The sequence below is a fragment of the Bacteroidota bacterium genome (assembly GCA_013360915.1).
In the GTDB taxonomy this organism is placed as follows: domain Bacteria; phylum Bacteroidota; class JABWAT01; order JABWAT01; family JABWAT01; genus JABWAT01.
Genome location: JABWAT010000014.1, coordinates 1 through 57,671, shown reverse-complemented (window position 1 = coordinate 57,671; position 57,671 = coordinate 1). Strand labels below are relative to the sequence as shown.

Genomic DNA, 57,671 nt, shown 5'->3' with positions numbered 1-57,671 from the left:
TCAGATACATGGCAAACTGAAGCACCAGTCCGATCCCGTTCTGTATGTCTCTGACCAGCATGGAAATCGGAATCAGAAACAGACCGATGGAGGCTCCAAGGAAGAATAACAGGGCCAGACCCGGCAGGGTTTGAATGACGGGCAAACCGAAATACAATCCGAATGAAAGATACACGACCACCAGCAGGGTCAGTTTAATCAGCATGTTCACACCAATATCGATGGCAGCTGATACCAGCAGGGCCTCGCGCGGAAAATTCAGTTTGGAAAGCATGTTGGTGTTCGAACTCAGACTGTTCAGGATGCCGGTCAGGGATTCCGAAAAAAACTGCCAGAGCAATGAACCGGTGATCACAAATACCGGATAGGGAACATCGGTGTGCCCGAAGGATACAATTTTTTGCTGATTCAGAATGATCCAGATCAGAGAACTGGCAAGAGGGGGGACCAATGCCCAGAAAATGCCAAGGAACGATTGTCGGTACCGTGCGCTCAGATTCCTCACACTCAGCCGGAAACCGAGTGACCGTGAAGCAGCCAGATCTCTGAACATGCCCGAGAGTAGGGTTCCCGGGCGACGGATTCCAGCCTCAGGAGAATAAATACGTTTTTGCATATAGATGTTAAAATATTAAGATACGACCGAAAATGACGTCTTCCATGGGAAATGAAAAGAACGACCGGGCTTGTGTCCATCGTCAAATTCATACCCAAAAAGGGTGATATCGAGCCAGAAATGACGTTCAAACAGGTCGCGGGTTTTCTTTGTCTTGAAATACCTGCTGTAGTGATCATGTTCGGTCTGATTGATGGTTGGCAGTGTCCTCAGCGGAATACCGGAGGTGGTGCAAAACTGATCAAAGTCGGCCTGAAGATTCTCGAACCTGAGGATGTTGGCGACCAGGGATCCATTTCTGTCCAGCAGGATCTGAGATTGCGGGCGGGTGATATGCCTGAAATCATGACCCTCACGGGGGAGGTTCTGAAGCACCGTTTCCAATGGCAGGTTCCGGAGGGCGGGCAGGTATTTCCAGGCTGAAATAAACCGGTCCCAGGGATTCCGGACCACGGTAAAGATGTGGTAGTCGGCGTGGTGTTGTCTGACTTCACTCCACCAGGGATTTTCTGATACAACGCCGTCATTAAATGCATGCCACTCGGGATCGGCGGTGGTTAATCCGAAGGAGGAGATAATTGAACTGCCAGCGCATTTCCGCTGATGGATGAAAATGACTTTGTGTTTATGTGAGATCATGATGTTTTACCTGATACCAAGCCGGGATTGAATACGGAACTTAAAAAAACGGATAAAGGTCTTCAGAACCAGACCAACGGTATGGAAATAGGGTTGCCTGAGCACGTGTGGCAATACTGAAAGTAGCAGGGGAAAAAAGTAGTTCGGAAAAACCCGTTCCTTTTCCATATCCCCGGCCAGGGAGTCTATCCGGATGATCAATTCGTTCCGGTCCGATCTGGTTAATCCGAGACGGCGTTCCAGTTCCAGGGACAGCCGGATGATATCGATCAATCGCCGGGACCGTGAGGTGCCAGCCCTGACTGTTTCCTGATGGTGGCGGTGCAGATTCAGTGAATCGGGTAAGAAACGAAGTTGTTTCCCGGCAATGATCAGACACCAGATGAGGGTATCTCCGGTTTGTCTGAACCGGGAAAAGGCCAGATCGGAGGGAAAAAGGTCACGCCGGAATACCACCGCGCTGGCATTGGGTATGGTTGATTTTCTGAGCAGGTACTGACTTATTTCTGCTGAGCCGTCTGCCACGAATCCGGTGTTCCACCGGTCCGAACCGAAATCGGCTGTCCAGCCGAGCTGAGAACCTGCAACGGACCCGTTGGAATCGATAATGGCAGACTGACAATAGACCAATGCCAGGTCAGGATGACCGTCAAAGTAAGGAACCAGTTTTTCGAGAAAGGTGGCGTCGCACAGGTCGTCACTTTCGGCAATCCAGATCAGCGGAGCGCGTGCCAGTTGCACCCCGCGGTTCCATTGTGCAAACGGACTTCCGCTGTTTTCAGTATTAAAAATCCGGTGTGTGATTCGCGGGTCGCTGACTTCCGATAAAATCTGCCGGCTGTGATCGGTTGAGCAATCATCGAGCAGAATCAGTTCAAACTGGCTGAAAGTCTGATTCAGAATCGAGTTTAACCGGTCCGGGAGGAATCTGGCATGATTATAATTCGGAAGAATGACCGATACCGCTGGCTGGTTGGTTACAGACATCCGGCATCCCGTTTGGCATCGCGGACTGCTTCAAGCCAGGCATGACCATACCGCTGGTCTGGTTCCAGGTGACATCCTTCTGCCCATTCATTCCATGCATTGATGGCAATAAACTGATCCTCCTCTGGTTGCTGGCTGAGGGAATCTCTGAGCAGGGTGGTTACCCATTCTCTGAACAGGGCGGGATCCGGATCTAGGAACAGACTGGCACCTTGCTGGCGCCGTGCCGAATTATCCCAGGATGGACAGGCGCACCGGTACCAGCGGTAACCAGGTTTTCGTTTATTCAACATGGCTCTGACGAGTGAATCGTACCGGTACAGCCGGTTTTCAACTTTTCCTTTTTCGAGCAGTCCCATGGCAGAGAGCCATTCATACCGTCGGCCATGATACAAGCGGGGTCCTCTGATAACCTGATCGGGGGCAAATTCCAACGCAGCATCAAACCCCTCGCTTGCAGGATCTGGTCTGGGGCCCAGATTTTCGATTCTGATCAGGAACAGGTCGGGGAAGCCGGCCTTTTTAACTTCTTCACGCCAGATCCGTACCGTTTCTGCCGGATCGGGCAGCAGTTCGGTGCGGTAAACGGCCAGTACCGGGCACCCAAGCCGTTTATGATAGGCCTCTGTTTTAAAAAACGGAATGAGAAACCGGATATGCTCAAGATCATCGGCAAAGGAATAGTCCTGTTTGATCAGAATGTTGGCTTCCATTCCGTCCCAGCGCCGGGTCCAGTTTTCATTGGCCCAGCAGAAAAAGTAGGGGAATCCGGGAGCCTGTTTGGTCAACAGAAAATCGAGAGGTTCATGCAGAAGCCGCGTTCCATTAAACCAATAATGGTAGTAGATGAATCCATCAATCCCATATTGACGGGCCAGATCGGCCTGCTGGTGCCGGGTGTCCGCTAACCTGAGATCGTAAAATCCCAGATCAGCCGGTAAATGAGGCTGATAGTGTCCCCTGAATTTGGGTACACTGCGGGCAACATTGGTCCATTCGGTGAATCCGGCTCCCCACCATTCATCATTCTGTGGAATCGGATGAAATTGCGGGAGGAAAAAGGAAAAAACCTTCATGAAGCAGAATATTTCTTTTTGATTTCGAATGTTTTCTGAAGGTAGGCATGACCCCACTTCTGATCGGGTTCCAGATAGTTGCCTTCCGCCCATTCGTTCCAGGCATTGATCACCACAATATGATGGGTATCCGGTGAACTGATCTCGCGGTTGGTGATGATGTCAAGTGCTTCACCGTAATGTTCGGGTGAACAGTTATGAATAATGATACCATCCTTCCCCCGGCGTGGACTGTTATCCCAGCTGACATAGACCGAGGGTATGTATTTGTATCTGAACCGGACGCCCGTCATCAGGGGCCGGGTCCGTTTCTCATCATAGACCTTGTAGGGGTGAAAACCGAAGCCGCGGTAAATGTTCCTGAAAAACCGGCGCCAATGCCAGCCATCTTCAGATTTGAAACGAAGACGGCCCAACCGCGGATGAAAATCAAGATTGCAGTCAAATCCATGTTCCAGGTAATCAACACCAACCGAATGACTGTTGGAACCAATCAGGTAAGGTTCGGGCAGACCGGCTTCCAGACAGGCATCGGTCAGATTCTGTCTGAACCGTTTGATATCCTCGTGATGCAGGGGGCGGTAGATTATAAAAACGGGCCGGTTTTCAATTCTGATATACCGGGGGTCTTTGAAAACCGAAACCAGATACCGGCAATGCTCAATATCATCCTCGGCTGAATAGGTTTGTTCGATCAGGATGTTTTTTTCCTCTCCCAGCCACCGTCGTGACCAGGTTTCATTGGCCCAGAAAAGAGCAAACGGGAAATCAGGAGTTCCTTCCTTCACCCATTGATTGACCGGCCGTTCGAGCAGTTGCTTTCCATTAAACCAGTAATGATAAAACAGAAAGCCATCGATGCCGTAACGCTTGGCCAGACGGGCTTGTTCTATCATGGTCGGATGGTGCCTGAGATCATAAAATCCCAGATCAGCCGGGATTCTGGGCTGGTAATGCCCTTTGAACAGGGGCTTCGATCGGGTCACATTGGTCCATTCTGTAAAGCCGGGGCCCCACCATTCATCATTTTCCGGAATCGGGTGAAACTGTGGCAGATAGATGGCCCAGTATTTCAGTCGGTCGCTGGTTGGGTGTGTTTTCATTGGTGTTGTTTTTGATAACCTTCAAAATCAAAGTCATGAGTAATTATATGTCGTGTGAAGTGGGTGTCCAGTTTCAGCCAGGGGGCCAGAAGAATCAGATACATGAGCGGAAGTGATAATACATGCAGGACTTTATTCATCACCGGAATTGTTTCCTTTCCTCCATGATTCAGATCCCTGTTCACCAATTGTTCTGTCTGTGCAGCCTTTTGCTCATCCAGAGGGAGCCCGGCTTTCTGGAAAATGGATTTAATTGAATCAACCGGGTTGTCAAGAAAGTCATTGTATTCTATCACCACACGGGTAGCCGTGGTGTTTGCCAGAAAGCGGTTCATCTGCCGGTAATAAAAACGGGTGAGGGCATAAGCATAGAGAAGCGGCATTTTATCTCTTTTCCAAAGAGACACAGCAATATGATGTGGATTCCGGTTTACAATTACAAAAACCGGTCTGATTTCACGTTGTTTCAATACCTGCAGATACAGTGGAATCAGCAGGACGATCCGGGGATCTTTTATCACCATCACATCGCCGGTGAACTGATCAATGATGGTCCCCAGTCGCCTGAGGGGGGAACTGTCGGTCTTTTCAGAAGGATGATATCTGAAAAACCGGTACCAGCCGGTTTTTTGGTTGTAGAGGAAACGGGAATTAATCAGGTTGATCTTTGCATCTTCAAACAATCCGCGCGGGTTGTAATAAATTTCACCCAGCAGATTGGGACCAAGATCGGCTCCGGCCATTCCGACCGATCCGGTTACCACCGACGTTCCGGAACGGTGCATTCCCAGTATAATGATACATGTTTTGGTCATACGACTGGTTCCTGATGACGGATCATGGATCTGATTCCGTTGGGTTCAATCAATTCATACAGAACCACACCGGGTTTATACCGGGCAGGTTTAATTTTCCATGTCAGTTTGGCCATGGGTGTTCTCTGACTGTCCAGAAAGGCATGGATGTCGTCAGAATATGGTTTGTATAAACCATACAATTGAAAAAAATGAGGAATGGAAGCTTCAAAATCCACCCTGTTTTTCCAGATGGTGGCTGCCACGTGGCTCGATGAAACCACCCGTTCGAACTGGTAGTGAAACCAGTAATAGGGATACAGTTTTAACCATTTGCTGACCACGGGAGTAAACCATAACCAGGTCAGTGAAGTGGTCCGTGAGAACAGACGACCCGAAAATTTCTGGATGGAAGCCGGAGCACGGGTTGGAAAGGCATGTTCTTTCCAATACCGGTTGGAACGATTTTTCCAGTCGAGAACCAGCGGATTGCCTGGAACTGCAGCCAGAAACCACGATGACAAAAGGCGGTCGGCACCCGGATTTGAAAAGGCAAAAAATCCATCGCCCATGGCCTTGTCAATCCATTCATCCAACGGTTGCAGGCAAAGGCAGGTTGCATCGGCCCAGACGCCTCCGTACCGGCTGAGAAGGTTTACCCGAAGCAGCTCAGAGTTAGCAACAATGGACAATACCGGATCATACAAGACCGGGAAGGTCCACTCCATATAGGACTTCATGCTATTCTGGTCCAGCAATCTGAGGTCCCAACCGGGGTTCATCGATTTCCATGAATCGATGCAGGTTTTCACCAGATGGGGGGCCTGATCGGCGCCCTGATGCCAATACATCCAGAGGATGCGGGGAAGGTCGGTGTTTTGCATTAGGCGACCTCTGTAGAACGTCTGAGGCGAGGAGGCTGGTTAATTAATTCATGCAAAACAACCCCCGGTTTATATTTTTCTGCATCTATCTTCCAGGTCAGTTTTGCCATAGGCAGCAAATGTCTGTTGAAGAAAGCGATAATTTCTTCAGTCATGGGTCTGTATAGTCCGTGTTTCTGGACGAAATGAGGAAGATCGGCCGGATAGTCGTGTCTCTGGTTCCAGATGAAGGCAGCCTGTTCGTCGGTGGCCACCATCCGTTCAAACAGATAATGAAACCAGTGATACGGGTAATACCGGAGTCCCTTCCTGATGATGGGATTGAACCAGAAACGGGTTCGGGAGCGGTGGGATGATAGCACTTTTTCCACCCGGTTGAAAAGAAAGGCATTCGGTTTTTTAGCGAATGAATTCTGGTTCCAGAATGTCACCGAGGCAGAAAACCACATTTCAACCAAAGGGTTGCCTGGTTGGGCAGCCAGAAACCAGGAAGAGAGGAGGCGATCGGGGGCCGGATTCGAAAAAGCAAAAAATCCCGCACCGATGGCCCCGTGTATCCATTCATCCAGCGGACGGAGGCAGAGGCAGGTTGCATCGGCCCAGACTCCGCCGAACCGATGCAGCAATCCGATCCGCAGAATATTCGAATTTGCAACGATCGCCCGGATGGGATCATAAATGACCGGATGGGTCCAGTCCGAATAGTGTGGCAGGCTGGTCTTATCAATCAACCGAACTTCCCAGGACGGATTGAGTTTTCTCCAGGAATCAATACAGGTTTGTACCACCTGGGGTGCAGATCCTTCTCCATCGTGCCAATACATCCAGATGACAGGCGGCAGGTTTTGGTTATTTCCGGAATCCGGAGTCATTCGTTTATAGCCTTACCCGTTCGTGTATTTCTTTTTGATTTCGAGCGTTTTCTGCAGGTAGGCATGTCCCCATTTCTGGTCTGGTTCCAGATAATTTCCCTCTGCCCACTCATTCCATGCATTGATCACCACAATGTGATGGGACCCCGGCGTGGTGATTTCCCGGCGGGTGATGCGGTCCAGCGAATTCCCATAATTCTCGGGTGAGGAATTGTGAATGACAATCCCTTCCTTCCCACGTCTCGGACTGTTATCCCAACTGACGATGAGGGACGGAATGTGGTGTGGTTTAAACAGTTTCCCTTCGAGAAGTGGTCGGATTCTCACCTCATCATAGACTTTATAAGGGTGCAAACCGAACCGGCGGTAGATGTTCCTGAAGAAACGTCTCCAATGCCATCCATCCTTTTCCTGATCGGGCAGCCTTCCGATCTTTGGTTGAAAATCCAGATTGCAATCCAAACCCAGAGGCATCAGATCTTTCCATCGTGAATGACTGTTCGATCCGATCACATAAGCCGGCGGAAGCCCGGCGTCTGTGCAGGCCTGCCGAAGAATCCTGATAAAGCGGCCGATGTCTTCGTGGTGCTGGGGACGGTAAATAATGAAAACGGGACGATTGTCGATCCGTATATACCGTTCATCCTTAAACATATGAACGAGATAGGCACAATGCCGATGATCATCGGCCTCAGAATAGGTTTGCTCGATCAGAATTTTTGAATCATCCCCGATCCAACGCCGGGACCAGGTTTCATTGGCCCAGAAAAGCGCAAAAGGGAAGTCAGGTTTTCCTGAGTCGCGCCATTGGTTGACTGGTTTCTCAATCAGTTGCTTGCCATTAAACCAATAATGGTAGAACAGGAATCCATCAATTCCGTAGGATCTGGCCAGTTCGGCCTGCTTAATCATCGTCGGGTGGTAACGCAAATCATAAAAACCCAGATCACGTGGGATTCGGGGCTGATAATGACCCCGGAACAAGGGTTTCGATTTGGTTACATTTGTCCATTCAGTAAATCCGGGGCCCCACCAGTCGTTGTTTTCAGGGATGGGGTGAAACTGCGGCAGATACACCGCAAAATACTTCAGATGATCACTTCGTGGATGTGAGGTTGATTCCGTATTCATGGTTGATTAATCAGTCCGTGATCCTTACACAACGGGTCTGCTTATCATTTTCGTGTCGACCCGGAACTGAATCGGTTCCGGTCCCGGGCGATGCAGTGCCTTTCCATAATGCCGGACACCTGATTTCCTCATAAAAATGGTGCTTATGGAAGTCATTCCTGCTTTCGAACTGATCCAGCTGGTTAAACAAAACCATCCGGTCTTCACAATGTCTGGGAAAGGTAGGTTGAAGGTCAGGCCTCCAAGATAAAAGGCATTTGTAAACCGTTTCCACGAATTCAAAAGGAACGGCGCAAGCTGATAGCCATATCTACAAAAAGTAATTGAATACACCCAATTCATTCGAACCAGTATCCAAACGGAGTCTGATGCCGTAATTACGTGGCAGGCCGAGGCGGATAACGGATTCATCATTTAAAAAATTCAAAGCCTGATGAATTGGTGCGTCTATTTATTGACCGTTTCTTAATATTACTCAAGTCTCCGAAAATTCCTGATTTTATAAAGGATGAATAACGAAACTCCTTGTTGATTTCATTAACAAGGTAGTCTATCAGAAGGGATTTGGGATGATAATTGCCAATCAGCTCACAAAATGATTTACCTTTTTCCCTGAAAAGATGGGAATGATAGTGGAAAGAGATTCCATCTTTCAATGTCTCTCTGTATTGTTTTCGGTATACATTAGAATGAATTGGAATGTTGTATGCCGGTGGAAGAAATTCAGTCTTCATTCCATTAAGCAGTGATGCGATGGCAAAGCTGCTTTGTTCGATGAAGTAATAACCATCTTCAGGTATAATTTCTGATTCCATTATTTTGGTAAATACGGTGTTCCAAATATTAAAAATGCCTGTTGTCTTTTTTGTAAGAATCAAGCCAGAATTTCCTTCTTATCGATGGTTGATCGAACATATTCTGTTGGTGTGAGATTGAATAATTTGTAAATCTGTTTCCAGTAAACACTATCGTCAAGTGATTCTGTACCTATTCCCTTCACATCGACAGGTTTAACCACTACCGTGTTATCCGGAAGGTTAAAAAGTAGGGTTGGTTCATTATAAATTATCTGGTCACTATCAATAAAGACCAGTTGGTTTTCTGAAAGTGCATGTTGTGCATAATCACAGACGATGGGTTTATTTGCCAGTGGATAATCTGCGTATTGTACATTTAGTGGTATAGTCTCGTGAGTGACGTTCAGAAAATCAAATAATCTAAGCGTTTTTGCTGAAGGGGCGTGACCGGATCTTGGAGCAAAACTATAAACCGGAAGTCCGGAAAAGGCTCCACCGAACAACCTTAATGACATAACCAGCAACAATGATTGTTTTTCGAGTCGTCCATGCTCCGTGCAAATAATGATCGCAGTATTTGTTGGACCTGCTGACCCGGAAATTCCTAATTGGTTGGTGCTCATTATTTTTTTATTTAGTATTCAATACCGAATGATATATTTAGGAATACCGATCCGGTTTACATCTTTTGCACGGTGTTCAATCTGATCCGGTGAAAATTTTCAGAAATCATGGTCGACTTAGTTTTCATACTATTTCTGTCTTTGGTTTTCTGACCTGAAGGTGTCTGGTTTCTGTATGATCCGCAAAATTTCCTCATCACTGATGTGCGACCAGAGGCTGGCTGCAAACCGGGCGAAGTCCTTGGCGGTGATGGGTTCGGCTGGTCCCCCTTCCGGAATGGTAACAGGATCGGTAAACCAGGAAGTGTCTCCTGCCAGATACTGCAGGGAAAGCCGGTGATTTGCTTCCTGGTACCTGTTCATAAATGCGGACCGCTCATCCGGTGAAAAGTAGTTGAACCCTTTCTGGGTCTCACCGGACCATTTATTGATAAATTGAACCAATGCAAGGTTTCTCTGCCAGGTAGATTTATCCACCGATGCCATGTTCAGATGCCGCATCAGTTCCGATTCCCGGTTGGTGAGAGACTCGTTGACCGTATCCGCAGAAATCCCTTCTGGAATGGCTACTCCGACCTGATCAAAGAAAAGTGCAACAGAATTGGTTTTCCGTTCTGTGTAAGGAATTAACACAATGGCCTCACGTCCGAAAACGGATTCCCATGACCGGGTGATTCCTTCCAGATCGGCATACCCGGAATAGTGGTCCATAAACTCAGAAAAGGGACTCTGTAGCAGTGAGTACAAGTTGTTGTTTTTTATATGCTGGTTGTAGATGGATTCCATCAACCGGTCCTGTCTCCGGATGAAGAAAACAACCTTGTAAGTACGGTCGGACCGCTCACCGCCAAGCAGCCGGTGAAGTTGCCGGGGGGCCTCGGCTCCAAGCAAATGACTGGTTGAGATCTGGTACCAGGATTCAGTGGAAATCACCACAGTCTTCTGGGCACACTGATCAATTTCAGTGTTCAGCTGTTTGTACAGGTCACCGGCTGGCTCCGGAAGACGGGTGTGAATAAAATCAGGAACCGGACTGAGAAGCGAGAAACCAAGATAATTTCTGGCTCGCTTGGAAAGGGTCGGAATGAAGAGCCCGGTCTGTGCCAGTTTATTTTGTTTCTGGTACAGCACATTCTGGATGGCCGATGTTCCGGTCTTCATGGCCCCGATATGCAGAAAAATGGTTTTTTTAGCCATTTTCCAACTCTCCGCTGCTCACCGACCAGGTGCCATTAAAAATGACCGGTGCCCAGGTGGATGCTTTTCCCGTTACTACCACCTGTCCGATGTTTGAATTATACAGGTGAACAAACTGCCGGGTTCCTTTAGATGAAATGCCGTTGACCGTCAGGGAGAGTGCATACTGTCCCTGCGTCAGTTTGGTATCACTTGTTTCAATGGTCACCGAGAAGCGTCCTTTGGCCGAGAAGGGGTCGTGATCGTAAAGAGAAAACAAATTGGCCACCACACGTGATTCTTTATCGATAAATCCGATACTGATGTGGAACCAGCCATTTTCAAGAAAAGATTCCAGGGATAGGGTGATCCGGATGGTGGATCGCTGTAAAACGATCCATGAATCGTGGTCCGGATTTTTTTCGCAATGATCACCGGCGATGGATACAGAATGCAGAATCACCTTGCCGTCCCCGGTTGCGACACTGGTGCTGCCTTTAAAGGCATTAAAATATTGCAGAAGTCCGTATGGAACATCGGTGGTATAGGTGTGAACCCGGCCGTGATCGAGCATGAGAACCTTGTTGCTGATACGGGCAACCTGAGACATCTGATGGGAAACAAAAATAACCGCCGAGTTGGCAAGCATGTCTCCCAGTTTGGTCAGACATTTCATCCGGAATCCCAGATCGCCTACCGCCAGCACTTCGTCAATGATCAGCACATCCGGACTCATTTGGGAAGCAATGGAGAATCCCAATCTTACCTTCATTCCGGAACTGTACGTGCGAACCGGTGCATCGATGAATTCCCTGATTTCTGAAAACTCGATGATGTCCTCGAGCCTTTCATCAATTTCTTCCCGGGAAAATCCAAGCAACTGGGCATTGACATAAATATTTTCCCGTCCGGAAAGAATCGGGTTAAACCCCGTACCCAACTCAATCAGGGCACCAACCCGTCCGTTGATTTCAATTCTTCCCACATCTGGTCTGAGCAGACCATTCAGCATTTTTAGCAGGGTGCTTTTTCCGGCGCCATTGTGACCAATCAGGCCCAGACATTCACCCCTGCGCAGGGTGAATGAAACATTACTGACCGCCCAGAATTCATCTTTCCTCAGGTGATCATGTGACGGATTTCTTCCAATCAGCTCATTGCCAAGATCCTGAATTCCGTAGACCAGGGATCGTTTCAGATTTTTACAGAATTTTTTCGAGACACCTTCAACCTGCACCAGCAAGTCACCATCCATGGCTGAACCGGCGTGTGAACTGCCGGAAACGACGGAGCCATCGTCTGTGCCAGCGTCTTCTGTTTTTTCTATGATGGTCAGATTGGTCATAAACTTATTTTCGAGTTAGTCCCCTGTAAAAAAGAGGGTGTTTCCACGATGTGAAATCATAAATCAGGAAGGCATTTTGTTTTGTCATTTTCCAATGCCATGGTTTTACCAAACCCGGTTAAGTCCCGGCCGTCAATCACATTCCGTCCTGTCGTGGCCAGATGCTTCCAGGGCGGGTCTGCATCCTGATCTGATTATTGGATCCACTTCGCTCTGAACGCCTTGATTTCATCAGGACTGTAAAAATGGTTGGCATAAACCGTTGAGTAGTGCTGATTGACGTAATCCGCGGTAACCAGATTCCGTTGTTTGAATTTTTTGTAGATATCGGCATAGTCCTTGGTCTCACCAATATTTGATTGGTCGATAATGGCGTTTTCGATGCCTAAAAATTCTCTGACGGCTGCATGGAACACCCGGTTCAGATCTTCAACTCTGATGATGAGGAGGTGGAGGTTCCGTGTTTTGATAATCTGATACCCTTGTGCCCACGGAAACGGGTATTTGTAAACATCCACTCCGAAAACAGGCTGCAGCTGATTTTGGAACCAATTTGCCGGTGCATTGTGTGTGGCAACATCCGCATAGAAGCGGTTGGATAACTCATTGAAATCAAGGGTGCCTTTTTCGGCCTGTTCAAAAATGTCGGGAACAATCTCGGTCATGTTCTGAAAGAAGGCACTCACATTTCGTCCTACCGGTTCTCTGACCAATGAGATGACCCGGTGGGGACCAAAGTACCGTTCCTTTTTTGCCCTGAGCTGCCGGCCCATTTCAATCTGGTTAAGCGTTTTTCTTGGGTCCGTCCGGGTGGATCTGACCAATTTTTCGATCTCATCCAGATCGTTCATCAGGTGAATGTGTTCTATATAAAGACCCGGGGCAGATTTTCTTATGGAAAGCTCAACTGTTTTAGATCCGACTTTGCCCATCTGATAGAGCCAGACCGGCTGATGTTTTTTTTCGATTCCGAAAAGATTTCGTAAGACTTTTTTAAGAAGTGTTTTCATTGAAAAAGGGAATAATTATTTATCAGGATGTGTGTGAATTGTCTGTTGCTATGATTCCTGGTGCAGCCGTGGTCCATGTTTATTGCCAGAAGGAAAAAGTGACAATCCGATCCGTATCTAAACTGGTTTCCTTTCAGATGCCATGCTCTTGTTATTTCCGGGTACACTGTTAAAAATCAATGCCAGTGTACAGGAGAGTGTTGCAGGAGGGAACCAGTTTCCCCCTGCAACAGACAGTTGCATGAACAGACTACAAAAATACGACAATGAACATCGGGCTGTTGTGTCGCAGTTCAATCGGTCACGACCGGTCAGATTCTTCAGTCTTCGCTTACCACGGTCTGAAGATGATATTCTTGTTCACCAGCAGATCCTTGATCTGAGCCACTCCTTCGATGGCATCCGGATGGGTGGGAAGCATAAGGTCGGGGGTCACATCGGTGGAACGGTAATCGCCCATCCAGACCACCTCGATCTGCTCGCTCGCCACGCAGGTCTTGATAATTTCCAGATCGGCCTGGGTAAGTTCCACGGCGGTTACAATCAAAATGGCTCCGCTTTCAAGCATGATATGAGCCACCTCTCCCAAACGGCGCAGGTGCTCTTCCCGGGTATCAGATTTCCCCTTGATATCAGCATCAATACCATAAATCACGTTACCGATTCCGAGGAAGTACACGATGCGGCCATCATTGAAAAGATCGGCTTCCAGAGCCCGGGCCAGTGTCTTTTTACCAGCCGATTTCGGACCGGTCATGATAAGAAGGGTCGGACGCTGATTGTATTTAACTGCACGGCGTTCCGGCTGGATGGAACTTTGTTCCCATTTGTAATTTCTGAGGAATACTTTTTCACGGACCCATCCCTGACCATCCGGTAAATCTTCCCGGATGATTCCGCCCCCGGTGATTTCATAATCATCGATGATAACGAACCGGCTGGTGGCTGCAATGGTGTCGGCCAGATCGAAGGCCATGGGTTTGGACAGCTTGATCGTACATTCGGCCACATCATGACGATTGATCCGGTCGGCATCCTGACGGGAATCGAGAGTGGAGGCGTCGATGAGCTTGTGCACTGCTTCGAGCCGGCAGCTGATTTTGGCAGTACCCAGCTTCAGGAAATAGTCCCGCTTCATCACCATTGGCTTTTTGCCAAGCCAGAACAGACTCACCTTGATCCGGGAGCTGACTTTCGGGCGGATATCTGAGCTGAGAACGGCGATTTCACCACGTTTGACGTAAATCTGTTCCGTCAGGGTAAATCCGGCCGCCTGACCAGCTTCCGATTCTGTCCGTTGTGGCGTGTTGAATCCTTCGATGGTCTTAATGGTACTGTGTTTTCCTGATGGATAGAAAATCACATCCTGGCCGACTCTCACGCGACCGGTTTCAATGGTTCCGGCTACAATCCGCCGGTCATCGCCATGGGCAGTGAATTTGTACACATCCTGAACCGGCATCCGGAAAGGCTTGTCGAGGGGGAGTGCCTCCTTCTGAAAACGGTCGAGTGCATCCAGAACGGTGTCACCAGAATACCACGGCATTTCTTTGGTGGCGCGGCTGGCAATGTTCACACCATCGCGGGCAGCGATGGGAATAAAGGACAAGGGCACGATTCCCACTTCGGTCAGGAAGGCACGGTATTCCTTTTCAATTGAATCGAAACGGGCCTTATCAAAATCGGCCAGGTCCATCTTATTGACCAGGACCGTGATTTGCCTGATTCCCAGCATGGAGAGCATGTAACCATGGCGGCGGGAGTTTTCACGAACGCCTTCAGCCGCATCAATTACCAGCAGGGCGGCCTCGGCGCGTGCAGCACCTGAAATCATATTTTTTAGAAACTCGATGTGACCGGGTGCATCGATAATAATGTATTCGCGTTTCTTGCTTTTGAAAAAGATCCGGGCCGAGTCAATGGTGATCCCCTGGGATTGTTCATCCTTCAGTGCATCGAGAAGAAAGGCATACTCGAAAGGCTTGGAGTTCCGTTCACAATTGGCGCGGACCATGTCCAGTTTGCCTGTGGGCAGACTGTTGGTGTCAGCCAGCAATCGTCCGATCACGGTGCTTTTTCCGTGATCCACGTGTCCGGCAATGACGAGTGACAGGCGGGTGGATGGGTTCTGGTTAATGGCTACTGGCTGCTGGCTGTTGGTTGACATAATTTATTGAATTGTTTGGATGAATCGGTTTAGCATTTTACCAATTGAGTCAATGCTTTCTTTTAATCTGTTAAAATCTTCAGTTTTGATATATCCGAGGTCAGTTGATAAAAATAACAAATACTCAGTTTCCTGCAGAGATCCTCGTGATATGTACAGAAACTGCCGTAACTCGTTCGGACTTTGCCTGCCTTTTCCTTCTGCGATGTTATTTGGAACCGAAATGACCGACCGAAGCAATTGGGATTTCAGTGTATATTCTTCTTCCTTTGGAAATTTCTTTGTTACCCGATACACATCCAATACTAATTGGTGAGAGAGTTGCCATACTTCCAGCTGTTGATAGTCACCCATCGTTAGTTAAGTGGATAAGGATTGATGGCTACTGGCGCATGGGTGCTGGCTTCTGGCAACTGGCGGCTGGGTACGGGCTGCTGACTGGTAGCAATTTTGGAAAGTATAGACGGAATAATAAAATGAGAAGTTGTGTTCATGAAAGAAAGACTTTTTTAAATTTAAGCATCTGAACTAATTAACTACATCAATTTTGTCATGGATGGCCATTGTATTCCTTCTTCGAAAAAGGAAGGGAAAATCGGGGGATAACTTCCTTCTAACCAAATCATTAAATACCACTCCCACAGCCAATAGCCAGTAGCCAGCGGCCAGTAGCCAGTAGCCAGTAGCCAGTAGCCAGTTACCCCTTACATGTATCCTTCGCGGCGAAGGGTTTCAAGTCCGCCGCCATCATCTTTATCCTGAGCCCGTCCGGACCGTTCGGCCACATTCGCCAATTTCCCTACGCGTAATTCCTCAATGATTTCCTGAACATTTCTGGAATCCGACTTAATCGGTGTGGTACAGGGTCCGCATCCCAGCGACCGGTAGCGTGATCCATCGCCCTGATTGTAATACAGCGAAACGGTGGGAATGTTTTCGCGTTCGATATATTCCCAGATATTCAGTTCGGTCCAGTCGAGCAGGGGATGAATCCTGACGTGGGTTCCGGGGGCGAAATCGGTTTTGAACTGATTCCAGAATTCGGGTGGCTGATCGCCGATGTCCCAGGAGCTTTCCTTGTCACGAGGCGAGAAATACCGCTCTTTTGACCGTGAACCTTCCTCATCGGCGCGGGCTCCCACAATAACGCCGGTATACGGCTCGGTGTTGGTGTCGCGTTCATATTTTCCCAACTGGTGGTTCATGCGGTACCGGGGCCAGCGACCGGAAAGCGTGTTTTTCAAGGCTTCTGCTTTCAGGGCCCTGCAGCAACCGATCCGGTCCAGATTTCCATCGGGAAAGGTCATTTTTGCATCGAGCGCCTCGCGGTTTTCTCCGTAGACCAGATTCAGGTTCCATTCCAGTGCCAGCCGGTCGCGGTACTGAATCATTTCGGGAATCTTGTAACTGGTATCGATATGCACCAGCGGAAAGGGAACGTGACCATAAAAGGCTTTTCTGGCCAGCCAGAGCAGAACGGTACTGTCCTTGCCGATGGACCACAGCATGCACATGTTTTTGAAATTGGCGTATGCTTCGCGGAAGATATGAACCGATTTCTGTTCAAGTTGATCGAGGTAATCCATGCTCATGTCAGAATTTGATCCCCATAGATTTCAGATGATTTTTTACAAGACTGTCATTTCCCTGGGCCAGCAGACTGTTGGCACTTTCCGGGATGTAGCCGAGGACTTCGAGGGTCCTGAGAATTTTATTCACCGACTCGTCGAGGCTTTCCTTGTCGGTATTGCAGATCACTTCAGGTTTCAGTGGCGGTTCATACGGATCGTCAATTCCGGTGAACGCCTTGATCTCACCAGCCCGCGCCTTTTTATAGAGTCCCTTTACGTCCCGTTGTTCACACACATCGAGCGGTGCATTCACGAATACTTCAACAAAATGTCTGATTTTTTCCCGTACCGCTTCCCTGACTGCACGATAAGGTGAAATGGCCGATACGATCACCACCACTCCATGCCGGGTGAGCAGTTCTGCCACAAACCCGATGCGGAGTATATTGATATCCCGGTCTTCACGGGAAAAGGACAACCCCTTTGAAAGATTGGTCCGGACCACATCACCATCCAGCACCTCCAGTTCAACGCGTCGGTTGGTCAGTTCCTGGGTCAGACGGTCGGCAATGGTCGATTTTCCAGCCCCGCTGTAGCCGGTCAGCCAGATGGTGACCCCTTTTTGTTTGATTTCAGACATGATTAAACCTGATAAATAAATAGGTTAACACAACAATCAATGAAATGATGCTCACAATAATTCCCTTGACAACCATGTCATTAACGGTGAAGGTTCCGCTGGAAAAGGCAATGGCGTTGGGAGGAGAACTCATCGGGAAGACAAAAGCGAGTCCGGAAATCAGTGTGATGCTGTAGAAAATGATCATCACATCGAGATTGTGCTGAATGGCCGCTGTCAGAACAATGGGTAACACGATGGTCAGAGCAGCAGCGTTGCTCATGAACTCGGTCAGGGTAATGGTGACCACGGCAAATATAAGAACCATGGTGATTTCACTGTTCAGCCAGGAATCGGGGAATACTTTCAGCAGCAGACTGCCCGCCTGGGTATGATTCAGTACATATCCGAGAACAATGGCCCCGCCATACATCAGAATCACATTCCAGTTGACCAGTTCATCCACTTTTTTCCATTCAACCCCCCGGGCCACAAACATGAGGACGGCACCCAACAGGCTGACGGTTGCCAGATGCAACCAGGCTCCTGCAACCATCCACAGAAGGATAACAGCGGCAAATATAACAGCCACCCGTTTTTCGCGGAAAGACATGGGGCCCAGATTTCTTCTCATGGCATGAATCACTCCGGGATCGAGTTTATGACGGAGGGAAATGCCGCGGATCATGAAGGGAAAGACGACCAGAACCACAACCCCAAGAATGAGGGCAACCGGAACGCCGACCGAGGCATGGTCCCAGAAGGTGACTGTTTTTCCGGTCATGTCTTTCAGAAATTCTATGGCGAGGGAAGCACGCGCGCCGCCCAGTAAGGTGCCGATTCCCCCGACAACGGCCCCCCAGGCCATGCCCATAAACAACAGCATTCCCATGGGCCGGTTTCCGGTTTTCTCGCCAAGCAGTTTTGAAATTTCGAGGACGATGGGGAAAAAGATGGCTGCCACGGCGTGTTCGGGCATCAGAAACGACATGAATAAGCAGCCCGTGTAGATACTCACGTAAACCTTACCCAGCGTGTTTTCGCTGCTTTTCAGAAACAGCAGGGAAATCCGGCGGGCCAGTCCCGAATCAATAACCGCTGCCACCATGATAAAAACACCCAGAAGGAAGAAAACTGCTGTGTTTCCAAAGGCTGCCAGTGTCTGGTTTAAAGGCATAATATTCAGAACAGGAACCAGTACCAGTATGAGCAACGCCGTGATTCCATGTGGAATCAGACTGGAAATCCATAGATAAACGGCAAGCGCGAGAATGTAAAGCGCGCCCGCAGACTGGTAATCCATCCCTGCCTGGTCATGGAAAAGCACCATCGGTAAACCAGCGAGGGCCAGAAGGGAAAAACCGAGTATTTTAAAGAACCAATCGCGTGGTAATTTACCGGCAAACAGCCGTCCGGGGCCCGGATTGCTCCATGCGTCGGGTTTGGAATCACTCATGATCAGGTATGATTCCGGATGGATTGAATTAAGGATTGATGGTCAATACCCAGCGTGGCAGCCACCCCATTGGGTTTTTCAAGTGTGGCAGTCCGTCTGATCACCACGGGATCCCCGGTCACTTCCGTGACGGTTCCTCCTGCTGCCCGCAAAAGGGCGGCACCTGCTGCATGGTCCCACGTTTTTTCCAGATAGACCGAATCGGTCGGATACCGCAGGTAGGCACTGGCTTCTCCTCTGAGCAGAAGTCCATATTTCGCCTGACTATCCATTTCAATCACCTGAAGCCCCAGATCGTTGGCCACCTGTTGGGCCACCGGGGCATTTCCATGGGATTTTTCCACTGAAGTGGCAAGAGCAGAAACAGATGGAGACAAAGGCAGTATCTGAACGTCATCAGGAGTCTGCAAGGATAGCTGAACCGGCTTTTTACCCGTTTCCCAGTAAAACAGTGAGCCTTTCTGAGCACTGTCGAGGGTTGGGAACGGAAGGTTGGGGCAGTACAGACAGGCAAGAAGGGGTTCGCCAGTGGAGTCGTATCGGGAAATGGCAACGGCAAACTGTTCCCGCCGCAGGTAGCCTTTGGTCCCATCAATCGGATCGATGTACCAGACGGGACCGGTGGCAGAACGTCCCTGATCATCCAGCACAACATCGGGTGACCGGGTCAGATCGGGATATAAGGAAGGATGATCCTCGATAAAACGGCGAAGATCGGCCGAGGTAGCACCCGACGACCGCTCTTCGGCGATGATGTAATCACCGGGAAAATGCCGGGTAATCCAGTCAATGATAAAAACCTGTACCGACAGATCGGCCAGGGTCACCGGACTTTGGTCCGGTTTGACATATGAAGATCGTTTTTCGTCAAGAGCCGTCAGAATTCCGTAGATTCCATTGCATAGCGGCAGAACAGGCGTAGAAAATTCAGTCAAAGGATGGTTGCCATTCACTTTTTTAGGGAACAAAGATAAAAATGGAGCCTGCTATTACCAATTAACCTGTTTAAAATAAGTACAAATACAGGATTTATGATTGCATTTTAACGGTTATGCAAGTGGGGTGAAAGGAGCGTTTTGTGTGAGAAAAAGGGGTCTGGCACAGGATTTGACCATGGAAGATATCTTTGAACGTAAGGAAACCCTGTCATGAGTAAACGTCCCGCTGTTTCATCATTAACAATGGCCTTTCATGAGATCATCTGGCCTCATCGCCGTATCTTATCGATTGGTTTGGTTCTCATTGCCATTAACCGGTTGTCGGGTCTGGTTCTGCCCGGAAGCACGCAAATTCTGATTGATGATGTCATTGGTTCTGCCGATCTGTCAAAACTCTGGTGGTTGCTGGCAGTGGTGGCCGGTGCACTGATCATTCAATCAGTGACCAGTTACAGTCTCACCCAGCTTCTCAGTGTGGAAGCGCAAAAACTTATTGCCAGTTTGCGGGTACGGGTCCAGAACCATATTCTGAGACTACCGGTCCGGTACTTCGATGATCAGAAATCAGGAACACTTGTCAGCCGGATCATGACCGATGTGGAGGGAATCAGAAACCTGGTGGGAACTGGTCTGGTTCTGATGGTGGGAGGTCTGATCACTTCGGTGGTGGCTCTCGTTATGCTCATCAGAATCAGTCCTGTCATGACATTGTATGTGATGCTTCCGGTCCTGGTTTTCGGACTGATCGCCATGAAAGCCTTTAGTCATCTTCGTCCCATTTTCCGTCAACGGGGTGAAATCAATGCGGAGGTCACGGGACGTCTGACCGAAACCCTCAATGGAATCCGTGTCATCAAGGGATTCAATGCGGAAAATTCAGAAATCGCATCGTTTCAGACGGGCGTGGACCGGTTATTTACCAACGTCAGAAAAACCCTGACATCCACCAGCCTGGTTACCATGGCAGCCACCTTACTGCTCGGGCTGGCCAGTGTGGCTATCATGGGTCTGGGTGGATATCAGATCATGACCGGAAACCTTTCCATGGGTGATTTCGTTGCGTTTACGCTGTATCTCGGGTTCATGATTGCACCTATCGTTCAGATGGTAAATATCGGCACTCAGGTTACCGAGGCTTTTGCCGGATTGGACCGCACCCGTGAAATACTTGCCGTTCAGCCAGAAACCGACAATCCGTCACGTCTGGTGACCATTGATCAGACCCGGGGACATGTGGTTTTCAGTCAGGTCAGTTTTGAATATGAGCAGGGCCAGCCGGTGCTGCAGGATATTTCCTTTGAAATGAAACCGGGGACGGTCACCGCTTTGGTTGGAACATCGGGATCGGGAAAAACAACCATTGCAGGTCTCACAGCCACCTTCCTGGAACCGGGTTCCGGGACCATTACCCTGGATGGAACCGACTTATCCACCATCCGCCTCGACTCCTACCGTCAGTTTCTCGGAGTGGTTCTGCAGGATGATTTCCTTTTCGAGGGGACCATCCGCGACAACATACGCTTCCCCAGACCGATGGCAACCGATGAAGAAGTGGAAGCGGCCGTACAGGCGGCATACGTCAATGAATTCACCGACCGGTTCGAAAAAGGGCTCGATACGGTTATTGGAGAGCGGGGTGTCAAGTTATCGGGTGGGCAGCGGCAACGGGTGGCTATTGCACGGGCCATTCTCGCCAATCCGAAAATTTTGATTCTCGACGAAGCAACCTCCAGTCTCGACAATCTCAGCGAAGCCTACATTCAGAAAAGTCTGGCTTCACTCATGACCAACCGGACCACCCTGGTCATCGCACACCGGCTTTCCACCATCCGCCGGGCCGATCAGATTCTGGTTATTGAAAGCGGCCGGATAGCTGAACGGGGGACTCACGACGATCTGATGGCCGCAAAAGGGAAATACTTTGAACTCAACACCTGGCAGGCCCGTATCTGATAAAAAATTTTTAAATCCGGAAAAAGATGGTCGGATGGTAACAGGTACCTGATTTTACAGTTGAAGTTCGGTATCTTTTGTCATCCTGATTATGAAAAATGACACCGGATTACAAAGGAATCTGCTGAATGTCTTTCTGGATGCGTTTAAACCGGTCCATGGAAAGATTGAAGTGATTGACCGGGTCCAGTACCGGGTGATGAACCTGATATTGGTCTCTCTGATTCTGTTTTGTCTGATGATCATTCCGATCGCGGTTTTCTGGGCCGAAGCCCGGTTCAGACTGATCGGGGTGATGATCACCCTGACGGGAGCCACTGGTCTGTGCCTGTATCTGCTGAGAAAAGGCCGGTTCCGACTATCCAGAAACCTGCTTCTTACCGGTATTCTCGGCGTTATTTTCTGGTCGACACTCACCAGCGGCGGAATCTCGTCGCCTTCCATTGCCTCCCTGTTTATTGTGGTTCTGGTGGCCGGGTTGCTGCTGTCGCTGCGGACCGGCCTCGTGGTGTTTACCATCAGTCTGATCTGGGCCGGATTTCTGACGGTCATCGATTATTACCAATTGCTTCCGGCCGCCCAGGTTGAACACACGATTTTTACCAAACTGATCATTTATTCGGTCCTGCTCATCTTCATGATGATTCTGGTCTGGGTATTTGCCAACACGCTTCACCGGTATGTCATCCAGCTGACCGATGAAACCCATCGGCGTGGCGAGGCTGAATCCGAATTGCTTCTGGTCCTCAATTCCATCGATTCGGCTGTGGTGGTCGTTTCTGAAACAGGGGAAATCATTCAGGAAAACCAGGTGTTTCGCGAAACCTTCAATCCGGGATCGGTGGTGCGGTTAATCAGTGAGTTGTTCCCGGTGTTTGCAGATGGATCGCTTATCGGGCAAACCGCTGCCACCAGCCGGCAGTTTGATCTGACTGAGCCGGTGAATGATCGTTTTTTTACTGTATCGGTCAAACCCTTCCGCTTCCGTCAGCAGCAAGCCAGGCTTCTGACCATTTCTGATATTACTGAAATCAAAAAACTGGGAGATGAGCAGGCAAAGCTTCTCGACCGGTTAAGACGCCAGCGAATGGCCCTGATGAAGCTGACGTTTTCCCCTCAGCTTCGTGACGGAAATGTCGAATCGGTCTCCCGGTCCATCACTGAAAGTACCTCGTCGGTGGTCAGGGCTGACCGTGTGTCGGTCTGGCTCGGCGATGTTTCCACCGGACAGTTGCTGTGTGTTGATCTGTTTGACAGACAATCACAGTTGCATGAGTCTGGATTCGAACTGCGGTCAGATGATTTTCCTCGATACTTCCAGGCCCTGGAGCGGTCGAGGGTTATCGATGCAACCGATGCGGCCGGCGATGCACGAACCCGCGAACTCGCGGTTTCCTATCTGCAACCCAATGGCATTCTCTCTTTGCTTGATGCCGGAATACGGGTAACCGGAAAGTTGGAAGGGGTGATCTGTATTGAAAGCCGTTCACGCCGTGAATGGACCCCCGATGAGATCCGGTTTGCGGGCGAAATGGCCGATTACATGGCGCAGACCATTCTGAGTCACCAGCGACGCGCGGCCGATCTGGCCCTCAAGATGAGTGAACAGCGATATAAGTTTCTGGTGGAACGGTTGCCTGAAAGTGCCATCATGCTGTACAACCAGGATTTGCGTTTCCTTCTGGTGGATGGTCCGGAAATTGAAGCAAATGGGATGAAAAAAGAAGAACTGATGGGACGGACTCTCTATGAGTTGTTCCCTCCCGATCTGGTGGCCCTTTTTGAACCCAATATGCGGTATGTTTTCTCGGGCAAACCTCATTCAGCCGAACTGGCCTTTCAGGATAAATGGTATCTGTATCATTATGTTCCCATCACCGATGATCAGAATGAAGTGGTTTATGGAATGCTGGTTGCCCGAAACATCACCTCAAAACGGAAAGCACAGGAAGACCTGAGCCGCTCGGAAGAGAAATACCGCCGGTTGTTCAGAGAAGACCTGTCAGCCAATATTATTCTCACGGCTGATGGTAAACTGGTGGATGCAAATCCGTCCTACCTGAAAATGTTCGGATTTGATGACCTGAAAACCGCGAAAACTGTTCATTTTTCGACCCTTTTCAGAACCACCTCAGTCTGGAAAGACATCCTGAATGCGCTCTCACGCGAAGGCCGGCTTGAGTACCTTGAAAATGAAATGGTCCGGCAGGATGGAAAGACCGTTTATGCTGTCACCAGTTTTATTCTGACGAAAAATTCGGCTGGTCAGGTCTCCGAAATCAAGGGATATCTGCTCGATGATTCCAAACGTCGCGAATTGGAGCATCAATTGGTTCAGTCCCAGAAATTGCAGAGCATTGGAACGCTGGCCGGTGGCATTGCCCATGATTTCAATAATCTGTTGGCCATTATTCTCGGCCGGGCTCAGATGCTCGAAAACCGGGTTCAATCCGATCCGAGATTGCTTCGCGATGCTCAGATTATTCATCAGGCGGCCGAACGCGGAACCGGTATGGTCAGGCAACTGCTCACCTTTGCCAGAAAAAGTGAGACCCGTGCCGAAAAAATCGATATCACCGATATTTTACTCGATATCGAAAAAATCATCCGTGAAACGTTCCCGAAAAATATCACCTTCCATTCAGAGTACACTGGAAAAATGCCGGTCATTCAGGGCGACTCAACGCAATTGTATCAGGTGTTCCTCAACCTGTGTGTAAATTCACGCGATGCCATGCCTGGCGGCGGACACCTGTCGGTCACCACCTCTGTTCTTGATGGGGATTCCCTCAATCAGAGAATCCGGAATGCCATTGCCAAATCCTATGTCCAGGTGGTGGTATCCGATTCCGGAATGGGAATTCCTTCCAATGTGATCAACCGGATATTCGAACCCTTTTTTACCACCAAGGACATTGGAAAAGGAACCGGTCTGGGACTGTCGGTTGCTTACGGAATAATCACCGCCCATCGTGGATTCATTGAAGTGGATAGTGTCGCAGGAAAAGGAACCTCGTTTACCATTTATCTGCCGGTTGAAGAAGTTGTTTCCACTGTTCAGGGGATGGAAGTCACAACCGTGACCGAGGTGCGGGGAGGAAACGAAACCATCCTCCTGGTCGAAGATGAAGAAATGTTGCGCGACCTGGTCATGGAAGTGCTGATCTCGAAGGGGTACCATGTTCTCTCGGCATTCAACTCGGTGGAAGCCATCGATCTGATCCAGAACCGGAAAGAGCCCATTGACCTGATCCTGTCTGATTATGGACTTCCCGTGATGAATGGCGGACAGTTACACGACTATCTGAAAAACATACTTCCGTCGGTACCATTTATTCTTGCCAGCGGTTATATTGATCCCGATGAGCGTCAGGCGCTCGAAAAACAGGGCATAACCGCCTTTATAGAAAAACCATACCGCCCCGAAGAGTTGGCTTCTGTGATCAGAACCCGTTTAGACCGGCGGAAATCTTAACCGTCCCATGTTCAGAATTCCACTGCCACTTACATTCAAACCCAAATTTTTCACCACCCTCCAGACCTATAACGCCGAACTGTTCCTGAAAGACCTTCAGGCCGGAATCATCGTCGGAATTGTCGCTCTTCCCCTGGCCATCGCCTTTGCCATAGCCTCTGGTGTATCACCAGAGAAAGGCCTCATCACTGCGGTGATTGCCGGATTTCTGATTTCATTCCTCGGTGGAAGCCGGGTGCAGATTGGTGGTCCAACCGGTGCCTTTGTGGTGATCGTCAGCGGTGTGGTGGGCACTTACGGCCTGAACGGACTTCTCATTTCAACCTTCATGGCCGGTGTCATTCTCATCATCATGGGTCTGACCAGAATGGGAACCTACATCAAGTTTATACCCTATCCCATCGTGACCGGATTCACCTCGGGAATTGCGGTCATTATTTTTTCCACACAGGTCAAGGATTTTTTCGGACTTTCCATCGCGTCGGTCCCATCGGAAATCATCCCAAAATGGTTTTCCTACGCCGAAAACCTTGGGTCGGTAAACTGGTATGCGCCTGCCCTGGCCATCGTTACCATTGCAACCATTTTGTACTGGCCCAGGCTGACTCAGAAAATACCCGGGTCTCTGGTAGCCGTCATTCTTACCACTCTGGTGGTTCAGGTTTTTAATCTTCCGGTGGAAACCATTGAAAGTAAATTTGGTGCCATTCCTTCTTCGCTGCCCGCACCCATGGTTCCCCAACTCGATTGGCAAACCGTCCGGAATCTGATTCCACCTGCCACCGCCATTGCCTTGCTGGCCGCCATTGAATCACTGTTAAGCGCGTTGGTTGCCGATGGTATGACCGGCAGTCGTCACCGGTCGAACATGGAACTGATTGCGCAGGGGGTTGCAAACATCGCTTCTCCCATCTTCGGTGGTATTCCGGCCACCGGTGCCATTGCAAGAACCGCCACCAATGTAAAGAACGGCGGCCGGACTCCGGTTGCGGGAATGATTCATGCAATTGTTCTGCTGCTGATTATGCTGCTTGCCGGGCAATGGGCCGGACTGATCCCCATGGCCACTCTCGCCGGAATTCTGATGGTGGTTGCCTGGAACATGAGCGAAATGCATGCCTTCCGATCGATCATGAAGGGCCCTAAAACCGATAAAGTGGTGTTACTGACCGCCTTCCTGCTAACCGTTATTTTCGATCTGGTTCTTGCCATCGAAATCGGAATGGTGCTGGCCGCCTTCCTGTTCATGAAAAAAATGGCTGATATTTCGCACGTCTCCCTGAAGAAACAGGATTTTGCTGAGGACACCGGTGAGACCGATTCCAATACCATCATGCAACGATCCATTCCCGGGTCGGTGGCGGTCTTCGAAATCAACGGACCTCTCTTTTTCGGAACGGTTCACAAGTTCCGTGAATCCATCTCACTGGGGAGCAGTGACTATAAAGTGCTGATTATCCGGATGCGGAATGTTCCATACATGGATACCGGCGGATTGCGCACGCTGGAAGATATTTATGAACAATGCCGGAAAAGTCATGTTCATCTGCTGATTTCAGATATTCACACACAGCCCCTTTTCATCTCTGAAAGTGCCGGATTCCTCGAAAAAATCGGCATAGACAACGTGCTGGGGAACCTTGATGAAGCCATCAACCATGCACGCGGCATTCTTGGACTTCCTCCGGTGGATCCTCCCGCCCCATTCGAACCCACGGTCGAACGCGAACGGCACCCACCACGGGCCATGACCGGTAAAGACCCGGTTTGACGCTACCCGATTTTTATCTGTCTTTTTCTGTTAAGATTGGTTAATTTTGATTGGGTCGGTGATACTGACCGGCATTAACTATCCCAAACTCACAAGGAGTTCTATGAAAAAACCATGGTTGTTAATTGTATTGATGGTAACATCTGGCACGTTGCAGGCCCAGATGAATGGTCTTGACTTGTTGAAAAAGTACCGCATTCCTGAAACACGATATGGATTTGGGACGCTTGAGTTCAGCAGTAATTTGAACGGGAGCTATTACAATACGGAAACACCCGTTGAGGAAAGAGAATCCATGTCCCAGTATGAAAATTATAACTTCAGTATTCAACCCGAGTATGAATATGTCTATGACTCCGATCCATTGCAATGGGATGTTTTTGGATACTTTGAGTTTGAACTGATTGGTCAGGAGAATACATATCAAAATAAATCACCATTCTATACAGACAAGAAGGTCTCCTCTGAAAGTTACAGGTGGATTAAGACCCCGACTCTTTATGGCAGGGCTAGTTACCGGACCTATCTGTCTGATGAAGCACCCTGGTCAGTATACACATATGTAAGTGGTAACCAAATGGTCTCACATTATTTGCGCCGGGACTGGGAGGATCCGGATAACAGAAAGCGGTTTAAGTCCAATCAGGAATACACGCGGGATTACAGACAGTCAACCAACGTGGATGTTTTATTTTCATATGGGAGGATTCGAAATGTAACTCCGGTCATTAATGCCATCCGGTTTGGAGAACGCCTGCAAAAAAGTGGAGCCATTACCAGTCCGCTCACTGATGAAACGGTTAATAACCTTTCTGCAATTTTTGCGAGGATACCTTACTATAACTCCTTTTATGAACGTCCGGAAAAGCTGATCCGGCAGGATGTTGAGGATGCGTTAGCTCAAACGGATGGATACGGTAAAGCAAGCAGTTTTCAAACGGAATATGCCTTCGAATCCCTTAGTGAAATGCGTTTCATTCGTCAGGAAGGATGGTTGGTCGAGGCTGGTTTTGGTCACCGATACAATAAAACCGACTATGATGAGTACAATAGTTGGGGACACTATACAGACCGGACAGAGGAATCGGTCGTTGCAGTTGTTCTGAAAGCTTCTGTTTTTGAATCATTAACCCTTAATTCGGGCTTCTTTGTAAACGGAGGCTTTTCCGGAGGACCTCAGATATCGACTCTGAGTTCTTTAAAACAGCAATATGCCTCACAGATAAAGGCAGGTTTATTTTACGAATGGTTTGATCGATTACTGGTTTCGGGATCCCATGAAATCACCTATGTTCACAGGAATGTTGAGGCCGGAAGACCAACATACTTTTGGAATCATCATTTAACGGCTTCCGGTAATTATTTTCTCGAAGATCAGGTTGCCCTGACCCTCTCAGGCTACTATCAATTTTTTATTGGTTCTCAACCCGGGCCTTATGACAACCTTTGGCGACAGCGCAATGGTGAGTATTCCCTTTCCGCCGGCCTGACCTGGTATTTCGGGTCGACAGAGGCTGTGGGTCTGAGACCCTGGGATGCGACTGAATTGAATCCCTGATCCTGAAACGGTATTTTTGACCCAACGTTACCAGCAAACCGGGCAACTGAAGCCCGGTTTCTTTTTTCAGGATGTATCATGGCTGACTCTTTCCGGCGGATTTTAGTTACCGCCGCCCTTCCTTACGCAAACGGACCCGTTCACATCGGACATCTGGCAGGCGCTTACCTTCCCGCCGATCTGTTTGTAAAATATCAGCGGCTGAATAAGAAGGATATTCTGTTCATCTGTGGCTCGGATGAACACGGGGTTCCCATTACCATCAAAGCTGATCAGGAAAAAGTATCCCCTCAGGACATTGTAGACCGCTACCATGTGATGATGGAAAAGGCCTTCCGCGACTTCGGAATCGGGTTTGATAACTACTCCAGAACCAGCCTGCCGGTCCATCACGAAACCAGTCAGGAATTTTTCTCGGTGCTTCATTCGAAGAAAATTCTGGTCGAAAAGTCCGAGAAACAGCTGTATTGCACCCACGATTCCATGTTTCTGGCTGACCGGTATGTGGAAGGCACCTGCCCGAAATGTAAAAAGGAAGGGGCTCGCGGCGATCAGTGCGAATCCTGTGGTTCCTACCTGAATCAGACCGATCTCATCGATCCCCGGTGTAAACTATGCGGAAATCCGCCCGAAATCAGGGAAACCAGCCATTGGTATCTGCCACTTGGCAAATTTCAGCAGCAACTCGAAGCCTGGCAGGCCAAACATCCCGACTGGAAGGACAACGTGGTCAATTACTGTCAGGGATGGTTTCGCGAAGGACTTGAAGACCGGGCCGTTACCCGTGATCTCAAATGGGGTGTGAAGGTGCCGCTTCCCGATGCAGAAGGAAAAGTGCTGTATGTCTGGTTCGATGCACCGATTGGCTACATTTCCTCGACACGGGAATGGGCTTCGAAGCAGGGGAACCCCGATCTCTGGAAAACCTGGTGGAAAAGCAATGATACCCGCCTGATTCATTTCATTGGCAAGGATAACATTGTCTTTCATGCCATTGTGTTTCCGGCGATGCTGATGGCTCATGGAGAATACGTACTGCCCGACAATGTTCCGGCCAATGAGTTTCTCAATATTGAAGGGAAGAAACTTTCCACCAGCCGTAACTATGCGGTCTGGCTGCATGAGTATCTCGAAAAATTTCCCGCAGATTCCCTCCGGTATGCGCTTGGATGTTCGCTTCCGGAAACCAAGGATTCTGATTTTTCATGGAAGGAGTTCCAGGCGCGGCATAACAACGAACTTGCTGATATTTATGGCAATCTGGTGAACCGGACGGTGACATTTGCCAGCCGGTATTTCGGAGGTCGGATTCCTCCGCTTACCGATCCTTCAGACAAGGATCGGGACATGGAGGCCTACCTGGCCGGCGCACCCTCCCGGATCGGGGAATTGTATGAAACCTTTAAGTTCAGGGAGGCCATTGCCGAAACCATGAACGTGGCCCGGGCCGCCAACAAGTATTTTAACGACACCGAACCCTGGAAAACACGGAACACGGACCTTCAGAAATGCGGAAACACCATTCATGTGTGTCTGCAGGTCTGCCGCTCACTTGCCATCCTGTTCTCACCCGTAATTCCGGCCGCTTCCCGTCAGGTCTGGGACATGCTTGCCATTCAGGATCCGCTGGAATCGATGGACTGGCAATCAGCTTCCTTCTTTGGTCTTTCGGATGGACATCAGATCGGGACACCGGGAATCTTATTTACCAAGTTTGAAGATGCGGTGATTGATGAGCAGATCGCCCGTCTGAATCAACCGGCAGCAGCACCCGTGGCAAGAACCTGGGAACCACAAAAACCCGAAATTACCATCGATCAGTTTAATGCGGTGGATCTGCGAGCGGGAAAAGTTCTGGCCGCAGAAATTTTTAAGGGAACCGATAAATTGCTGAAACTTCAGGTGGATCTGGGTTACGAAACCCGGCAGGTTCTGGCCGGATTGCAGCAGCACATCAGTGCAGAAAGTCTGGTCGGAAAGCAGGTGATCATTGTGGCCAACCTCGCTCCCCGGGTCATGAGGGGGGAATCGTCTAAAGGAATGGTTCTGGCCATTGAGAATGAACAGGGAAAACTGGTGCCGGTGTTCCTGCCAGAAGATGGTGTGACCGGGAGTGCCGTCCGATGAAAAGAATGAGTTGGCTTTTTGTTCTTCTGATTGTCCCGATCCTCCTTCGGGCCCAGTTTGTCACCACCGAGTTTTCCGGTGGATTGGCTGGTGTTTCTTTCACAGGTCAGGTCTCTCATTTTCAGGGAAGCATCCGGTATGATATCAATCCGGACTGGTTGCTGTCTGCCACTTTTCTTAAATGGACTGGCAACGATAGTCGCCTTTCGGATAAAATTGTTGCGAACCGGGATTACTTTAACCACCATGCCTATAACCTCGAAATCAGTTTTCATGACCGGTTTAACCGGTATTCAGGTCTGATCACCGGCGGAGGACTGGCGCTGGCAGAAATGAAACGTGGCCTGGAAGACGGAACTCTGGAGACCCGGCTGATTCCGGGGTTTTCGCTAAGCTCAAGTGTGTATGTGGCACTGCTGAGCCGTGTCTATCTGACCGGAGGAGTCCGTCTGATGGCTCCGCTTGGGTACCGGGGTCGTGTGGTCTCGGTTCCGAGATGGGGATTTGTCAATGCCGGCGTTGGATTCTTGCTGTTCTGAATCAGTGACCGTTTTTATCCGATATTAAATCAGGTCTCAGCTGCCTTCGGGTTTTAACCGCCAAAACCTGACTCCATTTTTTATTGGGTGGAATGCCACCCGATTTAAAACCGTTTTCACCTGTCGGTTTTATTTCAACCCATCTTTCAACGCCCCTCCGATCATTATCACATTATTCCTGACCTCCATTAAAAAACCACGTGCCCGTTAATGTAGCCTCAGAAAACTGTGGGGATCGCAACTGACTAATTTCCCACCAGATATTTTCCGTAACGGGGCAGTGCCTTTTTAACAATCACTGTCACAAGCAGGGAAGTGAACAGAATAGCTGAGGCCATCATCAGGTAGATGAAAAATGAATTGTGTTCAAAGGAAAACTGATGTTGTTTTTTTACTGCCTTTATTAACCAGATGATGATTCCGTGAATAAAGAAAATTCCGAAACTGTTCGAGGCGATGAGTTCGAACAATCGCTCTTTATAGGTTTCAAAACGGTTAAGCCAGATGACGAGGAAAAAACAGAGGGAAATTTTCTGAAGAATCATCAGGTCGATCCCTGCATATATAAAGGGTTCCTTTCTGTAGTTTCCCTGATTCCCCGAAAACACCTGAAGGGTGGCAATGAGGATTGCAATCAGCAAAAAGACAATTTCGGTGCGTTTTAATACATCCAGAATCGTTTCACGCTTTTCTGAAACAATCATTCCAAGCATATAGACCGGAATAAAATAAACCACATTCTGAATAACGGAATATAAATGGAGATTGGTCCCCCTGTGAAGAAATACCGAAACAGCAAGACACAGCACGGTGATAATAACCTGAAAGTGAACAGGTAATTTCAGTATTTGCCTGAAAAGAGGGGATAGCAGAAAGACGATCATGATAAATGGAATGTACCAGTACCCCATAAAAAATCCGCCAACACCGATAAGAAAATGCCGGATGAGAGAATAATTCAGTATCCGTTCAGGGTGGCCGGATGCCAGGTAATTCACATATAGGACCAGCACCGGAATCAGCGACAGAATCAGAAAAGGAATCAGCACATGTTTGGTTTTCTTAATCATGAAATCCGGGTAGTCGAACCGGCTTCGGAAAAGGTGGTGAAACAAAAAGCCGGAAATGAAGACAAAAAAGGTAGTTCCTCCTGCAGCGAGATTGTAAAAGACTTGTGATGTGAATGTATCAGGCGCGTAGTCAGAAATAATAAAACTGTGTCCAAAGACCACAAAAAAAATGGCGATGGCCCTGAAATGATTAATGGATTGTATATACATGTTTGCCATACTGCTGACCGATACACCGGGTTAGGTGAGATGAAAAAAGAGGCCAACCGTTTTCGGGATGGCAAGTGAGATGATTTCTCCTAAGGAAAAGGAGAAAAGTTAATGGGGAATCGATAACTGGTCCCTGAATTCCCGGGGCAACGCCTCCATGGGGTCCCACCGGTGGGCGTCCCAATCCACCTGATCTTCATTGATGAACCGGACTCCCTCGCTCTTCAGCCGTTTCTGCATGGTCTCGGGTGTTTCGAAGTGAAATTTTCCGGTGAGCAACCCAATCCGGTTGACCACCCGATGGGCCGGGATGTCCTTCCGGTTGGCGACGGCATTCATGGCATACCCGACGATTCTGGCAGAGGAACCTGTTCCAAGAAACCGGGCAATGAGTCCATAAGAGGTCACTCTGCCGGGTGGAATTTCACGCACCACGGACCAGACCCGCTCGTAAAAGTCGGGTGGTAACCGCCTTTGCGGTTTATTTCCACCAGAGACCAATCCAGCCTTCACGATCCAGAATGTGGTAGATGACGTAAATCCAGGAAAGCAATCCGTGAAAAATGGCCCAGAGCACCGATTGGTTTTTATACCAGGAAATGGCAATGGCCAGTGCGCTGCCGAAGCCGATCCCGCTGCGGACGGTTGAAGTAATCCGGGAAGAAGTGGTTTGTTGTTCCATGTTTAGTAAAGGTTTATTTAATGATACCGGCCATGTTCAAAAATAGCCTTTAATTCGGACTGTTGGATGGTCTTTCCCAAAGCAACCATCAATTTAATCCGTGCCTTTTGTCCGTTCAGATGTCCACCGAAAATCACGCCTGCTTTTCTGAGGGCTGCTCCGCCACCGGGATAGCCATAGGTGTCGAGAACACGACCTTTTCCGGTTCTGGAAACCAGAACGACCGCCACTCCCTTTTTTACGGCTGATACGACAGACTCAAAAACCGGAACCGGCACATTGCCCCGGCCCATGCCTTCCAGAACCACCCCACGGTAACCCTTTTCGACGAGCGTATCAATCAGAAGACCATCCATTCCGGTATAGGTTTTAATCAGTGCGACTTTTTCTTCTAACCGGGTGGAGCCGATGTACTCAGAAAACTCGGGTTTCCGGTAGATGTATACATCATCTTTATCGACAATGCCGAGCATTCCGAAATTCGGGGATTGAAAGGTGCCCATCTGATCGGTGTGTGTTTTCACCACTTCACTGGCCGGGTTGATTTCGCCGTTCAGACATACCAGCACGCCTAAATCGCGTGCATGCTCATGACAGGCGACTGCAACTGAATCAATCAGATTAGGCAATCCATCCCAACCGATCTCGGAGGATGTTCGCATGGACCCTGTGAAAATGATGGGTTTGGGTGACCGGCTCATCAGGTCAATGAAATAGCTGGTCTCTTCGAGCGAATCGGTCCCGTGTGTGATCACAATGCCATCCACCGTGGGATCCTTGATGTATCCCTGCACCACTTCCCACAAGTCCCACATGAGTGCCGGGGTCATGTGCGGACCCGGGTACATGCCAAAGTCATGAATTTTCAGATCGGCCAGCCGGTCAAGTCCGGGCACCAGTTTGAGGAGATCCTGCGGCGGAAGGGTGGGAACGGCCGTCCCTGTGGTTGGGTCGATCTGCATGGAAATGGTGCCACCGGTGAAAATGAGCTGAATGTTTTTCTTCATGGTCTGGTTTTTTAATTTGTACGCAAAGGCGCGAAGACGCAAAGCATAATTAGTTTAAAATACTTGAAACTTAGCGACTAAGCGTTTTTGCGTATGCATTCAACTCAGAGGCGCCAAGTTTAAATACAAAAGAACGCAAAGATTTTTTAGATTTAAATACAAGAACCTCAGCGTTCTCTGCGAATGCTCTGCGACATTGCGTTTCAATTCGTTTCAACGCAAAGTAAGCAAAGGGTACATACAAAAGAACGCAAAGATTTTTTGGTTTTTTTACTAGTCCTTTTTAGCGTCTTTGCGACTTTGCGAACATATGAATCCTTACTGTCTGATCAGAATCCGTCCCCACGTACCGGGAATGGTCAGTCCGGTCAGAGCAGAGAAGTCATCACCATTCAGCAGATCCTTCCAGGCTCCTGCAGCAGTCAGATGAATGGTGGCTGCGGTTTCTGAATTATTCAGCACCACCAGAATCGTTTCGCTGCCGAGGGTCCGGGAATAAACGTACACCTGTTGCAGATTGTCGCACAGAATGGTTTTAAAATCACCAGTGCTTAGTGCCGGATGGGCATTCCGGATTCCGATCAGTTTTTTATAATGCGCCAGCAGGTCCTGATTGACCTCAACGGTTTCAGGTTTTGACCGTTTTGATCCGTCATAGTTATACACTTCGGGAGCGTATGAGAGATCGGCCCATACCATGGGTTTCCGGCAATCGGGATCATTGGCTCCCCACATTCCAACCTCATCGCCGTAGTACACCATCGGAGCACCAGGGTAAGTCATCTGAAAAATGACAAATAATTTCTGAATCTGGTAGTCGGCTACGGTGGGTTTGGTGGTAAGATAACCCGGATAGGATGAGGCCTTTGATTTCATGAAATAATCGCCCCACTGTCCGTAACCGCCAAGATTTTTATTGACGATGGCGGAGGATAACCGGTTGGTATCATGGCTTCCGAATAAATTCTGCTGAACACCGGTCACTCCGCCGGTGAACGAATCACGAAGTTTTTTCAGCCCGGCATCAAACTCGGTGGTGGAAATCCGGTTCGGGATGTCGATGAAATAATCGGATGAAAGAAAGGCGAAATTGTAATTCATCACCGCATCAAATTCATCTCCAAGCAGATACGGACGGGTGGCTTCGATGCTGTCGATGATTTCGGCTGTAATGTAAGCGTCCGGATTGATGGATTTGACCAGTTTCCGCCAGTCCTTCCAGAAGGGGTGCGAAATGCAAAAGGCCACATCGAGACGCCAGCCGTCGATTCCATCTCCCACCGATCCATCCCCATTCGGATCCATCCATCGGCGGGTGGAGGCGAAAATGTACTCCTTCGGTCCGGAAACAATGCCGTTTTCATCCTCACGCAGTTCGGGTAATTCTTTTACCCCGAACCATCCTTCATACTCAAATTTGGTTTTTGCTTTCGGATTGTCCCAGGACTTGATGGTGAACCAGTCTTTATACGCCGATTTCTGCTGATTCTTTTTTACATCCTGAAAGGCAAAACTGTTGATTCCCATGTGATTAAAGACGCCATCGAAAATGAGACGCATTCCCCGGCGGTGAGCTTCTTCGATCAGTTTTAATACCATTTTATCGGCTGAAGTCCAGACCCAGGTGTTGGGATCGGCGGGGTTTTCTGTTTCCATCAGTTTAAGATCACCGGCAGGATCGGGACCCAGATACGGATCGATGTGGTGATACATCATGCCGTCATATTTATGATGACTCGGAGCCATAAATACCGGGTTCAGATACAAGGCCGTGATGCCGAGATCCTGCAGGTAGCCGAGTTTATCGATGATTCCCTGCAGATCACCGCCATACCGGCGCCGGACGATGTTGGCATTCCGGTCGAGCTTGTTCTGTTGTTCATACGGTTGCAATTCATACCAATCGGAAGTCCATGGATGAATCTGCCATGGAGACTGGTTGTCGAAAGGCCAGGACAGATTGGCATAGGATCCGGGGGGATCATTGGTTGGGTCACCATTCCGGAACCGTTCGGGGAAAATCTGATACCAGACCACCGATTTGGCCCAGGCGGGTACAAATTCCTTTTCAACCGGTTTTTCACTTCCCACAAATCCTCCAGCAATCAGGGTGAACAGTATGAATAGCATGGATTACTCCGGAATCAGAACAATTTTGCCTTCTGCACGTGTATTCATAATCAGATCATGAGCGTGCGGGGCTTCAGAAAGCGGAAATTCGTGACTGATGATGGGATTGAGGAATCCGCGTTTAAAGCCATCTATCAGATCGAGGTGAATGGCGAACAATTCCGAATCGGTGGCATTCCGGAGGGCCAGACCGGTGATCATGGCATCCCGGGACATGATATCCCTCGGATTGATTTCGACCGGTCCCCGTGACCCAACCACTACCACCCGTCCGGCTGTCCGGAGAAGCTGAAGGTCTTTGCCAAGATTCAGGCTGGCCATCATTTCCAGAATGATATCCACCCCACGGCCTTCGGTGAGGGAAATAATGGTTTGAAAATGCTCAGGGTCATGGTGATCGACCACGGCAGATGTTCCGATGGATTTAAGAATGTTGGCGCCGTGAGCGGAACCAGCTGTGGCGATGGCGGTCATTCCTTTCCATCGGCAGATCTGAATGGCCGCAATTCCCACCCCACCGGTGCCTCCGTGGACCAGAACCGTTTCGCCGGGTCTGGCATTGGCTTTCAGCATCAGGGCCCGGTAAGCAGTGGCGTAGGGAACGTGAATCGTGGCCCCTTGAGAAAAGGAAAGATTATCGGGTAAATGAAACACCTGACTGGCTTTTGCCAGCGCATACTCGGCATAGCTTCCCGTCAGACACCCGGCGGAATAGACCCGGTCACCGGGTTTCACATGAATGACGCCATCACTGATTTCGACCACTTCGCCTGCCAGATCGATTCCGGGCGTGTAGGGGCATATGGGTTTGTATCCCTGCTCTCCGGCACGCAGGTAGGTATCGACCGGATTTACCCCGGCCGCTTTAACCCGGATCAGTACCTGCCCGGGTTCGGGTTTCAGATCGGGAACCTCGGTCAGTTGCATGACGGATGACGGTCCCGGTTGAAGAACACGGATTGCTTTCACAAGGAGCTCCTGAAAATGTTCAAAAGATCGGTTTCGCCGGGTTGAAATGCCACTGATCGTTTTTAATCAGGTCGTTTTGAAATGCACCCCATTGTGTTAAATTTAAACATTGTCACCAGATTAACAGAAACGAACAGACGTTACCCCGGGTCAGGAGTTGTTATGAAAATTTTCATCACTGCAATGATTATGATGTTCCTTTCGTTGGCTGACGATTCTGTTGCTCAGGAAAGAGTTGGTTCATCACAAACTGCCTTTTTTCTACCACAAGGGTATTTAAGCCCCTGGCTTTCCAGTCGTGGTCCATCGGGTAGCAGCCTGGCCACTGATGATTTTGCGGGAAGTGAAAACCCGGCTGCTTTGGTTCTGCACTCTTACCCAACTGCCTTGCTCGGATTGCAATACCAGACAGATATCAAACGTGGATGGTTGTTAGATATACCTGTAAATGGTTACCAGTCTTGGGAACCTGCTCAACTGTCGGTTGTTGTTCCCTTTGATTGGCTTTCCATTGGTGTCTGTTACTACCAGGATTACTTTGGTGAACTGGATTTTGGTCGGGAGACGTTTGAGGACGAACAGGGTCAAACCAAGACAGTTAATTTTATCCAGACTGATCAAATCCGGACTGCCGGCCTGTCACTTGCAAGTCAAATGCCCTTCAAATTACCCGGCTTTTCCCTGGTTAGTGGTGGTATCCGCATTCAGCATCATTGGTTACAGCAACTGTTTAACTTTCCTGAGGTTTCGGGTAAGGGAACCGCCTGGTCATGGTCAGCCGGCCTGTTGGTTGAAACAGAACAAGTCGGAACAGTGGGTTTCTTCTACAATAACCAGCCAGAATCGGACCTTCTATATAAAGGAAATGAAATAATTAGGGAAGAAGGTGGGGACAAAAAGTTTGTTCCCGTTTCTTACAAAATGATAGTGGAAGTTCCAGACGAATTAATGATAACCTATGGATATCGGACGCCTTTTGATATTGTCATTGAAACCTCTGCTTCCATACAATACTGGGATAGAATCTATAAAAATCTGAAGGGAGGTTATGAATACTCATTTTTCATTGCTTCCATGCATTTCACATCAGTCAGACCAGTTGTTGGAGTATGGTTTAAAAAAAGGAACTATACTGAAAAGTATCAGAAAAGTGCATCGAGGTTGTTTAAGGAAGGTGATCTTGATGCTGTTCTGGGTTCGATTGGCTTATCTTTCCCGATCGGACCAGTTATTCTGGACGGTGTTTGGGTTGGCGATACCGGCTTCTCAGGGAAGTATCAGAAGCAACATACATTCCGGTTGAACTGTGCTTACCTGTTTAAGGTATGGTAGTTTTGAAACACTGCCTCGTTTTAACTTTTCCCAAGGTCATTTTTTCTGGATAACAGTTTTAATCAACGGAAGTTGGTCTCCCCACCTCATAAAAAGCGGGTAACGCCTTACCGGTGAAATCGAACAATGTCAGATTTTCCCATGGAGAGCCGTGGGTCGATTGGGGGCCATAAGCAGCCAGATGTTCAGGTGCCCAGTAACACCAGCCGTGTACCGGTTCCTGATTAACGGATCGTGCAAGAGAAGCAATCCGACGCATCAGCGCCTGCTGACCGGCCGGATCGGGTGGAAAGCCGGGAACACACTGAGACGAATTCCCGACGATGTTGTTGGTCCAGTCATTCCAGCCAAGCGTCCAGGGATAGGCGGTTTCGGCAATGATGACAGGTTTCCCGGTTATCCGGTTCAGTTGCGTTAGCTGAATGGTCAGCCAGGACAGATCCTTTCCATGCCACCAGGGGTACCAGGACACTCCCACAAGATCGTAATCGGTCAGATAGTGGTTCAGATAGCCAAAAAACCAGAATCCACTTCCCGGATCGGCAATATGGATCATACGGCGGGCCGTCGGAAAGACCGTATTGCAGGCCTGCAATCCCGCATTCAGCAATCGGGATAAGGAACGCCATTGAGTGGTATCGACACTGTTCACAAGACCGGCTGGCCACAGCATGCCGCCCGAAATCTCGTTTCCCGTCTGAATCACACCGGGAACCACGCCACGGTCACGGAGTTGTTCCAGAAAGCGGCGGGTAAAGGCATAGACCGAATCAGCCAGAACCTCTGCAGACAGTCCCGACCAGGCCGCCGGTGGCGTTTGATGACCGGGATCGGCCCAGGTATCGGAATAGTGAAAATCAATCCAGATTCCCAGACCCGCCTTGTAAAAGGTAGCAGCCGCTTCAAGAACCTCATTTGGTGAGGACCTTGTGGTGGCGGGCTGATTCCAAACCCTCAGGCGGACCATGTTAAACCCATGTCGTTTCAGCAGAACCGGCAGGGAAGCCACTCCGGAAGAATCGGAATAGGTTATCCCGGCATCAACCATCTCGGGATAGAAGGAGGCATCAACCGCCCGTATGGAAACAGGCTGATCCTTCGGTGCGTCTGGTTCTTCAGGAGCAGAGCAGCTCATCGTTATAAGAACAATCAGCGAACCAGTGATCAGATTTGTGAGGGGTTTTATCATGAACCGATAAGGTACCTTTTTAAACGTAAAGAATCTATATCAGTCCGGACTTATCAAACCGATAAGGTTATCACACTGATAATCGGGGCCGGTTGGGTAAAACCGCTTTTCCTCTTTTTTTGCCAACATACCGGTTTGGCATGAATCCTGCATCATTTTACCCCAAAATTGTGGAGTTATAATGGAAGCCATTCTCATCGCCCTGTTATTGTTTCTCGCCTCATGCGGGACCGATCCCGATTCTAAATCGGATGATTCAACCTCAACCGAACCCAAACTGGTCTGGTCGGATGAATTCAACTATGAAGGATTGCCCGACTCTACCAAATGGACCCATGAAACCGGAGGACACGGGTGGGGAAACAACGAATTACAATACTACACGGCGGGCAGACGCCAGAATGCCAATGTGATCAATGGAAAATTGTACATCACCGCCCGTTTCGAAGAATATGAAGGGAAACTGTACACCTCGGCCCGGTTGGTAACTCGCGGTAAAGGAGACTGGACCTATGGCCGGATTGATGTTAAAGCAAAATTGCCCAAAGGCACTGGCACCTGGCCTGCCATCTGGATGCTGGGATCCAATATTGGAACAGCCGGATGGCCGACCTGCGGTGAAATTGACATCATGGAACATGTCGGATACGACCAGGGATGGGTGCATGCCTCGGTGCATACCGATACGTACAACCATGTGAAAGGAACACAGAGAACAGCCAAAGTTTTCAGCACAGATGTTTCAACCGACTTCCATGTGTATTCCTTACGCTGGACGGCCGATTCCATTTCAGTTTACATGGACGACAACAAATACTTCACATTTAAAAAAGATACCAACGCCACCAACGCCGAATGGCCTTTCAATAAACCACAATTCCTTCTCCTGAATATTGCCGTTGGTGGTAACTGGGGCGGAGTGAAGGGCGTTGATCAGAATGCATTCCCGGCCGTGATGGAAGTGGATTACGTGAGAGTGTACCGGTAAAAGACAGGAGTCAGGAGGGAATTCAGAATTCAGAATTCAGAATTCAGAATACGGAATACGGAATACGGAATACGGAATACGGAATCTCACCCTAACGGCCGGGAAGGGTGAGTGGCTATCAACATGTTTTTAAAAAATTCCATGATTTTAGCAGAAACCACCGCTAGCCGACAAAATTCGATTCCACCCGGCATGGTTACTTCATCAGCAGACTCCTGATTGTGGAAGTGCCTGATGCTGTTTCCATCCGGATAATATACAACCCGGTCGGCAATCCCGATGCTTTCCAATCTATTTCTCCATGGCCTGTCGGTTGAATGGACTGATTCAGAATCGTTCCAACCTGCTGACCAATTACGTTAAAAATCTTAATACTGACCGGCCCCCCGGTATCCAGATACCATCGTATGGTGGTCGATGGATTAAACGGGTTTGGATAATTTTGCAACAAGCTGGTTTTTATGGGTACTTCAGATTCATTTTCTGACACAGCGGTTGGGACAGAATAGGGATACCGGATCATTTCACTTTGTAAAACAGCCTTCCCGGATTTCCCCTGTACGAACACAACAAGGGCGGTGCTGTCAGCCACCCACCTGGAATCCCAGGCAACAGATTGCGTAATGGTCGTTTTTTCTCCGATTGAATTCAGGATTAGTGGTGAACCATTGGGGGCTAATATCCGCCTGACCACATTGGTATGTCTGCTGATCCCATTCCTTCCTGAATAATTCAAATTTTCTACCAGCATAATGAAAACGTTCAAATCGGTTTGGGAATAGGTGCCTGTCCGTTCAATATCAACCGTTACTTCCAGTACATTGTCTGTAATTTTACCAAATGGGGTTAATGTGATGGGTGAATCGGAGCTGCTGATGGAATTCAAAGTAGCTGCCCAATTGGAATAGGAATTGGTTTGCAGGGCACCATCAAAAATTCCACGGGGAGTTGACGAAGAGATCCCATAGTATGAACTTCTGGCAGATGCATCAGAAGTATTGTCCTTATATAACTGATCATCATTGTAAGGAAACGGCATGTGCAGAAAAACCGGAATGATTTTTTCTGAATTGCCGGCTGTTTTCAGGTAATTATTCACAGTTGTATAGGCAGCCGGACATAACGGGCAGTGGGAATTGGTCAGAATTTCCACAAGCACCTTTTTCTGAGCAGTAACAGGCGAGAAGGTGACCATTCCGGTAAATAAAATCAGCAGCAGTTTCATTGGCAATCTTTCTGTTTATAAAGTGCTTATAATAGATACACGTACTCCGGTAAAGGGTTGGATAAACCGGCAAACACCGTTGGTACAGGTCAACCCGCCGCGTTCCTGCCCGCCAGATACTGTGATCAGGTGACGTCCATCTAACCGGAGTCCTGTTTCAAAAAGTGTCCAATCTTTTCGCCCTCCCGGATCGAAAGTGTTGGTTGTCCGTTCATGCCGGAGGGCAACATTCCAAAAACCATCGATCGTTTGAATCCAACTTAGAAAAATACCGCTTGAATGCGGATCAGGACTAAAATTATCATCGGACTGAATCCATTCTGATTGCACTTGAGTGGTTTGGGAGTCCGTCACCTTCCATTGAAGCCATCCCATAAGCACCCGGTCGGATTGCTGATGGCTGCCTGCCGGACCGGTAAAGTCATTATAGAGGTGAAAGCTCCGGGTGGCTACTGCACCCCGTAAAGAGAAGTCGTCAGAAAATTCATAGTCTGCTTCAAGGAATAATTCATGAAAGGGGGAATACATTTCCTTGGAAGAGGGAAATAATAAAAGGGACCCCGTTGTTCTTGACCAGGTGAAATCGAAGACATCCTGTTGCCAGGAGGTGGTTCTGCTTGAGAAAGACCCGTTGGCTGTCAGCTGAAGTTTTTCGGCAGGGTTGATAAAAATTTCTGCCTGCACGCCCGTTTGATCGTTAAAATCCTGTTCATTCAATGAACGGGAAATGAAAAACCAGGAGTGCTCCTTTTGAACGGTTGGTGGATTTTGAAAAGGTAATAGCTTAAATGGCCGGTACGGATCAAGCCTGTCAATGGGATTGGTGACATCCAGACGGTAATTTTTATAATCAACGGTAAGGGAGATCAGATCGGAAAACCACGAAACAGAACTGTAAAATGCACTCCCGGTTTTCGTCAGACCGGTGATGTCATCCTTTGTCCATCGCACGAGATAGTCGGAAAGGAAACTCCATGTGTCAAAATTGGTTTTAATAGAAAAGGAGGACAGATCTGAGGACAGGGAAAAGGGTACCGTGGGTACAGTTCCAAATCCCCGGGCATGAACTGCAGAAATTCCAATCTCTACCGGACCTGAAGGAAGGACTATCAGGGACCCGCCAGTCAGATCATACCGGTCCTGTCGTCTGAAAACCAGCGAGTCATCAATCTCGACTTTTCCGGCAATGGCCTGAATCCGGAAAAACGCATGCCGGTAGACACCAGTCAACCCCTGCAGCCAGGAATCAAAACCCTGGCCACGGTCTTCGAACAGGTTCAGAGACAAGCCCTGTCCAAATAAAGCGGGTGAATGTCCGGCGCGAATGGTCCAGGAATCCGTATCGTATTCAGCAAACCAACGGGAAAATTCTTCCTTTCTAAGTCCCGTTTCTGCTGGTGAGTCCTGTGTGTAGCGCAGTCCAAACCGGTAGTGGCCATCATGGGTGATTTGCATATCTGTGAGGTTTTCAAAATAGCGGAAGGCGGTGGTACCAAATCCGTTAAAACGCTGTCCGTCTCCATATCGGAATGCATTCCTGAATGAAAAATCTGTTTGTCCGGTTAAGGGTATACCCACAACCCCGAGTAATGCGGTAATGAACATCCGTTTCATTGGCCTTTTCCTGCTAACAGCAATTGAATGGCGGTTTCCAGTTTGGCCTCATCGCCGGGAAAGTAGCCGGTTTGCCGGTACACAACGGTTCCTGTTTGATCCACCAGCAGGGTGAGTGGAATGGCCTCGCCGTTGAAGCGGCTCAGGACTTCACTTTCGGAGTCGAGAGCCAGCACCACGTCCAATCCATTTGTTTTAAGGAAAGATTTTATTTTGGCTGTGCTTTTCGGCGAGTCCTGATTGACTGCAAGAATGGTGAGACCAGACTCCCTGAATTTTTCGAGAAGGGAGGGAAAGGTCTTCATTTCAGCGAGACAGGGTTTACACCACAAGGCCCAAAAGGTGATAATCAATGGCCCGTTGGCAGTCAAATCAGAAATTCGTACCGATTTCCCGTTTTCCAGATCAATCCGGTAGGAACCTATGGATTGAGAATTGGCGGAAAAAGGCAGAAGGAGAAATGGAATCCATAATAAAAACCGGTTTTGCATAAGACCTCCTCAGTGTTTGTCGGGCCAAATGCCGTTTCCTTACAAGTCCTTCAGGTTCATGACAGGGAGGGTCCGGGCATTCCAGACTCCTCCCGCCTTAGATCCTGTAAATCCCTTTAAACAACTCCTCCTTTGTTCAACAAGGGTTCTTATTAAGACAAAGTCTTATTCCTTGCAATCCCGACTCCCATTTTCTACCTTCCCTACCTCAAAAAAATCGGACTGCTTTTAAAATTCCGGATACCTGAAGGAGAGATTGCATGAAAGTCATGGTTGTTGATGATGAAAAGGATATCCGGGACTTGTTTGAACAACGGTTCCGGAAGGAAATCCGGTCGGGACAGGTGGCCTTTCTGTTTGCTTTCTCGGGAGAGGAAGCACGTCAATACCTCGAATCAAACGGAGCCTCAGCCATCAGGCAGATTTTGTCAGATATCAACATGCCGGGCATGAATGGTCTGGAACTGCTCAGATGGATCAAGACAACCTATCCTGAATTAAAAGTGGCCATGATCACCGCCTATAACGATCAGAAAAATTACCAGCAGGCGTTGGAATATGGTTGCGATGACTACCTGATTAAACCCATCGATTTCAACCAACTGCGCGAAAAAGTCCTTCCAGAACCGCCAAACAGTTAATGGCGTTCAGTTTCATTTCATTCAATCTGTTCATCTGATATCGTTTATGATGATATCGGTTGGATTACACATCCCGAAACACGGTTCTTAAAAACCAGCCAGGAAAAGTCTATGTCAACACCCGTTCAAGAAGATCTGTTGGCGAAATTAGCACAGCGGGAAGCCGAATTGGCAATCATCAACTCGGTGACCCATGCGATTTCCAGTCATCGGGATATTGCCTCGGTGATCCGCATAGTCGGCGATCAGATCCGGGATATTTTCCAGTCGGAAGTCACCGAGATTTTATTGCTGGATCCCACCGGAACCACCATTCACGTTCCCTATTCCTACTACCGCGGTTATGCTGAGGCAGAATCATTTCCTTTGGGAGAGGGATTAACCTCCAAAGTGATTTCGAGCCGGAAACCGTTGGTTCATGGCACCTTTGCCGAGGGGGAAGCACTGGGAGTCATTGCTCTTAATGATGCCGAACGGACGGAGACTTACATTGGTGTTCCCATTCTGTTTGGTGATACCGTCTCGGGTGTGGTCAGCATTCAGAGTTATAAACAGCACGATTACACCGATGAGAAAGTACGGCTGCTCACCATCCTGGCGACGGCCATGGGTGCGGTGCTGAACAATGCCCGTTTGTTTGATGAAACGAACCGGCTGCTGGCCGAAACCGAGCAGCAGAAATCGGAACTGGCAGTCATTACCAGTGTTCAGGAAGGCCTGGCCAAAGAACTCAGCATCGATGGCATCTACGAACTGGTCGGCGAGAAAATGCGTGAAATATTTAACGCCCAGGTCATCGATATCGTTTCTTACGACAAATCGACCGGACAGATTACCGATCGCTATGCCTATGAAAAAGGCGACCGGACCTTGCTTGGGGCCAGGCCGTTGAAAGGCTACCGGAAACATGTGATTGAAACCCGGAACCCCTTGCTCCTCACCCATATCACGCCAGAAACTGAACAGCAATATGATAACCAGACGCTGGTTGGTGAACATGCGAGATCAGCTGCCTTTGCACCCATGATCGCCGGCTCTGAAGTCATCGGTGTCATCAGTCTGCAGAATGTGGATGATGAAAATGCTTTTTCGGATTCTGATTTGCGGTTGCTGACCACCTTGGCAGGCAGTATGAGTGTGGCGCTGGAAAATGCACGGTTATTCGATGAAACCGAGCAGCGCAATGCGGAACTGGCCGTGATTACCTCTGTGCAGGAAGGCCTGGCCAGAGAGCTCAGTATTGATGGCATCTACGAATTGGTTGGCGAGAAAATGCGGGAGATTTTCAACGCCCAGGTGATTGATATTGTTTCCTACGACCCAACCACCAGCATGATCACCGATCGGTATGCCTATGAGAAAGGCGACCGGACTCTTCTCGGTACACGCCAGCTGCAGGGAATCCGGAAAGATGTGGTGGAAACACGGAAAGCCATTATTGATTCCAAAGTTGCCATTCAACCCGGATACAATCAGGTTCTCGTTGGTGAAATGCCAAAGTCCTTTCTGTTTGTGCCCATGGTGGCAGGCAATGAGGTGACGGGTGTCATCAGTCTGCAGAATGTGGACGAGGAGAATGCCTTCTCTGAATCGGATTTGAGGTTGCTATCCACTCTGGCCGGCAGTATGAGTGTGGCGCTGCAGAATGCACGGCTCTTTGATGAAACCGTGCGGCTGCTGAAAGAAACCGAGGAACGCCAGGCAGAACTTTCCATCATCAACAGCGTGGGCGATGCCATGTCGCGTCAGCTGGATGTCAGCACCGTTACCCGGATTGTGGGCGACAAAGTCAGGGAAATCTTCAAGTCAGAGGTGACCGAAATTCTGTTGCTGGATAGGGAACACAACCAGATTGTGGTGCCGTATTCATTTTTCCGCGGATATCAGACCGTCGATCCGTTTCCTTTGGGTGGCGGACTGACGTCCGAAGTCATTTCCACCGGCAAACCCCTGTTGCTGAATTCGTTCGAGGAACAGGCCATGCATGGCGCCATACTGGATGAGGGAATCGGTGAGGCCGATAAAACCGAGACCTATCTGGGTGTCCCCATTCTGTTCAACGAACAGATTCTGGGCGTGGTCAGTATTCAAAATTATCAAAAATCAGCCTATGATGATAACGATGTGCGATTGCTTTCCACGCTGTCAGCAAACATGGGGATTGCCCTGCAGAATGCGACCCTGTTTGTGGAAACACGAAAGTTGCTGGAAGAATCGAAACAGCAGGCCATTGAATTGGGAATCATTAACAGTGTGGGTGAAGGGCTGGCCAAGCAGCTCGACTTCCAGTCCATTGTCGATTTAGTTGGTGAGAAAATCCGTGAAGTGTTCAATGCACAGATTGTTTCCATTTCCACCTATCAGCCCGAGACAGAGACCATCTTTCACTGGTATGTGGTGGAAAAAGATATCCGGTTCCGGTATGAGGCACCGATTCCCATCGATCCGGACCGGAAAGAAATAGTTGATAGCCGCATGCCTCTTATTTTCGGGACCAGTGCCGAAATTATCGCACACAGCGGAGTTGGCACGCTGGCCGGGGACATGCCGGAATCTTTTATGGGGGTTCCGATCATTCACAACGGCATTGCAACCGGCATTATCACGGTTCAGGACCTGGACCGGCAGCATCTGTTTTCGGAAAAAGATGGTCAGTTATTGCTGACTCTGGCTTCCAACATGGGCGTTGCACTCGAAAATGCCCGGTTGTTTGAAGAAACCAAACGACTGCTTTCAGAAACCCAGCAGAGAAACTCGGAACTGGCCATTCTGAACGCCATTCAGGAAGGATTGGTCTCCGAAATGGATGTCCGGTCCATCATTCGTCTGGTGGGGGATAAGCTACGTGAAACCCTGGGCTTCCAGGAATTGGGAATCCGCATCTATGACCGCGAGCGTAACCTTCTCCATTTCGTGTATGAATATGAACACGGTGTTCCGCTGCATTTTGAACCCATGGAGCCCACACCCCTTTCCCGGTACGTGCTCGATACTGGAAAAACGCTGGTATTGAATGATGCATCCGAAAAGGAAATTGCCAAACTGGGCATTACCGAACCCACGAACATTCCGGGAACCGATCACAGTCTGTCTCTGGTGATGGTCCCCATTGTAGTGGGAACCGAGGCAAAGGGACTGATTCTGGTTGAAAACTACGAAAAAGTGAATGCGTTCACCGATTCTGAAATCCGGTTGCTGACCACCATTGCCAACTCGATGAGTGTGGCCCTGGAAAATGCCCGGCTGTTCGAAGAAACCAAACGGCTTCTGGATGAGACCAAAAAACGGGCAGCCGAAATGGGAACGGTGAACCACATCAGTCAGGCAATTGCCGGGCATCTCGAAATTGACAAATTAATCAATCTGGTTGGTGACCAGGTGAGGGAATTATTCAAGGCAGATATTGTTTATCTGGCCTTGCTCGATAAGGAACGAACCACCATTTCTTTCCCTTTCGGATATGGTGATTATTTCCCGCCCATGCCCTTGGGTATGGGATTAACTTCCCGGATTATTCTGCAGAAGGAACCGTTGCTGATCAACAGTGAACTGGATAAAAAAACCACCGAAATGGGAATTGAACGGGTGGGAGTTAAATCGGCCTCTTACCTGGGTGTTCCCATTCCGGTTGGGGATGAAATTATCGGTGTGCTCAGTGCCCAGAGCACGGTTCAGGAAAATACATTTAATGAGGATGACCTGCGTCTCCTCACCACCATTGCTGCCTCGGTTGGCATTGCCATCAACAATGCCAATGCCTATCAGGAACTGAATAAGACCCTGGATGATCTGCAATCAACACAGGATCAGTTAATTGCACAGGAAAAACTGGCTTCACTGGGACAACTGACTGCAGGGATTGCTCATGAAATCAAAAATCCGCTCAATTTTGTCAACAATTTTTCTGAGTTATCGGCCGAACTGCTCGATGAACTGATTGAAGAATTCAACCGGCACCGGACCGTGTTGGGAGAGGATGCTCTCGCCGAACTGGAATCGATCATTGCCATGCTGAAACAGAATGCGGCCAAAATCAACGAACATGGCAAACGGGCCGATAGCATTGTCCACAGCATGCTTCAGCATTCCCGCGGGAAAACCGGTGATAAACAACCCACCGATGTGAATGCATTGCTCGATGAGGATCTGAATCTGGTCTATCACGGCATGCGTGCACAGGATGGAACGTTTAACATCCGCATCGAACGGGACTACGGTTCCGATATCAGTCCGGTCAGTATGATTCCGCAGGATATGAGCCGGGTGTTTCTGAACATCATCACCAACGGATGTTACGAGGCCCACCGGAAAAAAACCGAACTGAAACTGGAAGAACCAGCCACCATCCGGGTTCAGACCCGGGAAACCGACACGGGTGTGGAAATACGCATCCGGGACAATGGCCACGGCATTCCGGAAAAAATCCGTGGAAAATTATTTACTCCCTTCTTTACCACCAAACCATCGGGTAAAGGCACGGGGCTTGGTCTTTCCATCAGTTATGATATTGTGGTATCGGAACATCAGGGTGAATTGTCTTTTGAAACGGAAGAAGGACACTACACCGAATTTATCATCCGGCTTCCGCGTCAACCCAGGAAATAAACCATGGAAACAGCAACTCCCAAAATATTAATCGTGGATGATGAACCCGATCTGGAAATGCTGATCAGGCAGAAATTCCGGAAGGAAATCCGTGACCGGATTTATGACTTTTATTTTGCCGGCCATGGCGTGGATGCCCTCAGACGGCTGATAGAAAATCCCGACATTGAATTGGTTCTGACCGATATCAACATGCCCGAAATGGATGGTCTGACTTTGCTGTCCAAAATCAGGGAAATGAACAATCCGCTGTTATATTCTGTGATTGTATCGGCCTACGGCGACATTCAGAATATCCGTCGGGCCATGAATGGCGGTGCGTATGATTTCGTCATCAAACCCATCGATTTTAATGATCTGGAACTGACGATTAAAAAGGCACTTCAGAATCTGGATTCCTTCAAACAGGCTTTGAAATCGCGCGACGAACTTGTCACCGTCCGGAAGGAACTGGATGAAGCCCGTGAATTGCAACTGGCCATGTTACCGGCTTCAATCCCAAACCACCCGGAGCTGGATATTGCAGTTTCCCTGAGAACAGCCAGCGAGGTCGGTGGTGATTACTACGATTTCTCCTTCCCGCAGGATGGATCGGTGAATGTGGTCATCGGCGATGCCACCGGTCACGGAATGAAGGCCGGACTCATGGTTTCCATCATGAAAACACTGTTTGTTTCAGACTCCGAAATCAGTGAAGCATCCGTCTTTTTTCAATCGGCGAATAAAACCATCAAATCGCTGAATCTGAACCGGATGATGATGGCACTTTGTATGGTGAATTATTCCGGTGGATCAATCCGCTATATCAATGCCGGGATGCCACCGGTTCTGTTGTGGAAAAGTGGAATTGTTGAGGAGATTGAAAACCAGTTTTTGCCACTGGGATCTTTGTCGTCACAACCCTTCTCAGACATCCGTTTTTCCATGCAAAAGGGCGATGTTCTGTTTGCCTTCAGTGACGGACTTCCGGAACTGGTCAATCCGGCAGGTGAACCGTTTGGTTACAACGGCATACAGGAATTGCTGAAACAGGTGAATGGGTGGTCTGCGCAGCAGATCGTCGATCATTTTAATGCGGCGATCCGCTCCTGGAACCATGACTCGGAATTAACCGATGATATCACCCTGATGGTGATGAAAAGGCGATAAAAACCTGTTTATGATGCAGACCTGGCTGGACCATGTCATCTGGCTGACACCAGGTGAGTTTCCGGCATCTTCAGGAAGGGCGGGTCAGGTGCTGAAGGGCTTCCTGTTCTGATTGGTAAATGGTGGAATAGTCGGTCAGTCCCATGATTTTAAAAGTCTTGGCCACAATGGGAGCCAGGTTGTAATAGCCGATCTGACCATTGACCTGTTGAAGTTTTTCGATGATTTCGATGATAATCGAAACACCCACGCTGTTGATGACGGTGGATTTTTCCATATTCAGGACCACTTTCCGGCTTCCGGTCCCGATTTCTTTCATACAATAGTCGGCAAGCGCTTCCCCTGCAGCCTGATTGATGTAGCCATCACAATCAAGAAACAACACATCCTGAACTTTGCGGGGAATAAATTTGAATTTGGTATCCATTGCGCTCACTTCTTTTTAATCATGGTGACGACGGTTCCTGATTCATCCGACCGGATGCTCACATCATCCATCAGTGATTTCATCAGGTGCATGCCCCATCCCCGCTTCCGTTCTTTTCCCATGACTTTGCTGGTGATATCGGGTGCTGTGATTTTGGAGGGATCGAATCCAACGCCTTTATCCTTCAGCTCAATTTTCAGCTGATCGGGATAAACCGTAAAAATAACGGTGACGTTGCTGTCTTCACTTTTGCTGTGTTCAAATGCATTGAGACACGCTTCAATGAGCGCCAGACTGATGTCGGCTAGTTTATCATCATCCATGGAGATGTACTGTCCCAATGCTTCGGCTGTTTTGGTGGCAGCCAATTCCATATCTGGAAGCATCGGGATAACGAGGATGACTTCTTTACCTTCTTGATCCGGCATGAACAAACCTGATGATTTTGCCAAAAGGTACTCAGGCTTTTCTTAAAACCAAAATGGCCCGGTCATCGTCCGGTGGTGCATGATTGGTAAAGGCATTCAGATCCTGAAAGACCGACTCTATCAGATCGGAGCCCGGGACCTTTTGGCAGCGGATCATGGTAGCCCCCAGCCCTTCTTCGCCAAACATGTCCTCTGAAGAATTGAAATTTTCAGTGATGCCATCGGTAAAAAGAGCCAGGCAATCTCCAGACATCAGACGGCTGGTCTGTTCCTCATATTTCATGTCCCGCAGCATTCCCAGGGGCGGACCCGATGCCTCGAAGGGAAGCGTTGCAGCAGAACCTGACACCAGAACCGGAGACGGATGGCCAGCATTTAACCACCTGAATGTCCCATCCGGATGGAGGATCAACGCAAAAAAAGTGATGTAGGTGCTGCTGGTCGAATTGCGGTAAATGAGGTTATTGAGCATGGCAGCCAGTTTTTCAAGACTGCTGACCGATTCCAGATGGCTTTCCACTGTGGCATGAAGGGTGGAAACCAGCAGGGCCGCAGGTATTCCATGCCCGGAAACATCAGCAATGATGACAAGCTGGCTCCCATCCGGTAATGGCATCAGCTGAAGGTAATCGCCACCGACTTCGCTGCAGGCTTCGTACCGGAATGCGAGTTCAAACCCCGGAATATCCGGTAAGGTGGTTGGAATCAGTTTGGATTGGATTTCCCGCGCAATGGAAAGTTCCTTCTTAATGGAGGCCGACCGGAGGCTTTCTTCATACAACCTGGCATTTTCAATGGCAACGGCAGAAATACCAGCCAAAGAGGCGGCGAATTCCTGATCAGAGTCAGTGAAAACCCCATTCCGTTTGTTGATCAGCTGAAGAACTCCGATCTGGTCCTGCTGCTGATTCATGATGGGAAGAACCAGCATGGATCGGGTGACGTAACCGGTCTTCTGATCGTTGGCCGGATTAAAACGGGGATCCTGATATACATCATCGAGGATAATGGCTTCACCTGAAACTGCCACTGCGCCGGCCAGACCAGAGCCATAGGGCAACCGGATTTCCTCCATGCCGTCTCCGGTGATGATCCGTGACCAGATTTCCTGACGATCCGGATCGAGCAGATACAAAGTGCCGCGGTCGACTTCCAGAATGTCGAGGATGTATGACAGATTTTTATTTAAAATCTGGGTAAGGTCCAGGGTGGAATTCAGGACCATGGCCGCTTCGGAGAGCGCATGCAGTCGGGCAATGATTCGGGTGGTGATGTTCATGGGACCATGTTCGGATTTTTTGGTAAAAACGTCAATTCTGGTGCGGAAAAAGGGCGGGTGTCGGGAGACTGGAGGAGGAAGTCAGAATTCAGGCCCTTCGGCTCCGCTCAGGGACCGGGAGTAAGGAGACAGGAGTCAGGAGACAGGATAGGAATTCAGAATTCAGAATTCAGAATTCAGAAGACCGAAGACAGAATGTCTCCCTCTCCGCCGGAGAGGGAAGGGCGGAGGGTTTTCCAATCATGAATCACCGGTATTTTCTCGTCATTCGTCACGCGTAACTGGAAAAACCCTTGTCCCCTCGATAATATCTTCCCTTCGGTCAGATCACTTGGGGTCCGGGTTTTTCGATCACCAATCCCCAATCCCCTGTATTTTCTGATCACCAGTGATTGAAAAAACCTTGTCCCTTCCCCGACTTCATCGGGGTAAACTTTCACCTCAGGGTCCGGTTTTTTCTAATCACCAATCACAAATCACTTGTATTTTCTGATCACTGATTTCTGATCTCTGATCACTGATTTCTGTCCCGGGGCCGGGTTTTTCGATCACCAATCACCAATCACCAATCACCAATCACCAATCACAAATCCAACCTGCCGGATTAAAAAATCCGAATAAAAGACAATCCAATCGGGAAAAAATCCTACATTCTGATATCTGTTCAGGGAGGATGTCATGAAAAAATGGTTCATTTCATTATTGATCCTGGTCGGGTCAGTTCCGCTGACAGCCAAAATATGGCATGTCGATTCCAATCCGGGCAATTCAGCCGATTTTAAAACCGTTCAGGCGGCCCACGATGCTGCCACCGCCGGCGACACCTTGTATATCATGGGATCGGGGGTTCCCTACGGCAATCTGGTCATGACGAAACGGTTGAATCTGTTTGGACCGGGATACTTTCTTGCCGAGAATCCGGAAACCCAGGCCAACATTTCCGAAGCCCGGATCGGAACACTTGATCTGAATCCGGGGTCCGAGGGGACTCTGATTACCGGGCTTTACTTTCACTCCCCCACGTCAATAATCCGAAGTCAGATCATCATCAACGCAAGTAACATTGTTTTTAAACGTAACCGCGTGTATGGTATGACTTCAAACAGTGCCAGCATTTACATTACGGACACGACCGGCAATGTATTTATCCTGCAGAATTACATTGTAAATGATCAGAATGCCTCGAATGTTCATGCCATCTGGTTACAGGGGCAGAATACCAATGTGGAGATCCGGAACAATTTTATTCTGGTCCTTGACAACGGAACCACCGGGGCCATTAACTGCCCTGCCACTTCGTCGGCAACGGTAAGCAACAACATCATGAGAGGGTATCTGTATATCAACTATTGTGTGGTGACGAATAACATTTTGCTTGCCGGTTTTTATACTGGGGCCAACAACCTGATCACCAATAACCTGTGTAATTACAACCAGTTTCCGGCCGGATCCAATTTGCAAAGTGTCGGCATGAACTCGTCTCTGTTTGTTGCATCTGGTGGCTCGGATGCCTGGTACCGGATTAAGGATGGGTCGGTTGGTGATAATTTTGGAACCGATGGCACCGATGCCGGACCCTATGGCGGGTGGGATCCGTATGTGACATCAGGAATTCCGTCCTTGCCTTCTATCTATTATCTCGAGGCACCCGCCTCGGGCTCTGCCACAAACGGACTGCCGGTCCGGATTAAAGCCAAGTCGAACCGCTGACCGGTCCGGTACAGAAAGGAGGATGCCATGAGACACTGGTACGTCCTTTTACTCGTTCTGCTTCCGGGATTGCTGGCAGCCCAGAACCTGACGGTGCTCGAGTACTATTACGATACCGATCCTGGGGAGGGAAACGGAATTCAGGTATCACTTCCGGCCGATTCAACGGCTGATGTGACCTTTTCAACCGATCCTTCCGGCCTGACGCCTGGTTTTCATCAGGTGTATTTCAGAGTGCGCGATGAAAACGGGAAGTGGGGAATTGCCCAGGCCAAGGGATTCATTCTGGCCAGTCAGGACCCGGGTGTGAAGCAGTCGATTCATCACGTCGAATATTTTATGGATGAAGATCCCGGTTTTGGAAAAGGAACTGGCCTGTCCTTTTCCCCCGATACACTGGATGATCGGGAAATGGTCCTGATCCCGGGAGATCTGGAACCGGGATTTCACCGCTTTTACCTGCGATATCGTGATGTGACCGGCGGATGGAGTCTGCCTGTCAGTCGCGGATTCCTGTTATCAGAACATAGTCCGTTGTTTGCTGCTGATGTGGCGGGTCTGGAATATTACTTCGATACCGATCCCGGGCAGGGAAATGGCATATCGTTGCCTGTGGAACCCGATTCGGTCATTCAATTGAATCCGACACTGATACTGGAATCCGTGGGACCGGGTTTTCACCGGGTATATCTGCGTGCAGTGACCGATCTGGGGCTGTGGGGACTTCCTATGGTGAAGCCGGTTCTGGTTGAACGGATTAAATCGGATTCAACCGATCTGATCGAGCTGGTGGAAACGTGGTTTGATACCGACCCGGGTTTTGGAAACGGTGATACCGTGGCCATCAGAAAGGGAGTCAGAACGGAAGATACTCTCCGGATCAGCCTGGCGGACATCCCGCATGGAATTCATAATCTGGGAGTTCGTGTGCGAAGTCAGTCGGGGGCCTGGAGTTTGTCGGTTCACCGGCAGTTTGTGAAACAGGAAATGGCGCTGGATGAACCGGGAATGATCAACGGACTCGAGTATTTTACAGGAACCGATCCGGGTGAGGGACTGGGAATTCCGGTTTCTGTGGAGCCCGCTTCAAAGGTGAATGAAACCCTTCTGATTGATCTGAGTGACCTCGGTCCCGGATTCCATGTGATCCGGATCAGGGCACGGGACGAAGAAGGCAACTGGAGCCATGTGGCCACCCGCCCTGTCTGGATGCATAAAGGGTCGGGGGGACTGGCCGACGTAACCGGTATCGACTGGTCGGTTCAGAAACAGGGAGTCGTTGTGGCATCCGGGCGGATGAATGCAACCATTGCTGCCCCTGTTATGGACCGGATTGAAGACCTTCCGTTGACGGGCACTGTTGTTGACAGCACATACGAAGTGGCGTTCACCGCGACCAATTCTGATGGACTGAACTCGACCATTCTGAAACGGTTGATCACCATCCGGGCCTTTAAGAACATCCTTTTAAGTTGGGAGCAGGTGGCCGCACGTGATTCGGTAATGGCCATTCTGGATGCTGCCGGGCTGGATTATGATTCTATCAACCGCGCCGGCGGTGATACCTGCTGGGTAAACTGGAAATCGGTATTTTGGGATGAACCGGATGGAATGACCCCTGGCCAACGGACCGCCATCAGACGCTTTACCGACCAGGGTAACAACCGGTCACTGATCATTGCCGGTGAAAATGTGGTATCCGGACATGCTCAATCGGGCAATCAGCCTGATACTTCCTTCATCCATCAGGTCCTGAGAGCTGGCTTGGTCTCTGCAGATGCCAATGGAGGGTCGGCCTCCTGGTTTATCATGGGGGCGGGACTTTCGGGCGGAATTTCCGGACTGGTGTCTGCATCGGCGCCCGATGCCATCCGTCCGATTCGTGGGGCAGAAGCCGCGGCCACCTGGTTGGGGTTTGGTCCCGATACGGCAGCCGGGGTGATTTACAATGGTCCAACCAACACAGCGGTGTTCGGATTCGGATTCCATCAGATCAGCCCAACGGGATCAGACCGGTTTTTTGCCGGTATTCCGGATTGGATCGATCAGTCTGGTGGTTGGTTGCCGGTGGAACTGACCGGTTTTTCGGGTGGATGGACTGGTAGCGAGGTATTGCTGACCTGGCAAACGCAGACCGAAACCGGAAATGCCGGTTTTACCATCGACTATCAGAAACCGGGTGACACGGAATGGAAGTCAGCCGGATTTGTTTCCGGTAAGGGAACCACCCGGGAAACGACCACCTATCAGTTCCGTCACCGGTGGCCGTACCAGAAGGGTGAAGCTTTTTACCGGCTGGCACAAACCGATCTGACGGGGGAAAAACACTTGTCTGAGGCCATTTCTGTTTTAATTGGCCCGCCTGCCGATTTCCGCCTGTATCAGAATTATCCCAATCCGTTCAACGGAGAAACGGTGATCCGGTTCGATCTGCCTGTTCATGGCCGGGTTACATTGGAGATATACAACTTGCTCGGTCAGCGGGTCAGGCAATTGGTTCAAGGTGAGCTTGAGGGTGATTTCCATACCATCCGGTGGGATGGAAAAACGGATGCGGGGAACCGGGTTGCCTCCGGGCAGTATTTCTACCGGCTGATGGCAGGGAATCGGGTGGAAGTCAGACGGATGGTGGTTCTGAGATAGGGGAGAGCCAGGCCCTTCGATTTGGTCACTGAGCGGAGCCGACGTGCAGGGACCGGGAGTCAGGAGTCAGGATACGCGATGACTCCCTCTCCGCCGGAGGGGGATATTTTTCGTTCTTGTTTAAAATTTAAACCGGGAGGCTGCCCGTCAGGGAAGAAAGACATTGAGGGAAATGGCAGAGATTCCATGTATTGAGGTAAAGTATTTTAGCCGCGTAGCGGTGGCATCTTGGTAGCAAAATGTAAAAGACAAGGAATTTCAAGCCGCGTAGCGGTGGCATCTTTTTCGGTAGAAGCACCACTGGTTTTAATCGGTTGGCTGCTGCTGTTTAAGATGTCAGGGCTACGCCCCTTTTTTGACTTTAATCTGTTCCGGGATTTCTACGGAGATGTCAGGGCTACGCCCCTGAATACACTCGACCCCTCACCGAATTTATCGAGGCAATCGGGATTACCCGGGTGCCGGCCCCTCGATTTCCGTCTGCGTCGGACTTTCAGAGCCTCATCCTAGTGGCTTCGAGAACCTCAGCCACCGGATTCGGCTCACAGGGTCCGGGTTTTTCTAATCACCAATCACAAATCACTTGTATTTTCTCGTCACTTGTTACGCGTCACTCGTCACGGGAAAAACCCTTGTCCCTTCCCCGACTTCATCG

Annotated in this window: 47 protein-coding genes (1 of these 47 running past the window's edge); 13 read left to right on the top strand and 34 right to left on the bottom strand. The window is 49.2% G+C overall.

Annotated elements, in window-relative coordinates; translation table 11 throughout:
• The 20 genes from HUU10_12760 to HUU10_12665 all read right to left on the bottom strand — a co-directional run.
• A protein-coding gene (locus HUU10_12760; GenBank protein ID NUQ82476.1) for an ABC transporter permease crosses the window boundary here: on the bottom strand, positions 1 to 616 show its 5' portion. Its footprint begins 227 nt before the window's first position; 616 of the gene's 843 nt are visible here — the first part of the coding sequence; the start codon lies at positions 614 to 616; its stop codon lies beyond the left edge, outside the window.
• Between the two features lie 15 nt (positions 617 to 631).
• A complete protein-coding gene (locus HUU10_12755; GenBank protein NUQ82475.1) occupies positions 632 to 1,255 on the bottom strand; it encodes a sulfotransferase family 2 domain-containing protein in 624 nt (207 codons plus the stop codon).
• A gap of 6 nt (positions 1,256 to 1,261) precedes the next feature.
• Positions 1,262 to 2,242 (bottom strand): glycosyltransferase family 2 protein, encoded by a 981-nt coding sequence (locus tag HUU10_12750; protein NUQ82474.1) that lies wholly within the window; start codon positions 2,240 to 2,242, stop codon positions 1,262 to 1,264.
• A complete protein-coding gene (locus HUU10_12745) occupies positions 2,233 to 3,318 on the bottom strand; it encodes a glycoside hydrolase family 99-like domain-containing protein (GenBank protein ID NUQ82473.1) in 1,086 nt (361 codons plus the stop codon). Before HUU10_12745 ends, HUU10_12750 begins: the two co-directional genes overlap by 10 nt.
• Positions 3,315 to 4,421, bottom strand: a complete 1,107-nt coding sequence (locus tag HUU10_12740; GenBank protein ID NUQ82472.1) for a glycoside hydrolase family 99-like domain-containing protein — start codon at positions 4,419 to 4,421, stop codon at positions 3,315 to 3,317. Before HUU10_12740 ends, HUU10_12745 begins: the two co-directional genes overlap by 4 nt.
• On the bottom strand, positions 4,418 to 5,236 hold the full coding sequence (locus HUU10_12735) for a hypothetical protein (GenBank protein NUQ82471.1): 819 nt from the start codon (positions 5,234 to 5,236) through the stop codon (positions 4,418 to 4,420). The genes HUU10_12740 and HUU10_12735 overlap by 4 nt, the downstream gene beginning before the upstream one ends.
• The gene (locus tag HUU10_12730) at positions 5,233 to 6,099 is read right to left on the bottom strand and encodes a hypothetical protein (protein ID NUQ82470.1); all 867 of its coding nucleotides are present in this window, start codon (positions 6,097 to 6,099) and stop codon (positions 5,233 to 5,235) included. Before HUU10_12730 ends, HUU10_12735 begins: the two co-directional genes overlap by 4 nt.
• Positions 6,099 to 6,971, bottom strand: coding sequence for a hypothetical protein (locus HUU10_12725; protein NUQ82469.1), 873 nt, complete (start codon positions 6,969 to 6,971; stop codon positions 6,099 to 6,101). Before HUU10_12725 ends, HUU10_12730 begins: the two co-directional genes overlap by 1 nt.
• Before the next feature lie 12 nt (positions 6,972 to 6,983).
• Positions 6,984 to 8,102, bottom strand: a complete 1,119-nt coding sequence (locus HUU10_12720) for a glycoside hydrolase family 99-like domain-containing protein (protein NUQ82468.1) — start codon at positions 8,100 to 8,102, stop codon at positions 6,984 to 6,986.
• A gap of 410 nt (positions 8,103 to 8,512) precedes the next feature.
• A complete protein-coding gene (locus HUU10_12715; GenBank protein NUQ82467.1) occupies positions 8,513 to 8,980 on the bottom strand; it encodes a hypothetical protein in 468 nt (155 codons plus the stop codon).
• Positions 8,977 to 9,522, bottom strand: a complete 546-nt coding sequence (locus HUU10_12710) for a hypothetical protein (protein NUQ82466.1) — start codon at positions 9,520 to 9,522, stop codon at positions 8,977 to 8,979. Before HUU10_12710 ends, HUU10_12715 begins: the two co-directional genes overlap by 4 nt.
• 129 nt (positions 9,523 to 9,651) lie before the next feature.
• Positions 9,652 to 10,719, bottom strand: coding sequence for a hypothetical protein (locus HUU10_12705; protein NUQ82465.1), 1,068 nt, complete (start codon positions 10,717 to 10,719; stop codon positions 9,652 to 9,654).
• Positions 10,712 to 12,043, bottom strand: a complete 1,332-nt coding sequence (locus HUU10_12700) for an ABC transporter ATP-binding protein (GenBank protein ID NUQ82464.1) — start codon at positions 12,041 to 12,043, stop codon at positions 10,712 to 10,714. Before HUU10_12700 ends, HUU10_12705 begins: the two co-directional genes overlap by 8 nt.
• A gap of 194 nt (positions 12,044 to 12,237) precedes the next feature.
• Positions 12,238 to 13,053 (bottom strand): hypothetical protein, encoded by an 816-nt coding sequence (locus HUU10_12695; GenBank protein ID NUQ82463.1) that lies wholly within the window; start codon positions 13,051 to 13,053, stop codon positions 12,238 to 12,240.
• Positions 13,054 to 13,384: 331 nt separating this feature from the next.
• Positions 13,385 to 15,220, bottom strand: coding sequence for an adenylyl-sulfate kinase (locus HUU10_12690; GenBank protein NUQ82462.1), 1,836 nt, complete (start codon positions 15,218 to 15,220; stop codon positions 13,385 to 13,387).
• A 3-nt stretch (positions 15,221 to 15,223) separates the two neighbouring features.
• Positions 15,224 to 15,574 (bottom strand): four helix bundle protein, encoded by a 351-nt coding sequence (locus tag HUU10_12685; protein ID NUQ82461.1) that lies wholly within the window; start codon positions 15,572 to 15,574, stop codon positions 15,224 to 15,226.
• 350 nt (positions 15,575 to 15,924) lie between these two features.
• Positions 15,925 to 16,806 carry a sulfate adenylyltransferase subunit 2 gene (locus HUU10_12680; protein ID NUQ82460.1) on the bottom strand — a complete coding sequence of 294 codons (882 nt, stop codon included), beginning with the start codon at positions 16,804 to 16,806 and terminating at the stop codon, positions 15,925 to 15,927.
• Positions 16,807 to 16,813: 7 nt separating this feature from the next.
• Positions 16,814 to 17,422 (bottom strand): adenylyl-sulfate kinase, encoded by a 609-nt coding sequence (gene cysC / locus HUU10_12675; GenBank protein NUQ82459.1) that lies wholly within the window; start codon positions 17,420 to 17,422, stop codon positions 16,814 to 16,816.
• A gap of 1 nt (position 17,423) precedes the next feature.
• Positions 17,424 to 18,866, bottom strand: coding sequence for a DASS family sodium-coupled anion symporter (locus HUU10_12670; protein ID NUQ82458.1), 1,443 nt, complete (start codon positions 18,864 to 18,866; stop codon positions 17,424 to 17,426).
• Positions 18,867 to 18,868: 2 nt separating this feature from the next.
• Positions 18,869 to 19,801 (bottom strand): hypothetical protein, encoded by a 933-nt coding sequence (locus tag HUU10_12665; protein ID NUQ82457.1) that lies wholly within the window; start codon positions 19,799 to 19,801, stop codon positions 18,869 to 18,871.
• Between the two features lie 213 nt (positions 19,802 to 20,014).
• On the opposite strand from HUU10_12665, the gene HUU10_12660 reads away from it, so the two are divergent.
• The 6 genes from HUU10_12660 (at position 20,015) to HUU10_12635 (ending at position 31,227) form a co-directional block, all read left to right on the top strand.
• Positions 20,015 to 21,757: an ABC transporter ATP-binding protein gene (locus tag HUU10_12660; protein NUQ82456.1), complete on the top strand. Its 1,743-nt coding sequence runs from the start codon at positions 20,015 to 20,017 to the stop codon at positions 21,755 to 21,757.
• Positions 21,758 to 21,848: 91 nt separating this feature from the next.
• The gene (locus HUU10_12655; GenBank protein NUQ82455.1) at positions 21,849 to 25,232 is read left to right on the top strand and encodes a PAS domain S-box protein; all 3,384 of its coding nucleotides are present in this window, start codon (positions 21,849 to 21,851) and stop codon (positions 25,230 to 25,232) included.
• A 7-nt stretch (positions 25,233 to 25,239) separates the two neighbouring features.
• Positions 25,240 to 27,003: an STAS domain-containing protein gene (locus tag HUU10_12650; protein NUQ82454.1), complete on the top strand. Its 1,764-nt coding sequence runs from the start codon at positions 25,240 to 25,242 to the stop codon at positions 27,001 to 27,003.
• Between the two features lie 103 nt (positions 27,004 to 27,106).
• Complete coding sequence (locus tag HUU10_12645) at positions 27,107 to 28,561, top strand: hypothetical protein (GenBank protein NUQ82453.1); 1,455 nt, start codon at positions 27,107 to 27,109, stop codon at positions 28,559 to 28,561.
• Positions 28,562 to 28,639: 78 nt separating this feature from the next.
• A complete protein-coding gene (gene metG, locus HUU10_12640; protein NUQ82452.1) occupies positions 28,640 to 30,688 on the top strand; it encodes a methionine--tRNA ligase in 2,049 nt (682 codons plus the stop codon).
• A gap of 5 nt (positions 30,689 to 30,693) precedes the next feature.
• Positions 30,694 to 31,227: a hypothetical protein gene (locus tag HUU10_12635; GenBank protein NUQ82451.1), complete on the top strand. Its 534-nt coding sequence runs from the start codon at positions 30,694 to 30,696 to the stop codon at positions 31,225 to 31,227.
• 245 nt (positions 31,228 to 31,472) lie between these two features.
• On the opposite strand, the gene HUU10_12630 is transcribed toward HUU10_12635, so the two are convergent.
• The 6 genes from HUU10_12630 to HUU10_12605 form a co-directional block, all read right to left on the bottom strand.
• Positions 31,473 to 32,516: an acyltransferase gene (locus HUU10_12630; protein ID NUQ82450.1), complete on the bottom strand. Its 1,044-nt coding sequence runs from the start codon at positions 32,514 to 32,516 to the stop codon at positions 31,473 to 31,475.
• 99 nt (positions 32,517 to 32,615) lie between these two features.
• Positions 32,616 to 33,008, bottom strand: a complete 393-nt coding sequence (locus tag HUU10_12625) for an MGMT family protein (protein NUQ82449.1) — start codon at positions 33,006 to 33,008, stop codon at positions 32,616 to 32,618.
• Positions 32,989 to 33,189 carry a hypothetical protein gene (locus HUU10_12620; protein NUQ82448.1) on the bottom strand — a complete coding sequence of 67 codons (201 nt, stop codon included), beginning with the start codon at positions 33,187 to 33,189 and terminating at the stop codon, positions 32,989 to 32,991. The genes HUU10_12625 and HUU10_12620 overlap by 20 nt, the downstream gene beginning before the upstream one ends.
• Positions 33,190 to 33,206: 17 nt before the next feature.
• Positions 33,207 to 34,196, bottom strand: a complete 990-nt coding sequence (locus tag HUU10_12615; GenBank protein NUQ82447.1) for an asparaginase — start codon at positions 34,194 to 34,196, stop codon at positions 33,207 to 33,209.
• Between the two features lie 318 nt (positions 34,197 to 34,514).
• Positions 34,515 to 36,326, bottom strand: a complete 1,812-nt coding sequence (locus HUU10_12610) for an alpha-glucosidase C-terminal domain-containing protein (GenBank protein NUQ82446.1) — start codon at positions 36,324 to 36,326, stop codon at positions 34,515 to 34,517.
• A 3-nt stretch (positions 36,327 to 36,329) separates the two neighbouring features.
• A complete protein-coding gene (locus HUU10_12605; GenBank protein NUQ82445.1) occupies positions 36,330 to 37,295 on the bottom strand; it encodes an NADPH:quinone reductase in 966 nt (321 codons plus the stop codon).
• A gap of 162 nt (positions 37,296 to 37,457) precedes the next feature.
• Between HUU10_12605 and HUU10_12600 the strand changes: the two genes are divergently transcribed.
• Positions 37,458 to 38,627, top strand: coding sequence for a hypothetical protein (locus HUU10_12600; protein ID NUQ82444.1), 1,170 nt, complete (start codon positions 37,458 to 37,460; stop codon positions 38,625 to 38,627).
• A 58-nt stretch (positions 38,628 to 38,685) separates the two neighbouring features.
• On the opposite strand, the gene HUU10_12595 is transcribed toward HUU10_12600, so the two are convergent.
• Positions 38,686 to 39,762, bottom strand: coding sequence for a glycosyl hydrolase 53 family protein (locus HUU10_12595; GenBank protein ID NUQ82443.1), 1,077 nt, complete (start codon positions 39,760 to 39,762; stop codon positions 38,686 to 38,688).
• A 235-nt stretch (positions 39,763 to 39,997) separates the two neighbouring features.
• Here HUU10_12595 and HUU10_12590 point away from each other — a divergent pair, with 235 nt between their 5' ends.
• Positions 39,998 to 40,804: a glycoside hydrolase family 16 protein gene (locus tag HUU10_12590; GenBank protein ID NUQ82442.1), complete on the top strand. Its 807-nt coding sequence runs from the start codon at positions 39,998 to 40,000 to the stop codon at positions 40,802 to 40,804.
• Positions 40,805 to 41,000: 196 nt separating this feature from the next.
• Here HUU10_12590 and HUU10_12585 read toward each other — a convergent pair whose 3' ends face one another.
• Genes HUU10_12585 through HUU10_12575 form a run of 3 tightly spaced genes read right to left on the bottom strand, consistent with a single transcriptional unit; the run spans position 41,001 to position 44,134 of the window.
• Complete coding sequence (locus HUU10_12585; GenBank protein ID NUQ82441.1) at positions 41,001 to 42,029, bottom strand: T9SS type A sorting domain-containing protein; 1,029 nt, start codon at positions 42,027 to 42,029, stop codon at positions 41,001 to 41,003.
• 15 nt (positions 42,030 to 42,044) lie between these two features.
• Positions 42,045 to 43,643 carry a hypothetical protein gene (locus tag HUU10_12580; protein ID NUQ82440.1) on the bottom strand — a complete coding sequence of 533 codons (1,599 nt, stop codon included), beginning with the start codon at positions 43,641 to 43,643 and terminating at the stop codon, positions 42,045 to 42,047.
• Positions 43,640 to 44,134 (bottom strand): TlpA family protein disulfide reductase, encoded by a 495-nt coding sequence (locus HUU10_12575; protein ID NUQ82439.1) that lies wholly within the window; start codon positions 44,132 to 44,134, stop codon positions 43,640 to 43,642. The genes HUU10_12580 and HUU10_12575 overlap by 4 nt, the downstream gene beginning before the upstream one ends.
• A gap of 260 nt (positions 44,135 to 44,394) precedes the next feature.
• On the opposite strand from HUU10_12575, the gene HUU10_12570 reads away from it, so the two are divergent.
• From HUU10_12570 to HUU10_12560, 3 genes are all read left to right on the top strand, one after another.
• The gene (locus HUU10_12570; GenBank protein NUQ82438.1) at positions 44,395 to 44,775 is read left to right on the top strand and encodes a response regulator; all 381 of its coding nucleotides are present in this window, start codon (positions 44,395 to 44,397) and stop codon (positions 44,773 to 44,775) included.
• A 111-nt stretch (positions 44,776 to 44,886) separates the two neighbouring features.
• Positions 44,887 to 49,380: a GAF domain-containing protein gene (locus tag HUU10_12565; protein NUQ82437.1), complete on the top strand. Its 4,494-nt coding sequence runs from the start codon at positions 44,887 to 44,889 to the stop codon at positions 49,378 to 49,380.
• A 3-nt stretch (positions 49,381 to 49,383) separates the two neighbouring features.
• Positions 49,384 to 50,529, top strand: coding sequence for a SpoIIE family protein phosphatase (locus HUU10_12560; protein ID NUQ82436.1), 1,146 nt, complete (start codon positions 49,384 to 49,386; stop codon positions 50,527 to 50,529).
• Between the two features lie 70 nt (positions 50,530 to 50,599).
• Here HUU10_12560 and HUU10_12555 read toward each other — a convergent pair whose 3' ends face one another.
• From HUU10_12555 to HUU10_12540, 4 genes are all read right to left on the bottom strand, one after another.
• The gene (locus tag HUU10_12555; protein NUQ82435.1) at positions 50,600 to 50,956 is read right to left on the bottom strand and encodes an STAS domain-containing protein; all 357 of its coding nucleotides are present in this window, start codon (positions 50,954 to 50,956) and stop codon (positions 50,600 to 50,602) included.
• A gap of 5 nt (positions 50,957 to 50,961) precedes the next feature.
• A complete protein-coding gene (locus HUU10_12550; GenBank protein ID NUQ82434.1) occupies positions 50,962 to 51,384 on the bottom strand; it encodes an ATP-binding protein in 423 nt (140 codons plus the stop codon).
• Between the two features lie 31 nt (positions 51,385 to 51,415).
• Positions 51,416 to 52,663 (bottom strand): SpoIIE family protein phosphatase, encoded by a 1,248-nt coding sequence (locus HUU10_12545; protein ID NUQ82433.1) that lies wholly within the window; start codon positions 52,661 to 52,663, stop codon positions 51,416 to 51,418.
• Positions 52,664 to 52,839: 176 nt separating this feature from the next.
• Entirely contained in the window at positions 52,840 to 53,103 is a 264-nt protein-coding gene (locus HUU10_12540) for a hypothetical protein (protein ID NUQ82432.1), read from the bottom strand.
• Positions 53,104 to 53,341: 238 nt separating this feature from the next.
• Here HUU10_12540 and HUU10_12535 point away from each other — a divergent pair, with 238 nt between their 5' ends.
• Both HUU10_12535 and HUU10_12530 read left to right on the top strand, forming a co-directional pair.
• A complete protein-coding gene (locus HUU10_12535) occupies positions 53,342 to 54,373 on the top strand; it encodes a hypothetical protein (protein NUQ82431.1) in 1,032 nt (343 codons plus the stop codon).
• 27 nt (positions 54,374 to 54,400) lie between these two features.
• Positions 54,401 to 57,016, top strand: a complete 2,616-nt coding sequence (locus HUU10_12530; GenBank protein NUQ82430.1) for a T9SS type A sorting domain-containing protein — start codon at positions 54,401 to 54,403, stop codon at positions 57,014 to 57,016.
• The last annotated feature ends 655 nt before the right edge of the window (positions 57,017 to 57,671 follow it).

Coding starts and splice junctions, on each gene's coding strand:
- HUU10_12620 (NUQ82448.1), bottom strand. CDS start 33,189: ATGGAACAACAAACCACTTCTTCCCGGATTACTTCAACCGTCCGCAGC.
- HUU10_12550 (NUQ82434.1), bottom strand. CDS start 51,384: ATGCCGGATCAAGAAGGTAAAGAAGTCATCCTCGTTATCCCGATGCTT.
- HUU10_12615 (NUQ82447.1), bottom strand. CDS start 34,196: ATGAAGAAAAACATTCAGCTCATTTTCACCGGTGGCACCATTTCCATG.
- HUU10_12745 (NUQ82473.1), bottom strand. CDS start 3,318: ATGAAGGTTTTTTCCTTTTTCCTCCCGCAATTTCATCCGATTCCACAG.
- HUU10_12580 (NUQ82440.1), bottom strand. CDS start 43,643: ATGAAACGGATGTTCATTACCGCATTACTCGGGGTTGTGGGTATACCC.
- HUU10_12690 (NUQ82462.1), bottom strand. CDS start 15,220: ATGTCAACCAACAGCCAGCAGCCAGTAGCCATTAACCAGAACCCATCC.
- HUU10_12670 (NUQ82458.1), bottom strand. CDS start 18,866: ATGAGTGATTCCAAACCCGACGCATGGAGCAATCCGGGCCCCGGACGG.
- HUU10_12570 (NUQ82438.1), top strand. CDS start 44,395: ATGAAAGTCATGGTTGTTGATGATGAAAAGGATATCCGGGACTTGTTT.
- HUU10_12660 (NUQ82456.1), top strand. CDS start 20,015: ATGAGTAAACGTCCCGCTGTTTCATCATTAACAATGGCCTTTCATGAG.
- HUU10_12725 (NUQ82469.1), bottom strand. CDS start 6,971: ATGACTCCGGATTCCGGAAATAACCAAAACCTGCCGCCTGTCATCTGG.
- HUU10_12630 (NUQ82450.1), bottom strand. CDS start 32,516: ATGGCAAACATGTATATACAATCCATTAATCATTTCAGGGCCATCGCC.
- HUU10_12755 (NUQ82475.1), bottom strand. CDS start 1,255: ATGATCTCACATAAACACAAAGTCATTTTCATCCATCAGCGGAAATGC.
- HUU10_12655 (NUQ82455.1), top strand. CDS start 21,849: ATGAAAAATGACACCGGATTACAAAGGAATCTGCTGAATGTCTTTCTG.
- HUU10_12595 (NUQ82443.1), bottom strand. CDS start 39,762: ATGAGCTGCTCTGCTCCTGAAGAACCAGACGCACCGAAGGATCAGCCT.
- HUU10_12650 (NUQ82454.1), top strand. CDS start 25,240: ATGTTCAGAATTCCACTGCCACTTACATTCAAACCCAAATTTTTCACC.
- HUU10_12635 (NUQ82451.1), top strand. CDS start 30,694: ATGAGTTGGCTTTTTGTTCTTCTGATTGTCCCGATCCTCCTTCGGGCC.
- HUU10_12585 (NUQ82441.1), bottom strand. CDS start 42,029: ATGAAACTGCTGCTGATTTTATTTACCGGAATGGTCACCTTCTCGCCT.
- HUU10_12695 (NUQ82463.1), bottom strand. CDS start 13,053: ATGAAAACACTTCTTAAAAAAGTCTTACGAAATCTTTTCGGAATCGAA.
- HUU10_12590 (NUQ82442.1), top strand. CDS start 39,998: ATGGAAGCCATTCTCATCGCCCTGTTATTGTTTCTCGCCTCATGCGGG.
- HUU10_12565 (NUQ82437.1), top strand. CDS start 44,887: ATGTCAACACCCGTTCAAGAAGATCTGTTGGCGAAATTAGCACAGCGG.
- HUU10_12680 (NUQ82460.1), bottom strand. CDS start 16,806: ATGGATTACCTCGATCAACTTGAACAGAAATCGGTTCATATCTTCCGC.
- HUU10_12560 (NUQ82436.1), top strand. CDS start 49,384: ATGGAAACAGCAACTCCCAAAATATTAATCGTGGATGATGAACCCGAT.
- HUU10_12730 (NUQ82470.1), bottom strand. CDS start 6,099: ATGCAAAACACCGACCTTCCCCGCATCCTCTGGATGTATTGGCATCAG.
- HUU10_12710 (NUQ82466.1), bottom strand. CDS start 9,522: ATGAGCACCAACCAATTAGGAATTTCCGGGTCAGCAGGTCCAACAAAT.
- HUU10_12735 (NUQ82471.1), bottom strand. CDS start 5,236: ATGACCAAAACATGTATCATTATACTGGGAATGCACCGTTCCGGAACG.
- HUU10_12705 (NUQ82465.1), bottom strand. CDS start 10,719: ATGGCTAAAAAAACCATTTTTCTGCATATCGGGGCCATGAAGACCGGA.
- HUU10_12555 (NUQ82435.1), bottom strand. CDS start 50,956: ATGGATACCAAATTCAAATTTATTCCCCGCAAAGTTCAGGATGTGTTG.
- HUU10_12530 (NUQ82430.1), top strand. CDS start 54,401: ATGAGACACTGGTACGTCCTTTTACTCGTTCTGCTTCCGGGATTGCTG.
- HUU10_12610 (NUQ82446.1), bottom strand. CDS start 36,326: ATGCTATTCATACTGTTCACCCTGATTGCTGGAGGATTTGTGGGAAGT.
- HUU10_12685 (NUQ82461.1), bottom strand. CDS start 15,574: ATGGGTGACTATCAACAGCTGGAAGTATGGCAACTCTCTCACCAATTA.
- HUU10_12545 (NUQ82433.1), bottom strand. CDS start 52,663: ATGAACATCACCACCCGAATCATTGCCCGACTGCATGCGCTCTCCGAA.
- metG (NUQ82452.1), top strand. CDS start 28,640: ATGGCTGACTCTTTCCGGCGGATTTTAGTTACCGCCGCCCTTCCTTAC.
- HUU10_12700 (NUQ82464.1), bottom strand. CDS start 12,043: ATGACCAATCTGACCATCATAGAAAAAACAGAAGACGCTGGCACAGAC.
- HUU10_12720 (NUQ82468.1), bottom strand. CDS start 8,102: ATGAATACGGAATCAACCTCACATCCACGAAGTGATCATCTGAAGTAT.
- HUU10_12535 (NUQ82431.1), top strand. CDS start 53,342: ATGAAAAAATGGTTCATTTCATTATTGATCCTGGTCGGGTCAGTTCCG.
- HUU10_12645 (NUQ82453.1), top strand. CDS start 27,107: ATGAAAAAACCATGGTTGTTAATTGTATTGATGGTAACATCTGGCACG.
- HUU10_12575 (NUQ82439.1), bottom strand. CDS start 44,134: ATGCAAAACCGGTTTTTATTATGGATTCCATTTCTCCTTCTGCCTTTT.
- HUU10_12600 (NUQ82444.1), top strand. CDS start 37,458: ATGAAAATTTTCATCACTGCAATGATTATGATGTTCCTTTCGTTGGCT.
- HUU10_12740 (NUQ82472.1), bottom strand. CDS start 4,421: ATGAAAACACACCCAACCAGCGACCGACTGAAATACTGGGCCATCTAT.
- HUU10_12750 (NUQ82474.1), bottom strand. CDS start 2,242: ATGTCTGTAACCAACCAGCCAGCGGTATCGGTCATTCTTCCGAATTAT.